This is a genomic window from Nodularia harveyana UHCC-0300, assembly GCF_034931085.1.
GTDB classification, from domain to species: Bacteria; Cyanobacteriota; Cyanobacteriia; order Cyanobacteriales; family Nostocaceae; genus Nodularia; species Nodularia harveyana.
Genome location: NZ_JAYGHG010000030.1, coordinates 1 through 57671, shown reverse-complemented (window position 1 = coordinate 57671; position 57671 = coordinate 1). Strand labels below are relative to the sequence as shown.

Genomic DNA, 57671 nt, shown 5'->3' with positions numbered 1-57671 from the left:
GGCGACAAATAATCACAGAATTTCAGCAACTTTTAGAGAGACATGGAGCATTTCGTAATGTTAGCCTATGGCATATCAAAATGGGCAATGAGGGCGAAGTACAACTTTATCTCAAACACCGACAAGCCAGTTTAAAAGAACTGAATGATCCCAGTGGTAGACGTTTAATTTGGCTAGTTAGTGACTGTGTATCACCAATTTGGCACGATGGCTCTTTACTAAAGGTGTTGAGAGATTGGGCTAAAATGCAACCAGTTTCCTTACTTCAGTTATTACCAGAACGGTTATGGTTGCGGACAGCTTTAGGCTGGGGAATGGAAGTGCAATTGTACTCAGAAAATCCAGGCGTTCCCAATCCTCGGTTATTAAAAACCCGCCCACCTGTAGATAAAGACTTCAATTCTCCCCAAGCTTTAACTTTACCCATTATCACCTTAGAATCTTTTCCCATGAAAAACTGGGCAAAAGTTTTAGCAGGGGTAGGAGGAAGTAGGACACCAGGGTTAGTTTTTCTCCCAGAAAAAATTACGTCTGAAGCTACTGTGAATGATGACGAAGACAACCAGCTTTCTGCTAAAGCTAGGGTAAGTCGTTTTCAGGCCGCTGCTTCCCCTCTATCTCGTCAGTTAGCGCGGATGATGGCGGCGGTTCCTGTCAGTTTACCTGTAATTCGACTGATTCAGCAAACCCTATTACCTGACTCCCATGCGGTTCATCTAGCAGAAGTTTTGATGGGTGGATTACTTAAACCAACAGCAGAACAACCTAGAAATCAGGTAAATGAAGAAGTTAATTACGAATTTTATCCTGGTGTGAGAGCAGAACTGATCAAAATCACACGCAAAAGTCAGACTATTGATGTCATTCTCTGTCTTTCTGAGTTTATTAATAGACAGTTGCAATTAAGACAATCAGTCAGAAATTTTGATGCAATGTTGTTTAATCCTGATGTAGAGGTTGACCCGGATTATTTACCTTTTGCTCGGATTACGGCTGAAACTTTACAGCTATTAGGGGGAGAATATGCTGATATGGGTGAGCAAATTCAGCACAAAATTTCCCACACATCAGAAGCATTAGCTTTATCCACTGAGAAGTTTGAAACCGTCACTGTTAACCGTAGCGGGGAAATTATTAAGCAAGAAACCAAAACCGCCCAATATTTCACCGAAAGCCTACCCAGTAATGTCACCTTAGAAATGGTGTCCATTCCCGGCGATAAATTCCTCATGGGTTCACCAAAAGATGAAGCTGAAAGTTCTGATAGAGAAAGACCTCAGCATGAAGTCACAGTTTCCCCATTCTTTATGGGTAAATACCCCATTACTCAAGCACAGTGGCGGGCTGTAGCCGCTCTCCCGCAAGTAAATAGGGAACTGAAGCCTGACCCATCGAAATTTAAAGGGGAGCAAAGACCTGTAGAGCGAGTTTCTTGGTATGATGCAGTGGAGTTTTGTCAGCGTCTGACTGCCCATACCAAAAAGCAGTACAGCTTACCTAGTGAAGCAGAATGGGAATATGCCTGTCGTGCCGGAACTACTAGCCCATTTCACTTTGGTGAGACAATCACATCAGAACTGGCTAACTATGATGCTACTTCCATTTATGGCAAGGGTGTAAAAGGAACCTACAGAGAGGAGACTACACCTGTGGGCAGTTTTAAGGTAGCTAACAACTTTGGACTATACGATATGCACGGGAATGTCTGGGAATGGTGTCTGGACGATTGGCACGATAATTATGAAGGTGCGCCAACAGATGGTAGTGCATGGTTTAATGACAATGATAACCTTTCTCAAAAACAAGGATCTGCCGTTCTGCGGGGCGGTTCCTGGTTCAACAATCCTACTATCTGCCGTTCTGCGTCTCGCCTCAATTATCTTAGGGCGGGGCGCGACTTCATCATCGACTTTCTTGGTTTTCGTGTTGTTTGTGCCGTCGGGAGGATTCTTTAGTAGCCCTTTATACTTTTCCTCTTTTGCCCTCTACCCTTCTTGTGCCGAAACTTCTCATAGTGGTTATTTTATCACTTGTTATAAGAGATTAATCGCTGTCAAAGTTTAACACTCAAAACAGTCAACCCAACTGATTTTATTTTGGATACTACCGTGTACACACAAGTGATCTGATCCCCCTAAATCCCCCTTAAAAAGGGGGACTTTGATTCTAATTCCCCCCGTCTCAAACAGGGCTAGGAGGGATCAAAACGTGATGAGGTAACTTGATAGGACTTGTGTGTACACCGTAGGCGCGCGAGGAGGGGGCTATGATGTACCTTTATATAATTGGATACCGCTATATTATATTGATAACTGATAACTGATAACTGATAACTGATATGAACCCTGCCCTAACTAAAATTGGCGCTCAAATGTCTAACCTAACTGGCGTAAGAGCGATTATGAAGGACATTATCGAAACGTTAAAGGCTGGGGCGGGGCAAGAATTTATGAATTTGAGCGCTGGGAACCCGTTGATTTTGCCGGAGGTGGAACAGTTGTGGCGGGACTGTACGGCGGAGTTGCTGGCTGGTTCTGAGTATGGTGAGGTGGTTTGTCGTTATGGTTCTAGTCAGGGTTATGGACCTTTAATTGAGGCGATCGCCAATGACTTTAACAAGCGCTATGGTTTAAACTTGAGCGATCGCAATATTTTAATTACCCCCGGTAGTCAAAGCCTTTATTTCTACGCTGCCAATGCCTTCGGTGGTTACACAAGTAACGGCGAATTGAAGGAAATCGTTTTGCCTCTCAGTCCCGACTATACGGGTTATGGCGGTGTTTCTTTAGTGCCAGAAGCCTTAATCGCCTATAAACCAACTTTAGATATTGATGCAGCCGCACACAGATTTAAATATCGTCCAGATTTCAGCCAACTGTCAATTTCAGAAAGCACCGGATGCGTGATTTTCTCTCGTCCCTGTAACCCCACTGGTAATGTTCTGAGCGATGATGAGGTGAAAAAGATTGCGGCTTTAGCTGCACCTCACGATGTGCCTGTATTAATTGACTCGGCTTATGCGCCGCCTTTCCCAGCTTTGAATTTTACAGAAATGACACCTGTATTTGGTGGTAATATTTTGCACTGCATGAGTTTATCTAAGGTGGGTTTACCCGGAGAACGCATCGGTGTGGCAATTGGTGATGAAGGCATGATCCAAGTGTTGGAGTGCTTCCAAACAAATTTGTGTATTCACCCCTCACGCTATGGACAGGCTATAGCGGCGATCGCCATTAATTCTGGTGCTTTACCTCAAATCGCTGTTGATGTGATTCGTCCCTTCTACCAGAAGAAGTTTACTTTGCTGGAAGATACTTTAGATACATCAATGCCCAAGGATTTACCTTGGTTCCTCCATCGCGGTGAAGGTGCAATTTTTGCTTGGTTGTGGCTCCAGGATTTACCGATTACTGATTGGGAATTTTACCAGGAACTGAAGCAGGTGGGTGTGATTGTTGTTCCTGGTAGTAGCTTTTTCCCTGGTTTGCGAGAAGAATGGCCACACAAGCATCAGTGTTTACGCATTAGTTTGACTGGTAGTGATGAGGAAATTGTTACGGGTATGCAGCGTTTGGCTCAGGTGGCTGAAGGGGTTTATCAGCGTGCTGTTGTGAGTGCTTAAGTTATGAAAACGAACCGCCAAGGCGCAAAGGTCGCCAAGAAGAAGCAGGGGAGCAGGGAGCAGGGAGCAGGGGGGAAGTTTCTCAACCCAGTCCCCAATGCCGATGAATGGTTGGAAATTGGGAAGATTGTCGCTCCTCAAGGTTTGTCTGGGGAGTTGCGGGTTTATCCGGAGTCGGATTTTCCGGAGCGGTTTGAGGTTCCGGGGACTCGTTGGTTATGGCATCCTGGGGATCAGGAACCGCAACCTGTGGAGTTGTTGTCGGGACGCTATGTGGAAGGGAAAAATCTTTGTATCATTTCTTTGGCTGGGGTGACAAATCGCAATGATGCTGAGGCTTTACGTGATTATAAGTTGATGGTTCCTGCTAGCGATCGCCCCCAATTGGGTGAAGATGAATATCATGTCACCGATTTAATCGGGATGTTGGTTTTTATGCAGGAATCTGGGGAACTGGTGGGGGAGGTGGTAGATGTAATTCCTGCTGGTAATTTTTTATTGGAAGTCAAACTACATCAGCAAAATCCAGATGTCGAGTCAGAAACATCACAGCCGCAATCACCGAAGAAACTTTTGATACCCTTCGTTAAGGCGATCGCCCCCGTGGTAGATTTACCCTCCCGTCGCATTGAAATTACTCCCCCTCCTGGTTTGTTAGAACTCGCCATTGGGTAGGGAATTGGGGAGTGTGGGGGGTGTGGGGAGTGTGGGAAGATAAAGAGGAGAATGATTGCAATTAAAGATGATGGAAGAAAAAGGGAAAAAGTATTTTAGAACTCATGAGGATTTAGCCATTTATCAATTGGCATTTGAAACAGCGATGCAAATTTTTGAATGTTCTAAAAAGTTCCCAGTTGAAGAAAAATATTCATTGACGGATCAAATTCGTCGCTCCTCCCGTTCAGTCTGCGCTAATTTAGCAGAAGCTTGGAGAAAACGCCGATATAAGGCAGCTTTTGTGGCTAAACTGAATGATTGCGAGGCAGAAGCGGCAGAAACTCAAGTTTGGTTAAAGTTTGCCGTTAAATGTCAGTATCTCACGGTCGAACAAGGAAGAGAACTTTACGGAACTTACAATCAAGTCCTTAGTGGGTTAGTAAATATGATTACCCATCCAGATGATTGGTTACTCGATTAACTCTCCACACCTCCCACACTCCCCACACCTCCCACACTCCCCACACCTCCCACACTCCCCACACCTCCCACACTCCCCACACCTCCCACACTCCCCACACCTCCCACACCTCCCACACCTCCCACACCTCCCACACCTCCCACACTCCCCACACCTCCCACACTCCCCACACTCCCCACACTCCCCACACTCCCCACACCTCCCACACCCTCTACTCCCTACTCCCTACTCCCGACTTCATGATTTCCATCCGGTTGACTATACCTCCTGGGAGGGGAATGATCACAGTTGTAGCTGCGGCTGCAATGATACTAATTATGGCTAGGGAAATTACAACTGTTTTTTGTCTCAGTTTAATTGCCGCCATTAAAGTATCTGTGTTACTATGCATACAACTAACTGAAATTTTCTCAAGTGCTTTTAAAGCTAGAGAAGCATTCCTATAGCGGTGTTTACACTTAAGTTTTACCAATTTCATTAACCAGCATTTCAAACGCGGATTAACTTGGGTCAAGGGTTTTGGGAAATTAAAGCGATATTTGTGATCTATTAACTTACAAATATCAATGGAACGAGTATCACTTAGTAAACAAATCAGTGTGACACCTAAACTATACAGGTCTGAAGCCTGGGTGAGAGGATAGCCAAGCTGTTCCTCTGGAGGCATAAAACCAGGGGTTCCAGAAGCAAAGCTGCTGAGGGCTGTTTTCACTCCCTGCAACCTCGCCAAGTCAAAATCAACTAGGTAAGCATTCAGGTTTTCATCAACCAAGATGTTTTCTGGTTTAATATCCCGATGAATAATTGAGTCGTCTCTTTGTTGCAGATAAACTAATATCTCTAAAATTGATATCGCTATTTTTTGGATTTCTTCCAGGTTATAGCTGCGTCGTAACCCTAGTGATGGAGCATTTTTATATTCCTGTACTAAATAGAAATTTTTTGTCGTTTCAAAGGATTCTATATAGCGGGGAATACGAGGATGATTAAGTTGTCGCAAGATTTGAATTTCACGTTCATAAGTCTTTAAACCCGACAGGTCAGTACTGGTAATGGCAATATTGAACTCTTTAATGACTACCTGTTGATTAGAGTTACAAACCTGAGCTAGATAAGTAATGCGCCCCTCGACTTCGTTGCGTCCTAGTTCTTGAATGATTTTATAGCCTAACTGGGAAACATCAGGATAATGACTGAGGCAAATCACCTCTTGATTATCTATATCAAGCTTCATTACACCACCATCTGAGTTTGATTTTGTCAAGCTGTAATTAACAAATGTAAGAAGTATTCACCCAGTATGATGACTTTCTCTACACAAATATGGATTGTATTGAGCAGAAAATAGTCTTTGCATCTATCTCCATAGATGCCCAGAGTGGGCATCTGTAGGCTCAACTATTGTTTTTGCTCTAACCAAGCGATAATCTGGGCGTTAACAATATCTGGAACTTCATCGTGGGGACAATGACCAGCGTTAGGAATGGGAACAATCTTGATATCTTTGCCATTCTCCCTGGCCTGTTCATAAATCTTCGCCCCAGTAATTGGTGTCCAAGGATCATTTGCACCCCAAACTACTAATAATGGACGTGTGATTTTGGGCAATAGTTCCTCTGGAGTGGGGCCAGGAGGGGCTGTGAGGATGGAGGCAAAAACTTCCTGCGCTCCGGGATCACAAGATGGGGTATAAAGAATATCAATTAATTCATCTGTGACGGCTTCCCGGTTGTGGTAGACTTGGTATAGGGTGCGACGAATTTGGGATTTTTGACGAATGCGATTATAGACGAATTTACCTGTAATGGGCGATCGCACAAATTTGTTAAAAGCTGCCATCACCATCCGTAAAACTGGGTTTAATTCATGGGGTCGATGGCTCAAACCACCAGCAGAGTTAATTAAAACACCACCAGCCGAAATTTCGGGATATTCCGCCAATACCATCAAGCTTAAAAGTGCGCCAATGGAATTACCCACAAATACCGCAGGTTCCTGGATATGTGCGTCCCAAAAATCCTTCAGTAGTTGTACCCACACTTCCACAGTGTAATTAATTGGTGCTTTATCCGAACCACCAAAGCCCAAAAGATCCAAAGCAAAAACCCGGTAACCTGCATCAGCTAAAACCGGAATATTTTTCCGCCAGTGACCGATAGAAGCACCAAAGCCATGAACCAGTACCAAAGGGCGACCAGTACCCATGACGGTATATTGAATTTTATAGTCCTGCCAAGTCCAAACAAATTTTTCTAAGGTTGCTAAGGGTAGCTGCTGTGTAGTTCCGGTCATTATTAAAATTCATGAAGTATTCTCCTATATAGTATTTTCCCTGAAGGTTAAGATTTCTGGCAAAAATCCTATTTTGGGAACATCTCCATTATTCAATAGGCTAGGAACTAGAGACCCTTAACTGTAGACTAAGAATAGGTATTAAGCTATTAATAGTAAACTAGCGAGGGTAAACATTATGATTCTGCCTGGATCAACAGTTCGCGTCAAGAATCCCGCAGACACTTATTATCGCTACGAAGGACTTGTACAACGGATCAGTGATGGCAAGGTAGCTGTAATATTTGAAGGTGGCAACTGGGATAAAATGATTACCTTTCGCCTCTCAGAATTAGAACCGGTAGAACTGACAGCCGGAAGAAAAGGTAAATAGACGAATAGTCATTAGTTATCAGTTATTAGTCATTCAGTCAGTAAAAAAACTGGTGACTAATTACTGCAAATCTCATGGCTAAGGAAAAATCACTAAAATGCGTCTACCTTTACCACAGTTTGCCACAAGCGATCGCCATCCCAACCACATTGCGGAAGTAATCGAAACTACTTCTACTGAATTTTTAGCACAATGTTTGGAACCAGAAGACTTGAGTTTCCCTCCCATGCCGCCTTTTGGTAGTTGGGTACGTGCTGTTGATGAAGAGTCAGGTAATGAAATTTATGCTGTGTTGTATAACGCCACAACCATGCCTATAGATTCAGTACATCGGGCTGTAGCCCTGGGTTTATCATTGCAAGATTTACGCGAGGAACAACCCCAAATTTTTGCCATGCTGAAAACTGAATTTCGGGCTGTAATTGTAGGGTTTCGGCATTCCTCCCAGTCTTTAGGCACTAACCAAGGGATATATCAGTATTTGCCACCTCGTCCTCCGCAAATTCACCAAGCAGTTTATCTCTGTGAACCAGAAGCCATCATCAAATTCACTGAGGAACTAGATTTTTTGCGGACGTTACTAACCATAACTGGTGCGCCAGTGGAAGCATTAACAGCAGCAGCTATTCGTCATGTTTACCAGTTACGCAAAACTGACAAACAATGGCTAACTAAAGCTGGACGAACTCTCAGCGTTTTATTAAAAGATGATTACGATCGCTTACGGTTTATTTTAAGTCAAATCCATCCATAGGCAGCTAATTATTAGACAGTTAGCTCAGTAATGTCAATAAACATTTGTGAATTTTTTATCTGGGTAGCTGTTACTTCAACAGTCAATTTTAACTCCCCTTTCTACTAAATAATTCTAATTTTACGTCGCTCCTAAAAGTCCAATCTATGGAATTAATATTACAAGTTCTTGCCGTGGAACCAACTTCTCAAGTTCTCAGCCAGGAACCAATAGTAGCCTTTGCTGTGTTGGTAGTGGTGATTTTAGTCATACCCATCCTGTTTGAGAGACTGAGACTACCGGGATTAATCGGCTTAGTTTTGTCTGGGGTGGTATTGGGTCCATCAGGCTGGAACTTTTTTCACACAGAATCACCAATTCCCAGCTTGCTATCAGATATTGGTTTACTTTATTTGATGTTTGTAGCAGGTTTAGAAGTGGAAATCAAGCATTTCCGCCGCCGCAAACAACGCTCCTTGGGATTTGGTCTTCTTACCTTTAGTTTCCCCTTAATCATTGGTATCTTCATAGGACAGATATTTGATTTGGGGTGGAATGGGGCGCTGTTAATGGGTTCTGTATTGGCTTCTCATACCCTGGTAGCCTATCCTATTCTCCGTCGTCTGGGGGTCATCAATCATAACGAAGCAGTCACTGTCACAATGGGAGGCACGGTTTTTACTAATCTTAGTGCTGTGCTGGTATTAGCTATTTGTCTAACTAGGAATAGCACTGAGATATTTCAGTTAGATGAATTACTGCCCTTATCAATGTGGTTGAGTGTTTACACCATAATTATTTTAGCCGGATGTGATTGGGCAGGGAAAGAATTTTTCCGGCGATGTGGAGACGATGAAGGCAATAAGTTGTTATTTGTGTTGTTCACCGTATTTCTAGCGGTGGTAGGCGCTCAATTTATTGGCATAGAACCAATTATTGGCGGATTTTTAGCAGGTTTAGTAGTTAACACAGGCGTGGGTGAGGGACCACTAAAAAACAAGCTGATATTTATTGGTAGTGTCCTATTTATTCCTATTTTCTTAGTTAATTTTGGGTTAATGATTAACCTATCGGCGACAGTTACCACCCTGGAATTAACGGTGTTGATTGTAGTGGGTTTAATCAGCAGCAAATTCCTGGCGGCTTTATGTACAAAACTGCTTTACGGCTACAACTGGGGAGAAGTGTTAACTATATGGTCGCTATCAATCCCTCAGATGGGTACAACTTTAGCTGCTACTTTTGTGGGTTATCGGGCTGGTTTGCTACCAGAAGCAGTTTTAAATAGTGTGGTGGTGCTAATGGTGGTGACGGCACTGTTAGGGCTATGGATGACCAATCAGACAGCCAGGGCTTTAGTGGTTACAGCAGTTCCAGAAGCACCTGCGACTAGTGAATCGGAGGAGACTACAGAAACAAAGTACCTTCCGGTGACGATAGTTGTACCTCTGTATAATCCTCAAACTCAGCAGTATTTGATGGAAATGGCGGCATTATTAGCCAATCAAGCCGAGGCTAAAATTATACCATTGGCGATCGCCACAGCTGCTGCCCAAATGGATGCACCACAGTTAGAAGCTTCTCTGCGCCGTAGTCAACGGTTACTAGCAAAAGCCACAGCCCAAAGTCGATTATTAGGAGTAGAAGCAGAACCATTACTGCGAATTGATGATGCTTTTGCTTTAGGTATTAGTCGCGCCGCGCGTGAACAACAAGCCAGTTTAATTCTCATGGGTTGGGGTAAACACACTGGATTCAGAGCGAGGTTGTTTGGTAATGTCATTGATAACGTCATTTGGTCTGCTCATTGTCCTGTAGCAGTGACACGCCTGATGGACTCACCCAAAAAAATTCAACGTATTTTAGTACCAATAGAAAATTTAACAGCCTCACCATTGCAACCTGTAGAATTCGCCCAAATGCTAGCTGAGGCTAATCAAGCCCAAGTTACTGTCCTTCATATATGCAGCAGTGAACCTCGTGGGTGGCGAAATCATAGCCGGAGCAATTCCCCCGAAATCGCCTCCAAGCGAACTGACAAATCAGCGCTGGCGCGATCGCACCTCACGGAATTAATCTCTCAATTAGACCTGGTTAATCCCCCAGACATTCAAATTATCGCCCATGAAAATGCTACCCAAGCAATTTTACAGGCAGCCAGATTATATGATTTAGTCGTATTACCTTTTATTCGTAATCGTTCCCATGCTGGTGGGTTAGCTATCAGCGATATGACTACCCAGTTAGCTGGACAACTTACCTGCTCTATTGTGATGTTGGGAGAACCCCAAGACAGTCAAAAGAAAATTTTCATCCCAGATATTTCCTCACCCACATTGATTAGTTAATCCATAAATCGGCTGTTTTTTACTTATAGCAATCGCCAATCAGGTTCGGACACAAACAGATCATTAAACCCTATTCCCTGCTTTCACTAACCTTGAGTAAAATCACGAGGTTAAATATTTGATGAATTCTCACCCAAATACAACTATATTCAGGCTATATTTGATACATTGTAATCTCACTGGTGTCACAATTTATCTATTTGTGACTCAAAACTTGGTACTCTAACGTAGTGTTAAAAAGCAAATATAATTATTTATAAAGTTACTGGGAAACTATGAGAATTTTAGTCACAGGCGGTAGTGGGTTTATTGGTTCCCATCTAATTGATAGGTTAATACCCGCAGGACATGAGGTTATTTGCTTAGATAACTTTTACACAGGCCATAAAAATAATATCCTCAAATGGATCAATAATCCCAATTTTGAATTGATTCGCCATGACATCACAGAACCAATTCGCTTAGAAGTGGATCAAATTTATCATTTAGCCTGTCCCGCTTCTCCCGTACATTATCAGTACAACCCTGTGAAAACTGTGAAAACTAACGTCATGGGGACAATGAATATGTTGGGACTAGCTAAACGGGTGAAGGCGAGGTTCTTTTTGGCTTCAACTAGCGAAGTTTACGGTGATCCAGAAGTTCATCCCCAAACCGAAGAGTATCGGGGTAGCGTTAATCCCATCGGTATCCGTTCATGTTACGACGAAGGGAAACGCATTGCCGAAACTTTGGCATTTGATTACTACAGACAAAATAAAGTCGAGATTCGCGTCGCCCGGATTTTCAATACCTACGGGCCGAGAATGTTAGAAAATGATGGACGGGTGGTGAGTAATTTCATTGTGCAAGCTTTACAGGGTAATCCTTTAACTGTGTATGGTGATGGCTCCCAAACTCGGAGTTTCTGTTATGTTTCTGACTTAGTAGAAGGGTTTATCCGCCTGATGAATGGTGACTACGTTGGCCCTGTGAATTTGGGAAATCCTGGGGAATACACAATTTTGGAATTGGCTGAAGCTGTACAGAATATGGTCAACCCGGACGCAAAAATTAAGTTTGAGCCACTACCTTCTGATGATCCCCGTCGTCGTCAACCTGATATTACTAAAGCTAAAACTTTGTTAAATTGGGAACCGACGATTCCCCTACAAGAAGGCTTAAAACTAACAGTAGCAGATTTCCGCGATCGGCAAAGCCGCACCGCAGGCGAAGTCATGACAGCTCATACCTAGAATTGGTTTGGTGGTAGCCATAAACGCTGCTAGAAATATTTGTGCAGGTTGATCTAGTAGCCTGTGCCATAGTTACTGAAGAAGTATGGGGGAAGGGGTACAAAGCTCCGCCTGGGTCTTCTCCCTGCTCCCCTGCTTCTTTTGACTGGTCTTACCAGTGAAAAACAATTGTCATATTTGACACTTGTTTTTGCGAAAGCTAACCTTGAAAAAGTGAGGATTTACACTAAATGCGTGTTTGCGTAATCGGTACTGGCTACGTTGGTTTGGTTACAGGTGCTTGTTTGGCTCATATCGGCCATGATGTGATTTGCGTAGATAATAATGAAGAAAAAGTTAAATTAATGAAATCTGGGCAGTCCCCCATTTTTGAGCCGGGACTTTCAGAAATTATGCAGTCTGCTATTAAAGCAGAGAAGATTCATTTTACTACAGATATCGCCGCCGGAGTTGCCCACGGGGAAGTTCTATTTATTGCTGTGGGAACACCACCTTTACCCACTGGCGAAAGTGATACCCGCTATGTGGAAGCTGTGGCTCGTGGGATTGGGGAAAATCTCAACGGCGGTTATAAGGTAATTATCAATAAATCTACAGTCCCAATTGGTTCTGGTGACTGGGTAAGAATGATTGTTTTAGATGGGATTGCAGAACGTCAAAAAACTCTCGTCCCCGCAGGTGGTGTACCAATTGAGTCCAAATCACCGGAAGATTTACCTGAATTTGATGTGGTTAGTAACCCAGAGTTTTTACGTGAAGGTTCGGCAGTTTATGATACCTTTAACCCAGATCGTATCGTTTTAGGCGGGAATAGTCAAAGAGCGATCGCCTTAATGAAAGAACTCTATACACCAATTGTCGAACGCCAGTATGCTGCTGATAAATCTTTACCACCAGTGCCTGTATTATCCACAGACCTGAGTTCCGCAGAGATGATCAAATACGCTGCTAATGCCTTTTTAGCCACCAAAATCAGCTTTATTAATGAAGTTGCGAATATTTGCGATCGCGTTGGTGCGGATGTTACCCAAGTAGCAAAAGGTATCGGTTTAGATTCTCGCATTGGGAACAAATTCTTAAACGCTGGTATTGGTTGGGGTGGTTCCTGCTTCCCCAAAGATGTCTCCGCACTGATTCACACAGCTGAAGACTATGGCTATGAAGCTCAGATTATGAAAGCTGCTGTGAGTGTCAACGAGCGCCAACGCCTGATTGCTTTAGAAAAACTGCAACAAGTTCTCAAAATTCTCAAAGGTAAAACAGTAGGACTTCTGGGTTTAACCTTCAAACCAGATACCGATGATATGCGGGATGCGCCAGCACTCAACTTGATTGAGCAGCTTAACCGACTAGGAGCTAAGGTAAAAGCCTACGACCCCATTGTGTCCCAAACAGGTTTACGTCATGGTCTCACGGGCGTGTTAGTAGAAACCGATGCAGAAAGACTAGCCGACGGTTGCGATGCTTTAGTATTAGTCACCGAATGGCAACAGTTTAGCAGTTTAAATTACACTAAAATGGCAAAATTGATGAGCCATCCTGTGATCATTGATGGTCGGAACTTCCTCGACCCTGAAACTATGGTCAAGGCTGGTTTCCAATATGTCGGTGTGGGAAGATAACAGTTAACAGTTATCAGTTATCAGTTATCACTGTTCACTGATAACTGATTTAAGGATTGCGGGGAATACGTTCTATCTCTGCATATCCACTGAAAATTAATCTTTTACCTTCAGTTTCTAAACGATTAAGTCGCAATTTCACACCATCCAGGTCAAAGCGATCCAAGTCAACCATATTATCTAAAATTTCCGCCAGCGCCATACTCAATGTTTGGGAGACTTCCCGTTGGGCTTCTGGGACTGATTCCAGTTCAATTTGGGGGTTTTTAAAGGAAATCCGCCGCCGTCTTTCCACTGCTACAGTCATCACCATCCTCAGTGGGACGATTTCTCCATTATTTAAATCTGCTTTTGCGAACATCCGCAGACGATTATCTGCTAAGAGTTCTACTTGAATATCGGTAAAGGAAACTGGTTGACCGCCGGATATTTCTGTCAGGGAGGGTACAGTGAGGTTAACCAGATGCTGTGTCACCAGTTGAGCATTGAAGGCTTGGTTAATCCCTGCTTCTGATAATACTACGTGGGCGATCGCCTGGGTCGGTTGCTTCAGGTTCAGCTTACCACTCAGAACCCCACCGAAGTCAATGGCAACTGCATCGGTTTCAAAGGACATTTCCTCGACCAAGAAATCCTTGCGAATCACCAAGCCAGTACCGCTCATCTTAAAGCTATCAATGCTGCCTTGCAAGAGTTTGCTGGAGGGATAGCAGCGCACAAAGACTTCTACTGACTCGCTTTGGGTAAACAAGTGGCGAATCGTTTGACTGGCGACTGTATTGAGCATCCGCTCTCCCCAATCCGTCTCTTTGGAATCTTTTAAACCAGTAAGTCCGCCGAACATGAAGTTTTGGGTCTCTAGAAGTTCTTTATACTTTTGTAACAAATCGTGAAGAATAGAGCAAGCGATCCCCACATTCTTTTTTCTGATGGTGGCGTTAGGAATAGCTGATGATTCAGAGTTTAGTATGTCAGATGTTACAGTTTCTCAGTCCAGAGGCTCAAATTCTTGTTGTTCACGAATGGATTTAACGTCAAAATATTAATTATAGATGGGCTTTTCGCTAAGAATGCAGATTCCAGCATTTAAGGGAGTGACACTAGACCCTAAACCGCAAACGGTACGGAGGAACAACGGTGGTTACACTATAAATGTGCTTAAAAGCGTTGAGTTTACGGCATTGTTCGTGGTATATCTGTATCCAAAGAACAAAATTGGATGCTGCAACCTACTATTTAATACACAATTAATTTTATGAGCGAAGAATTACAAGGCTCCGAATGGGATAATTACACTCCTGAACAGAAGCACTTATTCCAAGTTTGGATTAAATCACTTGAAGAAGCTCAAGCTGCTAGTATAAATTTGATTAAATCCTTTAATAATACAGAACCTCCTTTTGAAGCAAAAAATACATCAAATACAGCATCATTTACTAGAAATTTTGATTCTAATTTTATTCTTTCAGAAGCTTCAGGAATTCCTTTAAGAGTCGGAGATCTTCCCAAGAACCTACTATTAGTAATATGTCAATCAGATTGTTTTCTCAAACCTGAATCTAATCGTCAACAATGTATTGAAGATTGTAGAGAAAAACACAAATAATGTGAACTATAGAACCCATTTGACATCTAAGAAGAGGCTGCAAGCCTCTGAACCATCAACCGAATAAAACGAAGATTAACCTTGGCAGTCGCATTAGGTAGAGTTCGCTCAAAGTTCTTGACGAGAATTTTGCATCTCTCCATCCAAGCATTTGACCGTTCAATCACCCACCTGGCTGCAACCGGAACAAACCCAGATTTCCCTAATTCCTTTTTTTCTTGTTTTGATGGTTTTGGCGAAAGTTGAAACCTGATTTTCGTCATAATCTGGGGATAAACCTTTTTTAATTCTGCCCTCAGATGTTCAGGGTGATAACCGTGATCTAGTAGGATGGTGATTTTGGGAATATTGACAGGCTTGGATTTGAAATAATTGATGTTTTTAGTCAACATCTCAATCAAACCCTGATCATCAGATACATTCGCTTTGGTGCAATGAGTGAACAAGGGAAACCCCAGAGTATCAACAGCTAGATGCTTTTTAATACCATTCGTAGATTTGTAGAAACAATATCCCTTTGATGCAGCGCTGGCATTACAGGTGTTTTTTACGGCTTGCGAGTCGATAATCAGCAACGTTGTCCACTTGGGTTTTTTTTAACCTGTTCACGCACTTGAGCGTGTAAAATGCTCATCAGTTTGTCGAGCGCTCCTTGGTCTCGCCATTGCTTGTAATGCCAATAGACTGTCGAGTAGGGAGGTAGGTCTTTGGGCAAGTCTTGCCAATTGCAGCCATTCTTGAGTTGATAGAAGATGCCATCCAAAATTTCTCGCTTTGTCCAGTTAGGCGGTCTGGTCTGCTTCTTAGAGGGTAATATCTGAGGCAGTAAGGGTTCAAGGATTGTCCACTCTTCGTCTGTCAGGCTGCTAGAGTATGGCATAACTACTGGATACGACTTTTGCAGTCACTTTACTTCAAGACAGTAAAAGATGTCAAATGGGTTCTATATATTTGAGTCGTTTCCCACATATCTACTTCACGCTTGCGTCCACCTGGTTTTGCTCTGGAATCAGGTCACTCAGAAATTCATATTGGGCGTGGGTCAGGTTGCTGGGGTATGCTTTACTCATGTTACTCTCTCGGTGCTGTCTATTATTTATTCACAGCTTATACTGAGAGAGCTTTTTTACACCCTTTCCGACTTTTCAAACATCCTCTAAGAACCATAAATAAATGTTTAAAGATTTTTCTGGACAGAATCTATGTGGAAAGTCTTTTAAGGGTGAAGACCTTAGTGGTGCTAATTTTCAGGGTGCTGATCTTAGAGGCGCAAGCTTTACAAAAGCTATCTTAAAAGAGGCAAACTTTAGTTATACAAATTCTGGATTACAATCGATTAAAATATTTTACTTAGTTGTATTTTCACTGTTGTTAGTAGCTTTAGCAGGAATTATTGCAGGACTAGGTGGTATTTTTGCTTTTTATTTTACTTTGCATCCTAAAACCACAGACATTGCTATTATATCTAATACATTTATCTTATTTTCTTTATCAATTTTTATTGGAATTACTTTCTGGAAAGATTTTCTCTACGGTTTACTTTTAGGATTATTAGTACTAGTTCCCAGTTTACTGATTGCTTTAGCTTTAATTGGACATATTACTGCAATTAGCCAAGCATTTTTTGTTGGTATAGGAGCATTATCTTCAATTGCCACTAGTCTTGCAGCTATAGCTTTGGCTCAGACTGTAATTATAATGATACTTAACTCTGTACCTATAGCTATATTTGGAAGTTTTATACTGGCTATAGTTTCAGCAGCAAATTTACCTACGATAGAATCAACTACGACTACTGCCATTATTTCTGTGTTAGGAAGTTACATTGCTTGGCAAGCATCAAAAGGCGCTGAAAAATTTACCTGGATTCAAAAAATTGCTGTTGCCGCAGCCGCTACAGGTGGCACAAGTTTTCGGGGTGCAGACTTAACTGATGCTAATTTCACTCAAGCCAAACTAAAAAGTACAGATTTCCGAGGTGCTATTCTTATCCGCACCTGCTTTCACCAAGTAAAGATGCTTGACCGTGTTCGCCTTGGCACAACTTACCTGCAAAATGCACAAGCACGTCAGGTGTTAGTTACAGGTCAGGGGCAAGAGAAGAATTTTGACCGTGACGATTTACGAGGTGTAAATTTTCAAGGAGCTAATTTGGTAGATGCCAGTTTTATTGGTGCAGATCTGAGCGAAGCCAACTTACAAGATGCAGATTTATCCAGAGCAAAATTAGTACAGACACAACTTAACGGCACGGATTTGACAGGGGCTACGCTCACTGGGGTATACATTCAAGATTGGGGTATTACTACTGACACCAAATTTGATGGTGTACGGTGTGAATACGTTTATATGCGACTCCCCACCAAAGAGAAACCTGATCCGCTTCGCAAACCAGATAACCATAAAGAAGTTTTTGCAGATGGGGAGTTTGGGGATTTTATCAAACCAATATTTGACACCCTGGATTTATACCATAACCAAGATGTTGATCCCAGAGCGATCGCAATTTCATTTAAGCAGCTAGCAGAAAATCACCCTGATGCTGACTTGCGAATTGTCGGCATGGAAGTACGAGGTGAAGATAAATTTTTACTTCGTGCCAAAACCGCAGCTACCTCTGATAAGTCTGAACTGAGTTCAGAATATTTCGCTACTTATAACAAGATAAAAGGCTTGCCAGAGCGAAAAATTAAATTATTGCTAGAAGAAAAAGATAGCAGAATTCGTAGTTTAGAAAATATGGTAAATACGGCACTACAAACCCCTAAATTTTACGCAGAAAATTATAATAACCAAGGAGATACCATGCCACAAGGTTCTAAAAAAGAATCTAATTTCAATTTACAAAATGCTCAATTTGGTGGCGGTTTAGTCAATGCAGATACAGTAAATGCTGAACAAATCGGTGGTGATATCACAAATTATGGTCAACAACAACAGCAGAAAGAAGCACAAACAGAAACTCACAATTCTGCTGTAAAAATAATTTTAATTTTGGCATCTAATCCCCAAAACACCACACCCTTACGATTAGATGAAGAGGTACGAGAAATTGATGCGGGATTGCAAAGAGCCAAAAAACGGGAGCTATTTGACTTGAAGCAACGCTGGGCTGTGCGCGTTCAGGATGTTTACCAAGCACTGTTGGACTTTAAACCCCAAATCGTTCATTTTAGCGGTCACGGTTCAGAGGATGATGGTTTGGCCCTGGAGAACAAAGCGGGAAATTTGAAATTAGTGGACACAGAAGCCCTGGCTAAACTCTTTGAGTTATTCTCCACCACAATTGAATGTATTGTTCTCAACGCTTGTTACTCGGAAGTGCAAGCAAGTGCGATCGCCAAATATATCCCCTATGTCATTGGAATGAATCAAGCGATTGGCGATAAAGCAGCCGTCAAATTTGCAACAGGTTTTTATAATGCACTGGGCGCTGGAGAATCTGTAGAGTTTGCTTATAAGCTTGGGTGTAACGTTATCCAATTAGATGGTATTCCAGAACATTTAACGCCCGTACTGATCAAGAAACAGTGATTAGCTTTCTTAATAACGCGTGCGAGTACGTCTACACAGACTCTAATCATGAGGCTTTATCATAAATTGCAGGTCGATATCTCGGTTCAGGTATTGGTTTACCTTCGATTTTGGCAGCTTCTAACCATACTGCTTTTGCTTGTAATACTTCACTAAGTGCTTCTTCTTCAGTCGAACCAAATGCCGAACAATATTTCAGATCAGGAATATCAGCTATATAGCCATTATCTTCTTCACTGTAGAAAATATTAATGTGATAGTGTTTCATTATTCATCCTCCAAAGTGAGTGCATATTCTTCAACTAAAATCATCTCTCTTTAACAATGCACTTAATAAAATCTTCTACCTTTGCGCCTAACGCACTTCGTGCTTCGCTTCGCTGATGCGCCTTTGCGTGAGACAAAAATAAAATTAAGTCAAAATCGCCCCACCCATTAACCGTTCATAACGATACTTCAACTCAGCTTTCATCAACAACCAACGTTCCAAAGTTGCATCCATCTCTATCACCTTCTCCGCAACTTGTCGGGCTAACAGCAAAATTTCCTCATCTTCTACCAGACTGGCTAAGGTAAAATCAGCTACACCCGATTGGCGAGTTCCCAGCACTTCCCCAGGACCACGGAACCGCATATCCATTTCCGAGATAAAAAAGCCATCCTGGGATTGTTCCAAGACCTTCAGCCGTTGTTGAGCATCTGCACTCTTAGAACTACTCATCAATAAACAATAAGACTGAGCCGCACCACGACCAACACGCCCGCGCAATTGATGCAATTGGGACAAGCCAAATCTTTCAGCATTTTCAATGAGCATTACAGTAGCATTAGGTACATCCACACCCACTTCTACAACAGTAGTAGAAACTAATATTTGCGTTTGATTATCGCGGAATTTAGTAATAGATTCGTCCTTTTCTGCGGAACTCATGCGACCATGCAACAATCCCACTTGAAAATCAGGAAAAATACTCTCTTGTAACTTCTGATGCTCCTCTACGGCCGATCGCAAATCCAATTTTTCGGATTCTTCCACCAGAGGTAAAACCACATAAACTTGTCTTCCTTGGGCAATTTCTCGGCGAATTAAGTCATAAGCTTGGGTGCGTTGCTGACCCGTTAAAACAGTGGTTTGAATTTTTTGCCGTCCTGGGGGTAACTCATCAATCTGGCTAACATTCATATCTCCATGTATTGTTAATGCCAAAGTCCGAGGAATGGGGGTGGCGGTCATAGTTAATACATGGGGTTGGTCGCCTTTTTGCTGTAATAAGGCTCGTTGTTTCACACCAAAGCGATGTTGTTCATCAATTACCACTAACCCCAATTGGTTAAAGTTAACGGTGTCTTGAATTAAAGCGTGAGTTCCCACTAATAAAGGTAATTCCCCAGTTATTAGCTGAGAGTGAATCTCTCGCCGTTTGGCAACTTTGGTAGAACCTGTCAGTAATTCTACGGGTAAATGCAACAGGTTAAACCAACTGACTAACTTGCGGTAATGCTGTTCTGCTAACACTTCCGTGGGAGCCATTAACGCTGCTTGATAGCCAGATTGAATGGCGGCGAGGATCGCAATTACCGCCACGACAGTTTTACCAGAACCCACATCGCCCTGTATCAGACGATTCATCGGTGTGGATTTTTCTAAGTCGGTGAGAATATCGTTGAGGACTCGTTGCTGTGCGCCAGTGAGTTGAAAAGGCAGAATTTCGGAGAATTTTTCGACTAGCTGACCTTTGGGGGCGAGAACAGCACTGGTTTGGATTTGGCGGGCTTGGTGCTGACGTTGTAATAAGCCCAGTTGCAGGTAAAAAAATTCATCGAATACGAGGCGACGACGGGCTGTTTGCAGAGTAACGCTGTCATCAGGAAAATGGATATTGGCGATCGCATCCTTCAATTCCATCAAATTATACTTTTTCCTTAACCCTCTCGGCAACGGATCTTTCAGGTCAACCGTAGCTGGTAAAGCCGCCGTAATCGCCTGTCTCACCATATTTGCCATCACACCCTCAGTCAGGGCATAAATTGGCACGACCCGCCCAATAGTCAAAGAATCAATAGTATCTCCTGGATGTGCTAACACCTCAAGTTCCGGGTTATCCAGCGTCAACCCATATTTACCCTCTTTCACCAACCCACAAGCCGCCAAAATACTACCCACAGGGTAACGGCGTTTTAAACCTTCTTGCCAACCACGACTAGCAAAACGCGCCCCAGCCCAAAAGCGCGTAATTTTAATTTCCCCAGTATTATCTTTAAGGACTAATTCTAAAATTGATAACTTCTTATTTCTAGGGCTAGTAAAACAGTTACAACGCTTGACATTCGCAATAATTGTCACCGTTTCACCCCCCTGCAATTCCCGGATATTCACCTGACGCGCATAGTCAATATGGTCACGGGGATAGTAGAACAGCAAATCCCGCACAGTCAGCAAATTCAGCGCCGCTAATTTATCCGCCTGACGAGGGCCGATTTCTGGTAAATCACTGAGTTTTTGATCAATATTTGGCGCTAACCTCCGACTCACTTCCGCCACAATTGGCGATTTAGGTTGAGAATTTTGGCGTTTGTATATCTGTGATTTCTCGGTGCTGCTTGGTTTTGGTTCTTGCTGTAGTTGGTAAAGATACCTCCGAGTTTCAGCGACTAAATGCTGTCTTTCTGACTCTTCCAGATGGGGATAGTTAGCAAATTTCACCGCTAGTTCTTGCCAACGGCGACGTTCTACAGAAGGCAAAGCTGTGGGGAATTTCCCAAAGGTCAAGCAGAGAAATTCACTGAAGCGGTATTGTTTGCCCATTAAGTCTGTAAAGCCTTTATCAGCTTCTATTGCCAAGGCCTTCTGCAATCTTACCCAATCTGGTGTGTCATTAGTCATTGGTCAATCAATTTTAGATTTTAGATTTTAGATTTTGGATTAGACTGCAATCTAAAATCGCAAATCCAAAATCCCAAATTCTTTACTCCCCACTTCCCACGTACTACTCAAACCAACTAGCACGCCATGCAGATTCAGCTTCTGCAATTGACCGTTCCCGTTGTTTTTTTTGATAATCTCGCCCCAACTTGTTTAACTCAACTAAAACATGGCGAATTTGTCTGCGTGCAGATGAAAGTGTGGTGTCAGCAAATTCAATTTCCCCCAATCTGAGGTTAATCGCCATAATCTGTGTGAGTCTGGATTCCTCTGGATCTTCTTCATTTGTGATTTCCACCACCACATTTAAGAGATTAGCTGGCCCTGGTATTACCTCAGCAGATGCTTCTGAGACAGCCGCCGCCGCTTCTAAAATTGGTTCTGGTAATTTACTGGGTAAGATACTAGCTTTTTGTAACAAAAGGTTAGCATCACGAGAGACATTTTTCAGTACCTGTTGAATAAAATTCTCCAGATTTTGTTGCCATTTTGCTAGTTCTACGGGGTTGGATAAATCAGGGGCGAAGCTTTTCAGGACTGAATTTATCAAGGGTAAAGCAGATGAATCAGATAAAATATATGTTACTACCTCATCCTCCGATTCTGCCTCATCCTGCTGATCTACTTCTTCCTCCGGTTCTACCTGCTCGTCCTGATGTACTTCCTTGTTCTGTTCTACCTCATCCTCCGATTCTGCCTGACTCTGGAGATAAGAAAGTAATAACTCAGCCGCTTCTTGACCAGAATTACGGATAGCTTGCTGTAATTTTTGGCGTTGATTCAGAGATAAACGTAAGAAATTTTCCGGATATCCTTGGGTGCATAGATGGTAAGTTGCTAAGATCAACTGTTTTCGTAAAGCTTGCCCCAAAGTAGTTAAATAACTGTCATAAGCATTCTGGAGTTCTGCGGCGATCGCCCGAATCGCTGCTTGTAACGTTACAATATCCTTTTCAATTAGCTCAATAGCTCTAGCCATATCTTCTTTAATGAATCACTTATTTGATAGCGTAGCCTAGCATCAGCCACGCTTTATTTTGGTACAACCATACCTATTTTTATTGATCTGTGTTCATTTGTGGTTTCTCCGTTCTTCCTCACCACCACCTTGACTAACCAACAAAAACACAGGCCAATTCATGATAACTGGCCTGTGAGTACACAAGTAATGAGTTATAGCAACCGCCAAGGAGGTTAGGACAGAAACAGATAATGAAACCCTCACAATTAAAGAGTTTCGAGCCTGTTCCCTGTTCCCTGCTATATAAAGACAACTCCTAACTTTTGACTAAAGTTACTTGCTACCCATTTGAGCAGCGACTTCTTCAGCAAAATTACTCTCTTCTTTCTCAATACCTTCACCAAGGATATAGCGCACGAAGCGATTTACCTTGATATCTTCGCCTACTTTGCCTTTAACTTGTTTTACCAAGTCATCCACAGAAATGCTCTGATCACGAATGAAAGGCTGATCCAACAAAGTCAATTCCTTCAGGCGTTTTTCAATCCGTCCCTGAACGATTTTCTCTTTGATGTTCTGGGGTTTGTTGCCCAAATCATCGCGCCCCATTTCAATTTCTGTTTCTTTTTGGGCAAATTCAGCTGGGATTTCGTCCACGCTGACATACTCCACATTGGGACAAGCTGCAACTTGCATTGCCGCATTTTTCGCCAATGCTTGAAACTCTTCATTCTGAGCTGCTGACTCAGTTTGGGCGTTCACTTCTAGCAAAACACCAACTCGACCGCCAGTGTGAATGTAGCTGTCTACAATACCCTGTTTGCCTTCTGGGAGGGCAAAACTGACAAAGCGACGCACTTGAATATTTTCACCTAGCTGGGCGATGGTTTGCTTGATGAACTGGTCTACAGAGACGCTGTTTTCTTCAATATAGGGTTGAGCCAACAAAGATTCAACACTATCAGCCGTACTTGCTTGCTGTGCCAGATTTTTAACCAGAGCTTTAAAAGCTTCGTTACGGGCGACAAAATCGGTTTGGCAGTTAATTTCTATGAGTACACCCACTCGACCATTGGGTTGAATGTAGGTGTCTACTAGACCTTCTGCTGCCACGCGATCGCTTTTCTTACCTGCTGAAGCAATCCCCTTTTGTCGCAGCCACTCTATACCTTTTTCAATGTCGCCGTCATTTTCTTTCAGCGCTTTTTTGCAGTCCATCATGCCTGCACCAGTTTTTTGGCGTAGCTCTTGGACGAGTTTTGCAGATATTTCCGCCATGTTGCCTCAATTCCTAACTTGACCTTGAGTTGTAATCGCTCACGGGTGTTGAGTATTTCTATCTTACTCAGGGCTGGTGAAAAAAAAGCGATGAAGTATGAACTGTGAAGAATTGAGTACGAAGCGTGAGCTTTTTAGTCTCCATACTCAATGTTTCTTCTACTGATTCTGTTTATGCTCCTTCACTAGAAGAAGAGTCACCAGACGCTTCAGCCGATTCGCTGTCGTCGTACTCGTCATCATACTCAGAACCGTCATAATCTTCGTAATCGTCTTCACCTTCCAGCTGACCGCCACGACCTTCAAAAATCGCGTCTGCCAATTTGCCAACGATCAATTTAATAGACCGAATAGCATCATCATTGGCTGGAATGGGGATATCTACTACATCTGGGTCACAATTTGTATCTAGCATAGACACAATTGGTAATCCCAGTTTTTGACATTCTTGAACTGCGTTATATTCCCGCCGTTGGTCTACAATCACTACCACATCGGGGACTTTCCGCATATTCTTAATCCCACCCAGGTATTTTTGCAGCTTCGTCATCTCTCGACGCAACATAGAAGCTTCTTTTTTGGGTAGTAAATCTAGTGCGCCGCTTTCTTCACGACGTTCTAAATCTTTCAGGCGATCGGCTCTGGTTTTGATTGTCGCCCAGTTGGTGAGCATTCCACCCAACCAACGTTGGTTAATATAATGGGAGCCACAACGAGCAGCTTCTTGGGCGATAATTCCCGCAGCTTGGCGCTTAGTACCAACAAACAGGAATTTTTTACCTTGCTGAGACTGCGATCGCATATAGCTATAAGCATCTTCCATTAACTGGGCAGTCTGCACCAAGTCAATGATGTGTACGCCATTGCGAGAAGTATAAATGTACGGAGACATTTTGGGGTTCCAACGCCGGGTTTGATGCCCGAAATGTACCCCTGACTCCATCATTTGAGCCAATGAAACTACTGGCATATTTTTTTGAACTCCTATATTCGGGTTAAACCTCCATCCAGTTGTATTTCCATCACAGAAACACCCGAATGACTGAATGTGCGAGATTAGACAACCCTTCTAGGGTATCACATATAATCTGTTATTGCAACTTTATAATTTCTTGATTTTCTGTTTACCTAGCCATTTATCTTCGGCTGATGGAACATAATATGGTAATTATGTATTATGGAAAACATATCCACAAGTGTTTATTCCGGTAAATGGAAAAATCACCAACACCTCAAAACGAAGAAGATAGACTAAAGGCACTTTTAAACTACAATATTCTTGATACCGATTCTGAACAAGCATTCGATGATTTAACAGCTTTAGCTGCCTATATTTGTGGTACTCCCATTGCTTTAGTCAGTTTGATAGATCAAAATCGGCAATGGTTTAAATCAAAAATTGGTCTGGAAGTCACAGAAACACCCAGAGAACAGGCATTTTGCGCTCATACTATATGTCAGCCAGAAGACTTGCTAATTGTGCCAAATGCCTTAAAAGATCCGCGATTTGCTAATAATCCCTTAGTCACATCTGACCCTAACATTAGATTTTATGCAGGCGCACCTCTAGTCACACCTGATGGTTTTGCTATTGGTTCTATATGCGTAATTGATCGTGTACCAAGAGAATTGAGTGCAGAACAAAGTCAAGCATTAGCAGCCTTGAGTCGCCAAGTAATTAGCCAGTTAGAACTAAGAATTAATTTAGCGAAATTAAGAAAAAATATTAGCCACCGTCAACAAGCTGAAAAAAATCTACGTGGGACTAATCACCGGTTGAATCAAGTTATAGAGAAGTTACGACAAACTCAAATCCAACTGATTCAAACTGAAAAAATGTCTTCACTGGGTAATATGGTAGCCGGCATAGCTCATGAAATCAATAATCCCGTTAACTTTATTCATGCTAATCTCAGTTATTTGAAGACCAGTTTTCAAGAATTCATTGACTTACTATCACTTTACAAAAAGCACTGTCCCCAGCCACATCCAGAAATTAAAGCACACTCCGAAACCATAGATGTGAATTTTTTGATTGTAGATTTACCCAATATCTTAGCCTCTATGGAAATGGGCAGTAAGCGCATAGAAAATATAGTTTTGTCTTTACGTAACTTTGCAAGGTTGGATGAATCAGAAAGAAAATTTGTGGATATCCATGAAGGAATTGATAATACCCTATTAATTTTACAGCATAGATTGAATGCTACAAAAACATCTCCAGAAATTCAAGTTATCAAGGAATATGGTAATCTTTCCCAGATAGAATGCTATCCAGCAGAACTGAATCAAACGTTTATGATTATTTTAAATAATGCTATTGATAGCTTAGATAATTTCAGTGAAGCAAACATAAATAATAGCAACTCTCATCCAGATAAAATTCAGAGTCAAAATTTACCAACCACAAAACCAAAAATCCGCATTCGCACCGAAATTTCACCTGAAAATTATGCAGTAGTGCGAATTTATGATAGTGGAACAGGTATTCCAGAAGCAATTCAAAAACAGATATTTGATCCATTTTTTACCACTAAACCTATAGGGAAGGGTACAGGATTAGGACTATCAATCAGCTATCAAATTGTGGTAAAAAAACATGGTGGTAATCTAAAGTATAAAACAAAATTAGGCAAGGGTACTGAGTTTTTCATTGAGATTCCTCTAAACATGAATTAATTGGCTGGTTGACATACTCACCGCCCTGAAAGTGCGGTGATTCTTGACGACTCACTGCAACTAGCTACCGGAGTAGTCTGACAGTCGCTCCTCGTCCGTTTAAGGTCGTGCCGATGCCCCATGCCGACCATTTCTATATTCTTGGAAGCGTTCTCATCCCTGTCGTGTTCAGTGTTGCAATTTAAACACAGCACTGAACGGACAGAAAGATCCACTTTACCCCACCTATACCCACAGCAGGAACAAGTTTGACTGGTAGGTTCCCATCTGTTAATTACTCGGAAATCCCGGTTGAGTTTTTCGGATTTTGCCTCACAAAACACCCGAAACTCCCGCCATCCTTGCAAGCTAATTACCCTGGCAAGTTTACGGTTTTTCACCATCCCTGCCACATTCAAATCTTCCAAAATAATTACTTGATTATCGTTAACCACTTTGGTTGATAATTTGTGCAAAAAATCTTTACGTGTATCCGCGATTTGATTGTGTTGCTTGGCAATTCTGATTCTTATAACTTCACGGCGGTTAGATTTTTTGGGCTGTCTCGCTAATTTGCGTTGTAGTTTACGGATTTTGCGGTCTTTTTGGGAATAATCGGGACTTGATACTTTCTCCCCATTACTCATAACTGCAAAAATTTTAATTCCTAAATCAATACCAATGCTTTGATTTTTGGCATCGCATTGAATAGGTTCTATCTCTACAACAAAGCTAAGAAAATAGCGATTAGCACAATCTTTGATTATTGTAACTGATGTGGGCGCAGACGGTAGTTTCCGTGACCAGATTGGTTTAACGTTGCCAATTTTGGCAAGATATACCTGATTATTCTTAATTGAGAATCCCCCAATTCTAAAACGTGCTGATTGCTTCCCTGTCTTCTTTTTAAACTTGGGTGTACCTACTCTTTTACCTTTTCGTTTACCCTTGAGTGAATCAAAAAAGTTTTTATAAGCAACTCCTAAATCGGCAACGGATTGTTGCAATGGGATGTTAGAAACCTCAGACAGCCATGTTCGTTCTTCAGTTTTTTTAGCTTGCGTAATCACCAACTTTTGCAAGTCGTTGTTACTAGGAAGCTTTGTTGAGCGTACCCCCTCGCCCGCTACGCTAACAGACTGCTTACAAATAGCCAAAGCATCGTTCCAAACTACGCGCACACAACCAAACAACTGAGCTAAAAGCTGTCGCTGTTGGTCTGTTGGGTAGAAACGGAATTGATATCTCGCTTTCACTATTTTTCTTCTAAACCTTGTTATGATTGTATATCATATCAATATACAAAACAATGAATAAAAGTGTATTTTTTCGATTAACTGAGATGGAGCTAGAACATCTTCAAGATTACTGCCTGACAACTGGAAGAACAAAGTCTGATGTGCTTAGGGATTTGATTAGAAAACTAAAAATAAATAAAAAGCCGTCGTAGAACGACGGGGCTTGTATCCCATTATTTTTGGTCAAATAATTGATTTAGATTCCCAGCTATTTGCTATTACATCTCAATTTTGTTCATATTTAGCTTCAGCATAAGCAGCATAAACGCCTTTGACATTATACCAATTGAGAAAAATTCGGGCAATTTCTAAGGCTAACTGGGGTTTACCTAAATTAATTAACCATCGCAAAAAGGGAGCCATTGTCCGCTCATTCAGTGCGCCATTCAGTGAGAGAATCCCCCAAAGTAAACGATGGAACCAAGTCATTTGAATCATCATTCGTACTTCCCAAGAGGGATGCTTTTGATAAAATAAAACTCCCATGCGTCCCCGTTGAATTTCTTGGTCAATCAAACGGGGAATTTGCTCTAAATTAAAAGGTGGATGCCAATGGTAGCCAACAGCTTCTGGACATTTAATCAATTTTAGTCCTAGTTTTTTTAGTCTGACACCTAATTCTAAATCTTCCCACCCATAGAGTTGGAAACTGTTATCAAACAGTCCCGCTTTTTCTAGCCAATGCTTAGGGATGGCTACGTTACCTGTGGCAAAAAAAGCTGCGGAAAAATCTGTGATTTTATAAGGTTCTGCGGTGGGTTGATCGAAATTGCAAGTATTAATCACTGCACCGTAAGTAAAAAAGCGATCGCTACTCAAATTTTCCCTTCCCACAACTAAAGCATCTGCGTGAGCTTGCAGAAAATTCGGCAGCACAATTAAATCACTATCAATAAAAATAATTGTGTCTCCCAGTGCTTTCTCTACCCCCAAATTACGCGCCGCAGCAGGTCCGGCGTGGTCTTGCTCAAAACATCGCACATGGGGAAAATCTGCTTTATGTGCCGCTAACCATTCTAATGTGCCATCGGTAGAACCATCATCTACCAAGACAATTTCGTAATCAGTCACTGGACTTGATGAACTCAACTCCTGTACCTCCAAAGCGCGGAGGCACTTTTCTAAAATCGGCTGGCGATTGTAAGTCGGTATAACAACGCTGAAAAACACAGTCTCACCCACAACAGTATTATCGATCTCCAGCATAGGACAGCAGAGTGATAAACACTGTTCCTGAACTAGATTCATTACTCCAAAACTACGGAAGGCGGTATTTGATACAAAAAAGCTGCAATTTAGAGAATGTTTGAAATTATTAGCAATACCTTAGCCATTGTTATTAGCAATCAATATTTGAGCTAAAAACTACTGGTTGATAAATTCAAATTAATCAATATATAACCTAATCTTAATGCTTATTAACTAAATTGTGATTAATTAAACAAATCTTATGTGGGTGAGCAATAAACATCAGTTGGAACCTGTGATCAACTACAGGTAACTGATTACTGAAAAGTTCCGCAAGCATCAGAGTAATTTCTCTTTGTAGACTTTTTTAAAAAATAAATTGCTCTTCCCAGTAAGAAATTAACTCAACAGTAACTGTGTAAGCATTAAACGGAGTCCGTCTCAATGAAAGGTAAACTTCATCCCAAGAACAATATCACCATCAACCCATCCCGTAACGAGTCAATTCTAGACGTGATTGGGCGCGTAAATATGAAGCGCAGACGTTTCATGCTCACAACTGTAGGTACATCAGCCCTAACTGTATTAGGGGATATTTCTCTGAGTGGTTTTCTCAAAACTGTCGCAGCTGCCACAGTTCCAGCCGGACTAGGCTTCGGTGGTATTGGTTTTGAGAGTATCGAGCCAAATCTCCGCAACCCAGACACAGGACTATTAGAAAAGGATCTTGTCAGTGTTCCTCCAGGTTACACAGCCAAGGTCTTATCTGCATGGGGTGATCCGATTATGCCCGGTGCGCCACAGTGGCTACCCAATGCTTCCCAAAATGCAGCAGCACAGGAAAAGCAAGTGGGAATGAATCATGATGGGATGCACTTCTTTCCTCTGTTCGGAAAAACTTACCTCGCCCAGACATCGGGATTGCAAGTACCTCTGGAAAGCATCATCCACAATTATCAAGGACTACTCTGCGTTAACCACGAGTATACCCAAGAACAGTTCCTGCATCCGGGTGGTAATGCGGTTAATAACACCGTAATGACAATTGAAAAAGCCAGGAAGTCTCAGGCGGCTCACGGCGTATCTATTCAAGAGATATCAAAAAGCAGATTCACTAATAACTGGAGTGTAAATCGTAATTCCCGCTATGGTCGCCGCATCACAGCCAACACGGAGATGCGAGTCTCTGGGGCTGCGGCTGGAGATGCGCTGTTGAAATCCAAGAAATTCTCCATTCAACCTAATGGATCATTTGAAATTGGAATCAACGATGGCTTCACCGCTTATGGGACTATCAACAACTGTGCTAATGGCATCACACCCTGGGGTACTTACCTCACCTGCGAAGAGAACTTTCAAGGGTATTTTGCTAACCCGAATCCAGATATTGTAGAAGTTCCAGGTCTGGAGGATAAATCGGCAGATATCCGCAATGGACAGAGACGATACGGTATTCCCTCAGCCTCTAATACTTATCGGTGGCCTGAAGTTGATCCACGCTTTGATGCTTATAACAATCCTCTGGAACCCCATTTATTCGGCTGGATAGTGGAGATTGATCCTTATGATTCCCGAAGTAAACCAGTGAAGCGCACTTCTATGGGTCGATTCAGACATGAAAGCGCTCAATATGTTGTTGATGACAACAACCATTTGGCTTACTATATGGGTGACGACAACGTAAACGAGTATATTTATAAGTTTGTTTGCTCTGGAAAATACAATCCTAATTTTCGTGCTGCGAATAGTAACTTACTTGACGAGGGTACTCTCTACGTTGCCAAGTTCAATGACGATGGTACTGGTGAATGGCTACCTCTGGTCTACGGTGAGGGTGAACTGACTCCAGAGAATGGATTTAATAGCCAGGCTGAAGTATTGATTAAGACCAGACAGGCTGGGGATAGAGTGGGGGCGACGATGATGGACCGCCCAGAGTGGACTGGTGTCCGCCCCCGCATCGGTGGATTTGCAGAAATTGAAGTTTACTGCACATTGACAAATAATAGTCGTCGCGGCACAGATCCAGCCTCAGTGAATAATGCAGATGGTACAACTCCTGGGGGTTCGGCTCGTCCTCCGGTTGATAATGCTAACCCACGTGCTAACAATACTTATGGTCATGTGATTCGTTGGCGGGAGACAGGACGCACTGTGACAGCTACGACATTCAATTGGGATATTTTCGTTTTGGGTGGCGATAAACTTGACCCCGACCCGGATCGTCAAGGTAATATCAATGGTGACGACTTCGGCGCACCAGATGGTCTGTGGTTCGACTACTACGGTCGTCTGTGGATTCAAACTGACCAGGCGGGTAATGGTACTGGTAGCTATGCCAACATTGGTAGCAACTCCATGCTTTGTGCTAATCCTAATGACCCTAGAGAAGTGAGACTGTTTTTAACCAGCCCTACGGATTGTGAAGTTACTGGTATTACTACTACACCTGATCATCGCACTATGTTTGTGAATATTCAGCATCCAGGGGATGACGCTAGTACTGACAATCCTAACAGCAGAAGCAACTGGCCAAATAGTCAAGGTTATGGTCCTGCTGGTCGTCCTCGTTCGGCAACTGTGGTGATTACCCGCGATGATGGGGGAATTATTGGCGCGTAATTTTTGATCAATCACTAGGTCTGACTTCTGGGGAAATTTCTCACTCTCTGAAAGGATGGGGAATTTCCCGGAGTTAGTTGGATCTGATTTTTTACCGAAGAAATGGGTTTGAGGTTCCCCGTCGTTCTACGACGGCTTTTAATTTATTAGTATACCAAGATGCTGCTATACTAATCGTAGTGGAAAGGTAATCAACCACTTAAAAAACCTAGCTGTCGAAAGACAAAGCACTGATAGCGGTAGCGTGGCTTTAGCCATACCTTGATAATTAAACGGCAGTTGCTCTAATTGGGGAAACCCCAAGACCGCACTGCCTCATCTATGCGGTTCTACTGCATTATTCTAGTTTCCTCCTAGCAGTAGGTAAAAGATTTATAGGGGCTAGACTTGTGTTGAGCGAAGTCGAAACACGAATCAGCATTATTTTGAAACAAATCGTTTCAAACAAAACAGGACTTGCACTCATGCAAATAGGGTAGGGCATACCCGAATTAACGCTTGGGGAGAATCCCACCTCTGGTCTAGATGACGCAAGGACTCTAGGCTAAGTGGTTTCGTTGAACCAAGAATCCCCGTCGATTTATCGCGGGGAGTGTCAACTGCATATCATATAATAATGACTCATTCTTTGTTTTTCTAGTTGGAGAAACCAATGGGTCGCGCTAAAAAGGTTGTCTTGGCATATTCTGGGGGCGTGGATACTTCCGTTTGTATCCCCTATCTGAAACATGAGTGGGGTGTAGAAGAAGTGATTACCCTTGCAGCAGATTTAGGTCAGGGAGATGAATTAGAGCCAGTCAGAGAAAAAGCGCTGAATTCGGGTGCAAGTGAGTCTTTAGTGGCTGACGTTAAAGAGAGTTTTGTGAAAGATTATGCTTTTGCAGCAATTCAAGCAAATGCTCTCTACGAAAATCGTTATCCTTTGGGGACGGCTCTGGCTCGTCCGTTAATTGCTAAGGTGTTAGTAGACGCGGCACATAAATATGGTGCTGATGCGATCGCCCACGGTTGCACTGGTAAAGGTAATGATCAGGTACGTTTTGATGTGGCTTGTGCCGCTCTTGATCCCAACTTGAAGATCCTCGCACCCGCTAGAGAATGGGGGATGAGTCGGGAGGAAACTATCGCTTATGGTGAAAAATTTGGCATCCCTTCGCCGGTGAAAAAGTCTTCTCCCTACAGCATTGATAAAAATTTACTGGGTCGTAGTATTGAAGCTGGTATTCTGGAAGATCCAGCAGTTGAGCCGCTAGAAGAAATCTATGAAATGACTAAGGCGATCGCTGATACGCCCAACGAACCGGAGTATATTGAAATTGGTTTTACACGGGGTATTCCCACCAGTCTTAACGGTACAGCCAAAAACCCGGTTGAGCTAATTGAACAACTCAATCAAGTTGTGGGAAATCATGGTATCGGGCGGATAGATATGATGGAAAACCGCTTAGTAGGTATCAAATCGCGGGAAATCTACGAATCACCAGCTATGTTAGTGCTGATTCAGGCACACCGAGATTTAGAAAGTCTGACTTTGACCGCAGATGTCACCCATTACAAGCGAGGTATTGAAGAGAGTTATACTCAAATCGTTTATAACGGTCTGTGGTACAGTCCACTGAAAAGCGCGTTAGATGCTTTTATTCAAAATACACAAGAAAGAGTTGTAGGAACTGTACGGGTAAAACTTTTTAAAGGTAATGCTAGTGTAGTCGGGCGTTGGAGTGACAATTCACTTTATAGCCCAGATTTGGCAACCTATGGATCTGAAGACCAATTCGACCATAAAGCTGCTGAAGGCTTCATTTATGTTTGGGGTTTACCCACTCGCATTTGGGCGCAGCAAGGTAGAAGTTAGGGAGTAGGGAGTGGGAAGAGGCAAGGGGGTAGGGAGCAGGGAGCAGGGGAGAATAGGAAAGATCGTGATCTTATCTCTGTGTCATCAGTGATGATTACCATCTTTATTTTACCCCTGCTTCTTCTTAATCCTCGGCGATATGTTTCACCTGGCGAGACTCTAACCAGATGGGGATAGCAATAACTGCTACCAGAATCAGTAAAGCGGCGATCGCAAATTTACTCACCCACGCCACTAGTTCTTCTAGAGAGACAACTCTACCAGCGAAGAAAGCTAAAGTTACCATCACACTAGCCCAAGTGGTTGCTCCTGCTAAGTTATAAAAAAAGAATTTGCCGAAAGGCATTTCAGCTATACCAGCTAGTGGAGCCGCAAAAATTCGTAAAAATGCGAAAAATCTCCCAAAAAATACAGCTTTAGTGGCATTTTCACTAAATTGAGTTTTAATATTCAAAAACCGTTCATCGGAAATCCGAAAGATTTTCCCTATTTTTACCAAAAAAGGCCAACCGCCGAATTTACCAATCCAATAGCCGCAAGTACCACCAATCACCGCACCGGCAACAGCATCACTCAGAACTAACCAATAGTTAAGTTCTTCACTACCAGCGAGAAATCCGCCCACTAAGGTCACGGTTTCACCAGGAATGGGAATGCCCAAATTTTCTAGCAAAATGCCCAAAAAAATTGCCAAGTAACCATATTGATCAGCAAATTCTTGGATGCTTTCTAGTGAAATCAGATCAAGAGACATCCCGTACCACCGCGTTTACAATTTTTTACCTTTTATATATCTTGGCTCTTCTATGGGCGGGGTGTCAATCAATCCGCTACGAGGAGTCATGAGCGATCGCCACATGGTGTTGTTGATTATTTTGTAGTGGCTAGCACAAATACATCGTTAATGCTATATAATATATAGTTTTTATGAAAAATTCATCAAAATTCTGGTTAAATATAAAAATCTGATAAAAGATACGGTTGATACCGAAATTGTCAAGGGTTTATGCCTAAACTTAAGGGAGTTAACATAAAATATACGACATAAATACTGAAGTAAATTGTCTCAACCGCAGGGCTGTAACTTGCTCAAAATTAAACAGTAATTTTGCCGTTGACACTGAATCAGTATTGATGTCAAATTTCTGTTCTTTTACTTTTTCCAACTACTTAACTAAATTCATGACTATCTCACAAGATAAAGTGGTTTTATTCAAGCCCCAAGGCAGTATCGATTTACAGGGTGGAATGGCTTTTAGCCAAAAGATGCTGGAGGTAACACCCCAGGCTGATCAACTCTGGGTAATTGATCTGTCAGAAGTAGATTTCATGGACAGCACAGGATTAGTCCCATTAATTAATGGACTAACATCTGCACGTGAAAGTGGTTGTCGTCTAGTTTTGTGCAACGTGCAAACTCCGGTCAGATTAATTTTGGAACTAACACAACTAGATTCAGTGTTTGAAATTTTCGATAGTTATGATGATATTTTTACCGAATGTAATGATAAAAATCTGGCACTAGCAAGCTAATTTACCTCTGTAGAGACGATCATTTAGTAGGTAAACTGCCACTAAAAACTTACTAGAATTGACCACTTCCCAAAAGGCAAGTGGTTTATTTTTGTCTCAGGATATTATGCCCCAATTAAAGCCACGAGGGGGTGAATAATTCCCCCAAACAGCTATCAGGCATTCTGGATATGAGAAATCTGATTATTCTCAGATAGTGGGCGGCCAAAACTTGGTAAATCAATACCACTATGACTCGCCGTGCGAGTTTTTATAGCTAAACGGTAACTTACACTTTGCAGTTCTGCTTGTAGTTTGCGGTTCTCCCGTTGTAGCATTGCTACTTTTTCTCTAACCGGAGCCATCCGCTCCTCAAACTTACGACGGTAAATTTGCGGTAACTCTTGTACAACTTGCTCTAACATCCGACTGCGATCGCTTAGTTCTTGTACTGACTGGCGCAGTTGATAAATTTCGGTATCACGAGTGGTAATTTGTTCTTGATAGAACGTTACCTGTTGCTCAACTGCTTGCAATTGTTCGTGCAATGCTTGCAATTGACTCAGGTCAAATTCAGGTTCCGAGCGCTGCTGCATAAAGTTAGTGTTACCCTTTACCAGCCGGAAGAGTTCTTGAGATAGCTGCTGCACTAATTGATCACGAAGCTGCAATTCTTGGCGCAGCTGCGATACTTCGGTAGAGAGCGCTTGGATGTTGGGTGTGTCAGTTTGGCTCACAGTGGCTTACAGCTCCCATTCACGAATGCTTATCGAATCTTAGGTATAACTGCGATGGTACTGCTTTTAGCAAATAATTGTTAATTTAGCATTCCCAACTCAACCCAAAAAATGGCATATAGTCAAAATTTTTTGAGATTTTTGACTGAGTAATGAGTTAACAAAACTCACTACCCAGCACTACTAAGTCAGAAGTTTAGGCAGAAACCGGAACTGCTTCTTCTGCTTCTTCTGCTGTTTCTTCTGGTAAATCCTGCTTGATTGTCAAGTAGCGAATTACTTCTTCACTCAAACGCATAGCACGTTCCATGGGAGCGATCGCCGCTCCGCCACCAGTGTAGTTCATTTGAACGTAGATGCCATCCCGATGCTTTTTAATTTCATAAGCTAGGCGACGTTTACCGCGATTCTGAATTTCTATATTTTCTGCACCTTGTTCGGTGAGAAAGTTCTGATATTTAGTAATCGCTTGCTCTACCTGTTCCTCTCCTAGATCAGGACGGAGAATGTAAATTGTTTCGTAAACTATAGACATGATTTTAAGTCACCTTATGGACGAATGGGCTGCTGATGTGATTTTATACAGAAGTACAATAAAAGATACTACCAATAATCAACATCTCAGCAACAAGGAACTATAATCTTACCAGTTTTCAATTTAAATCATTAGCTAAATCCACCAAATTCGCATTTTTCATAAAAAGCTACCTTTAGGGCGATGAGGGAGTCAGCCCATCCACGGCTTAAAAGCCCTGATATTACTAGAAAAGCTGGTTGAGCAGTGAAACTATCAACGAAGCTCAGGGGGTAGTACAGGTAAACTTTCTGAATTGAGAATGTAGTGATCAGTCTGAGGATAAAGCCTACCACAGAATGAAGATTGCTACCTGCTAACAGCTTTTAATCGCAGAAAAAAGGATATTAATCAAGGTTATGGCGCAGCGCTATGTGCGAGTTCAAAATCTAGAAGGGAAGATTTACTATGGATTGCTACAACTATCCCTGAATGTGCAGGTGCTAGATGCTCCACCGTGGTTACAAGGAAAACCCACCGATTTAATTCTAGAGCCAGAAAATTACGAAATTCTTACTCCCTGTTCGCCCTCGAAGGTTGTGGCGGTAGGGAAGAATTATACAGACCATGCGGCAGAAATGGGCAGCACAGTCCCCAAAGAACCATTAATATTTCTGAAGCCGTCAACTTCGCTGATTGCTACGGAAACAGAGATTATGTATCCTCCCCAGTCTCAACGGGTAGATTACGAAGGTGAGTTGGCATTGGTGATTGGCGATCGCACTTGTGACTGCACAATAGAAGAAGCCCAAACCAAAATATGGGGCTATACCATCGCTAACGATGTCACGGCGCGGGATTTACAACAAAAGGATAGCCAATGGACTCGCGCCAAAGGTTTTGATACATTTTGTCCTCTAGGCCCTTGGATTGTCCGAGAATTAAATCCTGGGGCAAGATTACAGACCTTTTTAAATGAGGATACTATCCCTGTGCAATCTGCCGGTATTGATCAGATGGTGTTTCCCCCTGATGCTCTAGTGTCGTACATTAGTCAGGTGATGACACTATTACCAGGCGACGTGGTATTAACTGGTACGCCAATGGGTGTTGGTCCACTGCATTTAGGCGATCGCATCCGAGTAGAAATTGAAGGTATTGGTCGCCTAGAAAACAAGGTGGCTAGGCGATAACAATTAACGAACCTGCATATGCACCGCGTCAGAAATTGCCGGAATTTCTGCATAACGCCCAAACAAGGATTGGGCAACCGAATAGACAACTGCTGCTACTATGCCGATAAAGATGGTGTTGGAAATGGTTTCAATAGCAAAGCCAGTACCAGGAACCGAACCGATAACTTGCCGTATTATTTGACACAAAAATAACACAATGTCCAAAAGAATGGCCTGCATAGTGTTAAAACGAATGAAGTGACTAATTCTTTCGTTTCTGACCACTAAAAAGAATAGGGCAAAGAATATAATCAGGCTGGAAAAAGGGATACTGCTATAAAGTCCCGCTATGGGAATCAAAGGGATAAATAGCAACCCAATGACTGGAAACTGTCTCAACAAAAAGCTACCAAAGGCTAGACCTTCAATCAGGGGTAGTAAATAAGGTAAACAGGCAAAAATCCGGTCGGAAACCGTTGTAGACCCGCGCCAAGTCATTGTGCGTTCTCCTCTGGCTAAAATTTAAGACTTCTTCAGCTTAGGATAACGCAGTTGCTTTGTGTTGCTGATAGATTTTAATTATTCTATATTGGCAATTCGGAAACCCATCAGACATTTATATTGTGCTGGTTGCTGTGCATTGAGTTGGCGAATTGCTTCACCGCATCGCAGTTGACCCCCACGCCAACGGGGTTGACCGCTACCATCAGCCAGTAAACAAGATTGGCAAACTTGCGCCGGGACAAGGATTTGATTATCCATTAAAATAACTAACATCGCTAACCCTCCTGTAAGTTTTTATTATTACCCTCAAAATTGCCCAGAAATATTTAACACTATCCCCCATATCACGATGAAAGTGTAAAATTTAAGGTTCAGGCAAAAACGTGACGATAATTAACGCATTAGTCGGACTGACATTTAATCATCAGTCGAGACTCAACGTTAGTCGTCAGCAGTCAGAACTATTAAGGGTAAAAATTGACTTAGGTAAAATGCCAAGTTCAAACTTACCGTTGTAAAAATTTCCCCCAAGGATAAATTTAAGTGACTAGAACTAATTCTGAATTTTTGGCTAACTCCGATCCCGCGATCGCCGAATTAATTAACCAAGAACTACAGCGCCAACGGGACCACCTAGAGTTAATTGCTAGTGAAAACTTTACCTCAGCTGCTGTACTAGCCGCCCAAGGTTCTGTATTGACTAATAAATACGCCGAAGGATTACCAGGTAAGCGTTATTACGGTGGTTGTGAATTTGTCGATCAAGTCGAACAAATCGCCATAGACAGAGCTAAACAGCTATTTGGTGCGGCTCACGCCAATGTCCAACCCCATTCCGGCGCTCAGGCCAATTTTGCAGTTTTCCTAACATTACTGCAACCCGGTGACAAAATCATGGGGATGGATTTGTCTCATGGTGGACACCTCACCCACGGTTCACCTGTAAATGTATCCGGTAAGTGGTTTGAAGTTTGCCATTACGGTGTCAGCAAAGAAACCCAAGAGCTAGACTACGAACAAATCCGAGAGCAGGCGCTAAGGGAGCGTCCCAAGCTCTTAATTTGTGGATATTCTGCTTATCCCCGTGTAATTGATTTTGCCAAATTCCGCAGCATTGCTGATGAAGTCGGGGCTTACTTACTGGCAGATATTGCCCATATCGCTGGTTTAGTGGCGAGCGGTTTACATCCTAACCCAATTCCTTACTGTGATGTCGTCACAACCACAACTCATAAAACCCTCCGTGGTCCCCGTGGGGGGCTGATTTTGACCCGCGATGCCGAATTAGGCAAAAAGCTGGATAAATCCGTATTTCCCGGCACTCAAGGCGGTCCCCTAGAACACGTAATTGCAGGGAAAGCAGTAGCTTTTGGAGAAGCACTGAAGCCAGAATTTAAAGAGTATTCGGCCCAAGTGATTGAGAACGCCCGCGCTTTGGCAAAACAACTCCAAAGTCGTGGTTTAAAAATAGTGTCAAATGGTACAGATAATCATTTGATGTTAGTAGATTTACAGAATATTGGACTGACCGGGAAGCAAGGCGATCAACTGATGAGTGGCGTAAATATCACCGCTAACAAAAATACAGTTCCCTTTGACCCACAATCTCCATTTGTAACTAGTGGTCTACGGTTAGGTTCTCCAGCCATGACGACACGGGGCATGGGTGTTACAGAATTTACCGAGATTGGGAATATTATCGCTGACAGATTGCTGTCGCCTGAATCTGATACAGTCACCCAAGATTGTCGCCAACGGGTAGCCGCATTGTGCGATCGCTTCCCCTTATACCCACATCTCCAAATTCCCGTACCAGCCTTAGCTTAAATCAGTTGACAGTAAACAGTTATCAGTGATCAACGCTGAAAAACATCTAGTTTGCATATTTCAATTAGATTAAACTCTTGTGGGGTGGGCATACTTCAACATACTTCGACTTCGCTCAGTACAAGTCTCTCAGTACAAGTCTTGCCCGCCCATGTTCCAGCGATGATGATAAAGGTCTCTTAATTTTGACTTCCTCACCAGAGACAAAATCGGGTTACTGTAAAATACAGGCCTTTCTCCCTTCCCTTTCATCTCAATGAGCGCAGAAATCATTTGTGTTGGTACAGAACTCCTGCTAGGGGATATCCTCAACAGTAACTCCCAATATTTAGCCCAACAACTAGCCCAACTAGGGATACCCCACTACTATCAAACAGTGGTAGGCGATAACCCAGAAAGATTAAAACAAGTTATAGAAATTGCTATATCCAGAGCGCAAATTCTGATTTTTACTGGTGGTCTTGGTCCCACACCAGACGACCTCACCTGCGAAACCATAGCCGATTTTTTTGGCGTTCCCTTGATAGAAGATCCAGAAATCATTGAAGATATAACTGAGAAATTCGCCCAACGGGGTCGGGTCATGTCCCCCACTAACCGCAAACAAGCATTAATTCCCCAAGGTGCAGATATTTTACCCAACCCCACTGGTACAGCACCGGGGATTATTTGGCAACCGCGCCCCGAAATCACAATTTTCACCTTTCCTGGTGTCCCGTCAGAAATGCATCGGATGTGGACAGATACAGCAGTCCCTTATCTGAAAAACCAAGGCTGGGGACAGGAGATTATTTACAGCCGGAGTTTAAGGTTTTGGGGAATTGGTGAATCTGCATTAGCAGAAAAAGTTGCGCCTTACTTTAATTTACCTAATCCCACAGTCGCGCCTTATGCGGGTAAGGGTGAAGTGAGATTACGCATTTCCGCCAAAGCTGATTCGGAAACGGCGGCTGAGGCTTTAATTTCACCTGTGGAAAAACAGCTAAAAGATATTGCTGGCTTAGATTATTACGGTGCTGATGATCAGACTTTAGCTGCTGTTGTGGGTAATTTGTTGCGTTTATCAGGGGAAACGTTATCAGTAGCAGAGTCCTGTACTGGTGGTGGTTTGGGACAAATGTTAACTGATATTTCTGGGAGTTCCGATTATTTTTGGGGTGGGGTAATTTCTTATGATAATTCGGTGAAGGTGGGGTTACTGGGAGTTAACCCGGAGGATTTAGATAAATTTGGGGCGGTGAGTGCTACTGTTGCAGAACAGATGGCGATGGGGGTAAAAACCCGCCTTTCTACGTCTTGGGGTTTAAGTGTCACGGGTATTGCTGGCCCCAGTGGGGGAACGGAGACTAAGCCAGTGGGTTTAGTTTATATCGGTTTAGCTAGTCCAACTAATGAAGTTACCAGTTTTGAGTATCGGTTTGGGGGAATGCGGGGACGTAGTTTAATTCGTTATGTGAGTGCTAACGCGGCTTTGGATTTGTTGCGACGTAAATTGGTAGTTCGTAATTCGTAATTCGTAGTTCGTAATTCGTAATTCGTAGTTCGTAATTCGTAGTTCGTAATTCGTAGTTCGTAATTCGTAATGTCAGGGCAGTTGGTGGGTTAGTGCAGTTTAACCCACCATAAACTTATGGATAATTTATTTTTTTGGTATTTCTTTATTCAGTTTCTATGAAATCTATAGTTTCTACAAAGTCTAAAATATTCTCCTTAATTTCTTCGGCTTCTTCTTTAATGGAAGTTGGTTTTTCACCATGAAAAAAGCTGTGCTGGCTGCTGACTATATATAAGTAGTTAGAGTGCATAAATGCGATCGCCCCCCGGTATGCGTCTAGTCTGGTGGCTGTGCCGTTATTTGTTGACTGGGAAATTGTTGATCCGTGGGGCATATCAATCAGCGCGAAGTAAGATCCTTCAATCGCATCTTTTAAATATTCAGTATATCTCACCTCAGCTTTGGGCATATTGGCAAAAATTGTTTCTGGAACATATTTATTGAGTAGAATTGATTGCAAATATTCTTCTTGTCCAATAGATTCTACTTGTTCTAATTGTTCTGAAGATATGGGGGAGTAATCAATTCTCAGCATAGTGCCGAAGTGATCAAAAAAGCCCACTACCCCATCTTGAGTTTCTACTTTACCGCCTTGTTGGGGATCAACGGGAATGGGGACTGAGAAGTTACCGGCGGGGGATTCGTATATCTCGTCGCCATAATCTCTAATTATGACTGTATCTTCGTCGTCTAGGTAAATTTCGTTTTCTGCTTCTTGATAGGCGGCGATTACTTCTTGGATGATTTCATGGGCTTCTTCGTCTTCCAGGTCTAAGGCGTGCTGTAACTGTTTGAGATAGGGGTGTTTCTGTTGCGGGATAATTAAATCGTCTTCGTCTATCATCACCATGACCCCGACGGCAAAAGCATCTAGAATTAATTCGTCGGAAAGGCTTTTACTAGCGATGTTAAATAGGGTTCCGATTCCGTGTTTTTCGGCAATTCCAATGAGTCTATCAACTATTTGAGCAATTTCTTCTTCTGAGTAGTCTTCAAAAACTTCAAAGTCCCAAAGGATACTGGCTAAAACTTCTCCATCGACTTCATCTATAGATAAATCAGCCATTTCTGTGACAACTGCGATCGCAGCTACCGCTTCTTCTGGATTCAGTGATTCTTCTATGGTCTTTGTGGAATTAAAAATCTTGTCATATTGAGTCATAATTACTACCTCTTTTATTGGCTAGTATTAACAGATTAATTTCATCTATAAGTATAATTATCCAGTAACTAGTTATAGATTTCTATCCTAAGGGTAGGATGACAACCAGAAATGTTTGTAGTCACAGATTATATTAGGAACCCTGACTGGGTGAGGATATCCGCGCTTCAATATCTTCTAAGGTTTGTAACAATAAACGCTTGGCTTGTAGTTTCCAACCCCACTTTTGGATTCTGAAGGCTGCAACAGTCCCCATCACACCACCTAATAAAACTAAGGGCTGATTCAGAGAAATTCCAAATAATAAACCCAATCCGGCAATTCCCCAAAATGGTAAAGCTGCGGCTTGTCTTTGTTCTTCCACAACATTAGTAATTATACTAGGTTTCATGGTAGCTAATAACTCAGTTTTAATTTGCCGTTGTTCGACCAGGGAAACAGATAAACTGATTTTACGACGCATTTTTTCAATTTTACGGGCATCACTACTGTATTCAGTGAGTTCATCTTCTGCCATTTGTAGTAGTCGTTCTAGTTGCGGCATTGTGTCATAAATTATGGGTGCTGATATGGTTATTATCTCGGAAAATGGTGAATTTTCGTAACTATAATGTTACATCTGATAGCACGATACCAAATCTTAAATCTAGAATAAAACATAGGGAAAATATCCTAGTAATCAGAAACTGACAACCAGAGCGTCTACTTGAGAGGTAATACAGATGGTTAAGGTATCTCCGAACACATTGACTCAATCTGATCAAGGGCGATCGCTCATTCTCTGGTTTGATAAAGTTGGGATTGCTGATATCCCGTTAGTAGGAGGGAAAAATGCCTCTCTAGGGGAAATGATTCAAGAATTGACACCCCAAGGGGTTAACGTTCCCACGGGATTTGCGACCACTGCTTATGCTTATCGCTATTTCATCCAGTCAGCCGGATTAGAAGCCCAATTACGTGAACTATTTGCGGACTTGGATGTAGAGGATATGACAAATTTGCGGTTACGGGGACAAAAAGCGCGATCGCTACTCATGCACACACCCTTTCCAGTAGAATTACGGGATGCGATCGCCACAGCATATCTGCAACTCTGCGAACAATACAACACAGATACAGATGTCGCCGTCCGTTCTAGCGCCACAGCCGAAGACCTCCCCGATGCAAGTTTTGCCGGACAGCAAGAAAGTTACTTAAATGTCACCAGTGTTCCAGGAGTATTAGCAGCTTGTCATCGATGCTTCGCCTCCATATTCACCGACCGCGCCATTTCCTATCGCCACACCAAAGGATTTGATCACTTTAGCATTGCCCTCGCCGTCGGCATCCAAAAAATGGTGCGTTCTGACCTAGCCACCTCTGGAGTCATGTTTTCCATCGACACCGAAACCGGCTTTAAAGATGCAGCCCTAATTACCGCCGCCTACGGTTTAGGGGAAAACGTCGTTCAGGGAACCGTCAACCCAGATGAATACTATGTCTTTAAACCCACTTTAAAAGCAGGTTTCCGCCCCATTATCGATAAAAAATTGGGCAGCAAAGAACTCAAAATGATCTACGATGACGGCTCAAAATTTACCAAAAACGTCCCCGTCTCCACCGGAGAACAAGGCAAATTTGCCCTGAGTGATCCAGAAATTCTCCAACTAGCAAATTGGGCTTGTTTAATAGAAGACCATTATTCCCAAACCCACGGTAATTACTCCCCAATGGATATCGAATGGGCAAAAGACGGCATTACCAATCAACTATTTATTGTCCAAGCCCGACCCGAAACAGTCCAGTCCCAAAAAACAGAGAACCTATTGCGGAGTTATCATTTTCTCAACACAGATAAACAAGCAAAATTTCCCCATCCCCTAGTAACCGGTCGTGCGGTGGGAGAAGCCATTAGTCAAGGTAAAGTAAATCTAATTTTAGATGTCAATAAAATCGACCAATTCCAAGCCGGGGATGTATTAGTCACCGAGAGAACAGACCCCGACTGGGAACCAATAATGAAACGCGCCAGCGCCATTGTCACCAACTCCGGGGGGCGCACCTGTCATGCAGCGATTATTGCGCGAGAATTAGGAGTCCCCGCCATTGTCGGATGTAGCAACGCCACAACAATTTTAAAAACTGGTCAAGAAGTCACAGTTTCCGGCGCTGAAGGCGATGAAGGCAAAGTTTATCCCGGCTTATTACCCTTTGAAATTAAAGAAATTGCTTTAGAAAACTTACCCCGCACCCGCACCCAAATTTTAATGAATGTGGGTAATCCCCAAGAAGCCCTGAGTTTATCAGCAATTCCCAATGATGGCGTAGGTTTAGCCCGCACAGAATTTATCATCGCCAACCAAATCCAAATTCATCCTATGGCGTTGATTCACTATCACAAGCTAGATGATGGATTTGTCAAAACCAAAATTAGTCAAATTACAGCCCTTTACGAAGATAAACCCCAGTATTTTGTTGATAAATTGTCCCAAGGTATCGGCAGAATTGCGGCGGCTTTTTATCCTAAACCAGTAATTGTGCGGATGTCCGATTTCAAAAGTAATGAATATGCCAATCTTTTAGGTGGTCAGCAATTTGAACCCAAAGAAGAAAACCCCATGCTAGGTTGGCGGGGTGCATCACGTTACTATGACCCAGGATATCAAGAAGCCTTTGCCTTAGAGTGCGAATCTATCAAACGAGTGCGGGACGAAATGGGTTTGACTAACGTTATCCCCATGATTCCTTTCTGTCGCACTCCCGATGAGGGGCGTTTAGTCTTAGCGGAAATGGCAAAAAATCATTTAAAACAGGGTGTAAACAACTTGCAAGTATATGTAATGTGCGAGTTACCCAGTAATGTGATTATGGCTGATGAGTTTGCCGAGGTGTTTGATGGCTTCTCTATTGGTTCCAATGACTTAACTCAGCTAACATTAGGCTTAGATCGGGATTCGTCTTTAGTGGCGAGATTATTTGATGAACGCAGTCCGGCGGTTAAGCGCATGGTAAAAATGGCCATAGCATCTGCGAAGAAAAATCATCGCAAAATCGGTATTTGTGGACAAGCACCCAGCGATTACCCCGAATTTGCCCAGTTTTTAGTAGAACAGGGAATTGATTCTATCAGTCTGAATCCAGATTCCGTCTTAAAAACTATGCTGGAAGTGGCAAAAGTCGAAAAAAATATCTAATCAACCCAAAGCAAAACCCGCCAACAAGTACCATTGAGGAAGTAATTTGTTGGCGGGTCGCAATGTTAACCACAAGGTGAGAAAAAAAATCCTTTGACTTTTCTAGTGCTGTTCCTGTAGCACTCTCTGCTGTCTCTATTGGCTATTGCGTAATAATGTTCTCAGTTCTTTCCGTAAAAACAGTCACACCGTTTTCTATAATAGTAGTCTGAGTTCTTTCTACAGAAATATTACCATTACCAGGAGTAATCATGTTCTGAACTCCTATATCTCTAACTCGCGCAGAAATTTGAGAGAGAAAACCAGATAGTAAACCGCGAATGTTATTTCTGTTAAACAGTAAAAATCCAAATCCGCCTTGTACCTTCTCGCTTTCTTCTGCCGTTAGTTCTCGCCACAGGGACTCTTGAGGCTGGCGTTGGGCAGAAATTTGATTTGACTTCATGGAATTAGTCTCCCATTATGGTGCTGACAACAACATTTAACCACATTTATTACTTGAATTGGAGAAAATCTACTGATATTCTTTGTAAAGATTATTCTCTGTATAAAGAAAGAAATCATATTGGACTCCGAGGGACTGGCTGATTAATCTCTAAAATTAGAAACTCAAGCAGTCTTAGCATCCCCAGAGGGAAAAATATTCTTGTATTTTTCTACACAGTGATTAAAACTGCGTTGGGTTGTGTCCAGGATTACTTGCTAAAGGAACAAAAAAATGAGGGGCGAATCGCACCTATGATTAAAGAAAGTTAGATATTTGAAAATGACTGATGAGTACAACAACAACACAGCCAAAACGATTAGACCCTGAATTGTGGCAGAAATTTTTGAAGGTTGCCAAACCTTACTGGTTTTCTGAACAAAAATGGAAAGCTAGGGGACTCTTAGGAATTTTACTACTCTTGGCATTGGCAGTTAATGCCATTAATGTCAGTATTAGTTTTATTTTCCGGAATATTAATACTTCTCTGGCAAAGTTTCCCGAAACTCAAGATGCATCAACTTTTTGGCGCTTTATCAGCTTTTATGCTGGGTTGTTGGTTATCGGTACTCCCATTGTGGTCATGTATGGCTATCTCCAAGACAAATTGGGATTGCAATGGCGGGAGTGGCTAACAAACCATTTTCTTGATAAATATTTCCAAAATCGTGCTTATTACCAGATTAATTTTAATCAAAAAATTGATAATCCAGACCAACGAATTGCTGAAGATATCAGGTCATTTACTCGTACTAGCTTATCTTTTACATTGCTGATTTTGACATCAGTTATTACTTTAATATCTTTCACCGGAGTTTTATTATCTATTTCTGTTTCTTTATCAGTGGCGCTGGTAATCTATGCAGTTCTGGGAACGGTGGTTACGGCTTGGATTGGTCAACGATTAATTGGCATTAATTTCAATCAACTGAAACGGGAAGCTGATTTTCGTTATGGACTAATTCATGTGCGAGATAATGCGGAATCTATTGCTTTTTATCAAGGGGAAACAGAAGAAATACTTCAGCTAAAACAGCGTTTTATCCGCGCAATTAGCAATTTTAATTTATTGATAAATTGGCAACGTAATTTAGGTTTTTTTACGACTAGCTATAATTATTTTGTTTCTGCACTACCTTATTTGGTGATAGCACCGATTTACTTTGCTGGGGATACGGAATTTGGGACATTTACTCAAGCGGCGATCGCCTTCAGTCAAATTTTTAGTGCTTTATCTGTGGTGGTGGGTCAGTTTGAAAGTTTAACTGCTTTTGCTGCTGGTATTGAACGGATGGGTGATTTAGATGAGGTTTTGGAAACATCAGACCAACAGCAGCCTGGGATGAGGACTATCGATGTTACAGAAGGTTCTGCTATTGAATTGCGTAGCGTCACCCTCTTGACTCCCAACTACGAACGCACCTTGATCAGTAATTTACCACTCAACTTACAGCCAGGTGAAGGTTTAGTAATTGTAGGCAACAGTGGTAGTGGTAAGAGTTCTTTATTAAGAGCGATCGCCGGATTATGGAATGCGGGTACTGGTCAAATTATCCGCCCCTCTTTGTCAGAAATGATGTTTTTACCCCAACGTCCTTATATGGTGCTGGGTTCGCTGCGGAGTCAATTACTCTACCCCAATCCTGACAATGATATTCTGGAAAGCAAGATGCGCCATGTCTTAGAAGAGGTGAACTTAGCAGAGTTACCAGAACGGGTTGGTGGCTTTGAAGTCGAGTTAGACTGGGCTAATATACTGTCTTTAGGGGAACAACAGCGCTTGGCTTTTGCGCGACTACTGCTGAGTATGCCTAGCTATGTGATTCTAGATGAAGCTACCAGTGCGCTAGATTTAGCCAATGAAAAGAACCTGTATCAACAACTCAAAGCCAAAGGAACTACATTAATTAGTGTGGGACACCGCCCTAGTTTGTTGCAATACCATGAGTACGTCTTAGAACTTGATGGTAGCTCTAATTGGCGGTTGTTACCAATGGCGGAATACACAGTTAATTTGAATACTTTTAGTTAGTTTTAACCCAGTTTGAGTTCAAGTCAATTACCCTTTAACTGGCTTGAACATCATGATGACCATTACGAATATCCCATGCTACTTCTAGCATTTGAGTCCAGCGCTTTTGTAGTTGTTTGGGTGTGCATTTTATAGTTTTAGCGATCGCCTGATCACTCTGGCGGCTAATTTTCATCTCTAAAATTTCTTGTTGTTCAGGAGATAATACACCCACAAAGATTTCCCATTGCTCAGAAGTTAAACCCAACTTTTGCTCTAAACCCGCACCTAACCATTGATGAACTAATTGCCATTGGTGATTTTTGGCGAATTTTTCCACGTGGTATTTAAAACGCTGTTGCAAATAATCACGCTGGCGGCTAGTTAAACCGAGAATTTGGTCAATTTCTGGGGCTGAGAGGTCTTGTAACTTCAGCGTTAGGTAGTCCACACAGTCAGATTGACCTTGAGATTCCAAGTATTTTGCCAATTCCGCAATCACGCGATCGCGCTCCGATTCCTCCGAAGGATCGAAATTCGTTTGGGCAATCATCTGTGATCTAATTTGTTGCACCGCCGAGTTACGCTGGTAAGACTCTGCTTCCTCACTTCTAGCAGATTCCACCGCCATTTCAATATCCACAGTAGTTTCCTGGGGCTGACGACGGGCAAAACCTTGGGCGCGGAGAATCACCAATTGCTGATTATTCCCACCAGGTAAATTAATCCGGCGTTTGGCATACTGCTCTGTAAAAGCAATATATTCTGCCAACTGTAACTGAGTCCGGGGCTGATAATCTTCCGCTAATTGATTTTCCCGCCGGAAAGCCTTGATAGCTTCGATATAAAACGCTTGCAGAAAATCCTCAATCAGACAATAACGAGCATTAAAACCCAATTCTGAACCAGCGATCGTCACATGACGATAAACCATAGCACCTAAAGTACTATGTAATTCCACTCTTCCCCGTCTGGAACCTAGTTTGTAGTAATGCAAGCACTTTTGCAAGCGATGCCGAGCTAAATTAACTTGCCATGACTGGATTTCCCCAGACTTCTGGATACGAGCGCTTTTATCACATATTCTTTCAACTTCTGTAGCGATGCGCTGTGATACCGCTTGTACACACTTGGATGTCGCCTTCACTTGAGCTTGCATTTCTGTATACAGCAATTGTCTCAAGCTATTGTGATTGTCCTCTAGCAATTCCGTCGGCGAAACATTGCACAAAAAAGCGGATTGAGAAGTTGGTAGATTTGCAAGGTTGGGTTTCATGACTTTTCTTTACGAGTGGTATTGCACCTTAACTACAACGCAGATACAGCAAATGAGACCAGTCTTGGCTAGAGAAGTATTTAGCATTCTCAAAACCCACTGCAAGCACTGCTCATATATTAAGACTGTAAGTAAGCTAAAAAGTTACAAGAAAAGTAGTATGTTGCTTTTTGTACAAATAACCACATAGAAAATGACACATAAATATTTGCCAGCTTAAAAGACTTGTGATACTCATATTTACCGCCATCCTGTTTTAACCATTGCCAGATATTATAAGTATGACGATCTCAAAACTGGAGCCTTTCTAGAAAATTTCTCTAAAACTAAAGGAGAAATTACACTTTGTTTTTATACCCAAGTTATTGCTGCTTCCCAACCTAAACCTCGCCTTGTGATCATTGGTTCATCTCCCGTCAAATCTAAAATTGTAGACACCTCATAAGTTGCTTCCTCTCCAGTGTCTATAATTACATCTACTAATTTATCCAAACGGTCAAACAGTTCCACCCGTGATAGTCTAGGTTCTAAATCTAGCTTTACTTGTTCATCATCTGGTGGCAGATGTGCCGAAGTGGAAATAATCGGATTATCCAAAGCTGCTAGCAATGCCAAACATACCGGATGATTTGGTACACGAATTCCAGTAGTTTTGCGCTTAGGACTTTGTACTAGTCGTGGCACTAACTTGGTAGCAGGTAGTAAAAATGTGTAAGTACCTGGTATCAAGCGTTTCATAACCCGATAAGCTGTATCACTCACAAAGGCATAAGTTGCCACATTTGAAAGTGAGGGACATAAAAATGTCAATGGTTTATCATTGGCTAACTGTTTAATTTGCCGCACTCGTTCCACTGCCGACTTGGCATTTAAATCACAACCAATAGCATAAACTGTGTCTGTAGGGTAGAGCATAACCGCGCCATTAGAGAGCGCTGACTTTATTTCCTCTATACGGCGAGTTTGCGGATTATCAGGATGGACAGCGAAAATTTTTGCCATAGCCAGTTCTGAGTAAGAGGTGGGAAATCTTGTAAGTCAAGGAATATATCAAATTCCTCATTACACATATTTTGACATCGATAGATGAGGGATTAGGAGAAAAACTAGACAATTTAGTTGTTTTCGTCCTTATCTACCTGGAAACTGCTATATATAAACATCATTGTGCAGAATCAAACAATTAACTTGATTAACCTATCTATAGGAATCATATTTGATTTTGGTGGGGGCAGCCTGCACAATTTGCCGAAAATATCAGTAAAACTACGTAAATAAATCCAGCTACGCCACCAAAGCTATCATCAATCAAAGAGGATTACTATCTATGATTAAAGTTGCTTATCTTCAATGTCCCACAGGAATTTCTGGTGATATGTGTCTAGGGGCTTTAGTAAGTTTGGGTGTTCCCATAAAATATTTAAGTGAAACACTGAATAAATTGGGAATTGCTCCAGAGTATAAGCTGAGAGCCGAACTTGTGCAACGTCATGGACAGGAAGCGACTAAAGTTCATGTAGATTTACTCCACCACCATCACCACCACGAACATAGTCACCATCATGGCCGTCACCTTCCAGAAATCGAAAACATGATTCTCAAAGCTAATTTGCCATCACGGGCAGAAGCTTGGAGTTTAGCAGTATTTCGCCAGCTAGCAGTAGCAGAAGGGGCAGTACATGGCATTGCGCCAGAAAAGGTTCATTTTCATGAAGTGGGTGCTGTAGATGCCATTGTGGATATTGTGGGTACGTGCTTGGGGTTGGATTGGTTGGGCATTGATAGTAATGATCAAGGATTACCCTGGTTATACTGTTCAGCTTTGCCCACAGGTGGGGGAACAGTACGCGCCGCTCATGGTGAAATGGCTGTACCAGTACCAGCAGTATTGAAGTTGTGGGAAATGCGCGGTTGTCCAGTGTTTAGTAATGGTATTGACAAGGAACTGGTAACACCAACAGGGGCGGCGATCGCCACTACCCTAGCTACAGAGTTTGGTTCACCACCATCAATGTCCATCAAGCAGGTAGGATTGGGATCTGGAACTATTAATTTACCTATTCCTAATATATTACGTCTCTGGCTGGGCGATCGCACTCATAATTCTCCAGATCCCAACTTGAATCTAGAAACCATCACCGTACTGGAAACCCAAATTGACGATTTAAATCCCCAAGCCCTCGGCTACGTCTTTGAAGCTTTATTTGCCGTTGGTGCTGTGGATGTCTTCACCCAACCCATAGGAATGAAAAAATCCCGTCCTGGAATTTTACTAACAGTCATCTGTCACCCAGAAAACTTACTGGCTTGTGAAACAGTTTTATTCCGCGAAACCACAACTTTAGGTATTCGCCGCAGTACCCAACAACGTGCGATTTTACAACGAGAAATTCAATCAGTGGAAATTGAATATGGCACAGTCCGGGTAAAAGTAGCATGGAACGGACAAAAGCAAGATAAATCTATAACCAACGTTCAGCCAGAATATGAAGATTGTGCAGAATTGGCTCGCCGCCACAATATCCCCTGGCGTGAAGTTCAACGATTAGCATTACAAACTTGGTATTTGCAAAATCAGTCTTGAGTTAATCAACCCTATTCAAACGATGAAACCCCGATTTATGCGATAAACCAGGGTTTTTTACTTTCAATTAGTTTTAATCAACTTGTCTTATAGTTTGCTTTACCGCGTCAGCCGCATCCTTTGCTTGGCGTTGTAGACCGTCTTTCGTGTCCTCAGCGCCCCGTTTGACATTTTTAGTCAAGTCTTTAGCAGTACGTTCAGTATTTTTCTGGAGATTTTCCACTCCGCGCTCTGTTTTCTTAGTCAAACCTTCTCCTAATTCTGTCGCTGAATCCTTAATATCCTCACCAAGCTGCTTAATTTGTTCATCCAAGGGTTTACCTTTCTGATAATTGCTGGACATAAGTGTTGAATCATCAATACCCTTCTGCTCAAAGTTGCTCGGCGCATTTGCGGCTCTTTGATCTGCTTTGGCTCCAGGATCTACAGAACTAGAGTTATTCATTCCACCTTTTGGGGTGTTAAGTTCATAACTTTGTGTAGGATTAGTTTGTACTGGCTCTTGCGCTATTCCTGGACCACTACACGCTTGTGTTATCAAGAGGAATGTTGCTGCCAAGAACACTGTTAAAATTTTCAAAGGACGGATATTTGTTAGCCAAGTCATGACTTTTTTCATAATTTCACTCCTGAAATGCTTGTAAATTAGTTGAATTTTTGCTGCTATCTGAGGCGGTTAATTACATCTGAGCAGTTTTTTCGGGGAATTTTGGATAAATTTTACATCTCCAATCTGGACATAAAACGCAAAACTCTAATGACCTTACATCTAGTAAATAGAGCAGTTTTCATTTATCTGTGTTGTTTAACATCTTGATATGTCTCACCCGATCACGAAATAATCAACTTTTACAAGATTACAAATAAAAAGATGAGTTTACCTCTAGCGTAGGTAACATTATTTTTTTTAATAAAATCAGACTTTTATCTAACTGAAGAGAGATTTATGATATAGCAGGGAACAGGGAACAGGGAACAGGGAACAGGCTGGAAACTCTGTAATTGTAAGGGTTTCATGATCTGTTTCTGTCCTAACTTCCTTGGCGGTTGCTATAGTAATTAACCCAGTTCTAGTATTGAAGATATTTGAATTTTTGTAAATGAATAAGCAATTTTTACGCTGGCTAATTTTAGGAGTAACACTATTTTTTCTAGGGAACGCCCTCAAAGATAACTGGTCGGAAGTGATAGCGATTCAAATTGATGCAGTAGGATGGGCGATTCTCTCCATAGCTACAGGCGTAACTTTACTAGCACATATTTGGGGTGGTTGGATCTGGACTGGGATTCTCCGGGAATTAAATCAATCTGTGCCATCTGGAGAATTTATTCAAGTCTACTTAAAAACTAATATGGCCAAGTATTTACCTGGTAATGTCTGGCATTATTACGGGCGAATTGTGGCGGCGAAAAATGCTCATATTCCGGCTGGTGCTGCTACCTTAAGCGTATTGCTAGAACCTTTACTGATGGTGGCTGCGGCGTTAATCATTATTGTTGTGTTTGGCAGCGAATTTGCAGATACTCATAGTAGTTTAGCTGTACGAATATTACAATTTTTGAGTTTGGCTGTGGTACTTTTTACCGTTCATCCCCGATTTTTGAATTTAGCAATTAGCTTTGTTTATAAATTAAAGGTGAAAAGGTCTGCTGTGAATACTCAGCCTAGTATTCCTTTCAAGGTTAAACGCTATCCTGTATTACCTTTGTTGGGGGAATTAGGCTTTTTACTATTGCGGGGTGCTGGGTTTATTTTAACTGTTTTTGCCCTCACTCCCTTAAATCTCAGCCAATTGCCTCTATTGCTAGGGGCGTTTAGCTTTGCATGGTTGTTAGGTTTAGTGGTTCCGGGTGCGCCTGGGGGGTTGGGTGTATTTGAGGTGACAGCGATCGCACTTTTGCAGCACTATTTTCCTGCGGCGATGATTATTAGTGCGATCGCCTCCTATCGTCTCATTAGTATAATTGCTGAAACTGCTGGTGCCGCCCTAGCTTCCCTGGATGAACGCCTGGGGAAAGTAGTTTAAACAATTAAACCTGCCCATGTTACTTTAGGCAGGTCTGCTTGTATGTTCACTTTTTAGTGGGGGTGGAGGGACTTGAACCCACACGACCTATTATGATCAACGGATTTTCATTCTCTCGCAGCTTTCGCTACTGCCGGGTTTAATTACCTGTGGCTTTGAGAATTGGACTCTCTCTTTACCCTCGGCTTGACGTTAGGGTAGCTCCCGTCGAGTCTCTGCACCTTCCGACTAGTTATGAGTTTTAAAACTCAGCGTCTTGTCGGCTTGGCTCAGGATTGCCTTGTCTGTTTACAGATTTAGGTTTCCCTGAATTTGACAGCTTCCACTTGAAAGATTTCTCGATCAAGGCTCAGTTTTCTAAGTCCGTAGCGTCTACCATTCCGCCACACCCCCATATTTACTGGGAGCCACTTTTTTAAGGCATCCAATTAAGTCTTGCCTATCTTAACAGTAATTATGCTTTTTACGCAACTAAATTGAAAAAAATCTTGCCAGATTTGGAAGCTTTTGTAATTTCTTCGCTGTTTTTCCGGGTTAATTAGCTTTTTTCAACTTTTTTTACTGCCTGAGCGATTGTAGCACACATATCAGAAATATCCAAATATTTTCCTTATTTTTCCCCAACACTCCACAATTAGTCTTTCCTCTGGCTAGCAGTTCAGCCTATGATGGGAATATAGATGCACTCAATGCTATTGTCCACTTTAAAGAGAAAGAATCTATGATTTTAGCCCTGCTGTATCTGGCTTTGGCTGGAGCTTACCTGTTAGTCATCCCCATTGTTGTGATGGTGTACATGAAACAGCGTTGGTATGTTGCTAGCTCCATTGAGCGGACCATAATGTACTTTATGGTGTTTTTCTTTTTGCCAGGGTTGTTGGTTTTATCGCCTTTTGTGAATCTGCGCCCCCGTCCCCGACAAATTGAAGTTTAACGAGATTGGTAGGTCATAACTCTCATGCGACGTATTGACGCAATTGGAATCGGCTTGGGTGTTTTTATTGCTGGTGGTTTGGGATATGTCGGATTGCAACTGGTGGGCTTGGATGGTGAACAAGCTGGAATCTGGAGCCAAGTTTTACTAGTTGCTGGTTTGGTGGGCTGGTTGGCTTCCTACATATTCCGCGCGGTGGGAAATAAAATGACCTACCATGAACAACGGGAACAGTATGAAAAAGCCTTCCTACAAAAACGCCTAGATGAACTGACTCCCGAAGAACTAGCAAAAATTCAAGACGAAATCGCACAAGAATCACAAAGTCAAGTGTAAAGTTATCAATGGTCGGTTATTTATTGTTTGCTAACTGACCACTGACCACTCACTGATAAGTATTGACAAATGACCGCGATTTCTGACTGCTTTGAGACCTTGGGAAGAAATAGAGAGTGCGCTCTAATTCCGTTTATTACGGCTGGAGATCCAGATTTAGCAACCACCGCCGCAGCTTTGCAAGTTCTGGATAGTAATGGAGCCGATATGATTGAACTCGGTGTTCCTTACTCCGATCCTCTGGCGGATGGGCCAGTAATCCAAGCGGCTGCTACCCGTGCTTTGCAAAGAGGGACAAAGTTAGAACCGGTGTTGGAAATGTTGCAAGCTACTACTCCTAGTTTGCGATCGCCTATTATCCTGTTTACTTATTACAATCCCATTCTGCACCGTGGTATTGATAAATTTCTGGAACAAATTGCGGCTGCTGGGGTATCAGGATTAGTAGTTCCAGATTTACCCTTAGAGGAAGCCGCCGGGTTGCTAAAACCAGCTAGTGAAATTGGTATCGATTTAACTTTGTTGGTGGCTCCTACTAGTTCAGCTGAACGGATAGAAGCGATCGCGCGTTCTTCCCAAGGATTTATTTATTTAGTCAGTGTTACAGGTGTCACCGGGATGCGAACCCAAATGGAATCACGAGTATCAGATTTACTCCAACAAGTTCGTAGTATTACAGATAAGCCTGTGGGAGTGGGCTTTGGGATTTCTGAACCTGCACAAGCTCGTCAAGTCAGAGAATGGGGAGCAGATGCAGCAATTGTCGGTAGTGCATTTGTTAAACGTTTAGCAGAAGGTACACCAGAACAGGGACTAAAAGCGATCGCGGAATTTTGCCAAAATCTCAAAACTGCCATTAAGACAAATGACAGCAGCATAAATATTTGATAAAAAAAGCTCCCAGGGTTGTTTTTTTACCATGATCTGGTGGACAATTTAACGAATATGGTTTTGAATATTAACAGCACACAGTAGCCTGTAAAAAAACTAGCTAGTTCGGTCGCTTATAGTTGAGTGTTATGTGAATTTGAGTAGGCGAATAATGATGAGTGTGAGAGTGAGTCAGTCACAAGTGACAGAGGAGCAAAGGCGATGAGTGAAAGTATGGCATTTATCGGCGGAGTAGCCGTAGCTGGGCTGGCGGCGCTTGTAATGCTCAGGGGTGCAGATAGTCCCATGCAAAGTAATTTTGCTTTTCCGGCTCGGCAGATGCCGACTAACGTTGCGCCATCCATGATCCAGTCACCCCCCATGTATCCGAATTATGGGATGAATCCATATTATCCTAGTCCCACTCAACTGCCCTCCCAGTCCAATCCAGAGCAGCGCGTGGAAATGGAACGGATGAATATGCAGTTAGAACGTTTAAAAAGCGATAACGAGCAGCTCAGAGCGCAAAACCAACAACTGCAATTCCAATTCCAAAATTGGAATAACCAGCAGATGCAATTAGCTCAACAAAATAGCCAAAAAATCGTCCCAGAACTATTGCAGCCTCAAAACTCAGAACCTTGGTGGTCTTCACCCATTATTTGGGCAGTAGGAGGAGCAACCCTCACCATTGGCGGTGGTGTTGTAGTCGCTGGTGTATTGGCTTTATTTTCCCCACGGCAGCGCCCTACCCGCACAGTCCAAGTTATGCATCCTTACCACGGCTCTACACCTCCTTTAGCTCCTGTACGTCGCGCGGAATTTTTGCCCTCGACTCGCGTCGAAGCAAGACGAGTTGAAGCCCCAGAATATGACCAGATGCATTAATGACAAAATCTACTAGAATCAACTATTAATTTCATCTAGACCTGAAGCACCCCATATCTTAATCCCCTCCTCAGTAGGGTGTGTTGTTGATTACAATCAATAGTCGAAGAGGGTACGTTTTGCTAGGGGAAAACATAAATCCAGTTTTGACATACTCCCCAGCCTAAAGGCGTGGGGATTCTGGGGTCAAACAGCAATTGCTGGCGTAGCCAGTCTAACATCACCTAACCCAATGGTTGATGCCCCAACCATTTGAATATTACGTGCGGCATTTTCATCGCGTCCATTAACAGAATTGCAAGATGGACAACGCCATTGTCTAACAGATAAATCTAGCTTTTCTAAAATATGCCCACAATGAGAACAAGTTTTACTAGATGGATACCACTTATCTACAAAAACAAGTTGTTTGTTTTTCTTTTTGGCTACCCATTCTAATATTTGTATAAATTCTCCAAAAGCTAAGTCTGATATTTTTCTACCCCAAAGACGTTGCATACCCTTGAGGATTAAGGTTTCAAAACATAAAACATCAAACTTGTCTGTCAATTGATTAGCTAATTTCCAAAACCAATCACGTCTGCGGTTACAAACATCTTCATATTTACGAACTAAGTTCTTCCTAGCTCGTTCACGATTATTTGACCTTTTTACTTTTTTAGAGTGGTTATTACTAGCTCTTTTGATAGCATTTAGAGACTGTTTCAGGAATTGAGGTGAGCTAATTAAAGTTCCATCGGAGCAAGTTAAAAATGTTTTGAGTCCAAAGTCAAACCCCGCTATTTTACCAGTCGTTGATTTAATTTTTGGTTCTAA

52 protein-coding genes (1 of these 52 running past the window's edge) are annotated in these 57671 nt (G+C 42.3%); 27 read left to right on the top strand and 25 right to left on the bottom strand.

The window, feature by feature from the left end:
- The 4 genes from VB620_RS16350 to VB620_RS16335 all read left to right on the top strand — a co-directional run.
- Positions 1–1955: the 3' portion of a formylglycine-generating enzyme family protein gene (locus VB620_RS16350; RefSeq protein WP_323197217.1), read on the top strand. It extends 517 nt beyond the left edge of the window; only the last 1955 of its 2472 coding nucleotides appear in the window; its start codon lies beyond the left edge, outside the window; the stop codon is at positions 1953–1955.
- Positions 1956–2338: 383 nt separating this feature from the next.
- On the top strand, positions 2339–3622 hold the full coding sequence (locus VB620_RS16345) for a valine--pyruvate transaminase (protein ID WP_323197216.1): 1284 nt from the start codon (positions 2339–2341) through the stop codon (positions 3620–3622).
- Between the two features lie 3 nt (positions 3623–3625).
- Positions 3626–4297, top strand: a complete 672-nt coding sequence (gene rimM, locus VB620_RS16340) for a ribosome maturation factor RimM (RefSeq protein WP_323197215.1) — start codon at positions 3626–3628, stop codon at positions 4295–4297.
- A gap of 70 nt (positions 4298–4367) precedes the next feature.
- Positions 4368–4760, top strand: coding sequence for a four helix bundle protein (locus tag VB620_RS16335; RefSeq protein ID WP_323197225.1), 393 nt, complete (start codon positions 4368–4370; stop codon positions 4758–4760).
- Here VB620_RS16335 and VB620_RS16330 read toward each other — a convergent pair.
- The 3 genes from VB620_RS16330 to VB620_RS16320 form a co-directional block, all read right to left on the bottom strand.
- On the bottom strand, positions 4757–4966 hold the full coding sequence (locus tag VB620_RS16330) for a hypothetical protein (RefSeq protein ID WP_323197214.1): 210 nt from the start codon (positions 4964–4966) through the stop codon (positions 4757–4759). The two genes, VB620_RS16335 and VB620_RS16330, sit on opposite strands and share 4 nt — an antisense overlap.
- A 5-nt stretch (positions 4967–4971) precedes the next feature.
- Entirely contained in the window at positions 4972–5994 is a 1023-nt protein-coding gene (locus VB620_RS16325; RefSeq protein ID WP_323197224.1) for a serine/threonine protein kinase, read from the bottom strand.
- 164 nt (positions 5995–6158) lie between these two features.
- The gene (locus tag VB620_RS16320; protein ID WP_323197213.1) at positions 6159–7052 is read right to left on the bottom strand and encodes an alpha/beta fold hydrolase; all 894 of its coding nucleotides are present in this window, start codon (positions 7050–7052) and stop codon (positions 6159–6161) included.
- Positions 7053–7230: 178 nt separating this feature from the next.
- Here VB620_RS16320 and VB620_RS16315 point away from each other — a divergent pair, with 178 nt between their 5' ends.
- From VB620_RS16315 to VB620_RS16295, 5 genes are all read left to right on the top strand, one after another.
- On the top strand, positions 7231–7425 hold the full coding sequence (locus VB620_RS16315; protein WP_323197212.1) for an NAD(P)H dehydrogenase subunit NdhS: 195 nt from the start codon (positions 7231–7233) through the stop codon (positions 7423–7425).
- 97 nt (positions 7426–7522) lie between these two features.
- Positions 7523–8179, top strand: a complete 657-nt coding sequence (locus VB620_RS16310) for an HAS-barrel domain-containing protein (RefSeq protein ID WP_323197211.1) — start codon at positions 7523–7525, stop codon at positions 8177–8179.
- Positions 8180–8325: 146 nt separating this feature from the next.
- Positions 8326–10506 (top strand): cation:proton antiporter domain-containing protein, encoded by a 2181-nt coding sequence (locus VB620_RS16305; RefSeq protein ID WP_323197210.1) that lies wholly within the window; start codon positions 8326–8328, stop codon positions 10504–10506.
- A gap of 275 nt (positions 10507–10781) precedes the next feature.
- The gene (locus VB620_RS16300; RefSeq protein ID WP_323197209.1) at positions 10782–11741 is read left to right on the top strand and encodes a UDP-glucuronic acid decarboxylase family protein; all 960 of its coding nucleotides are present in this window, start codon (positions 10782–10784) and stop codon (positions 11739–11741) included.
- 230 nt (positions 11742–11971) lie between these two features.
- A complete protein-coding gene (locus tag VB620_RS16295) occupies positions 11972–13363 on the top strand; it encodes a UDP-glucose dehydrogenase family protein (protein WP_323197208.1) in 1392 nt (463 codons plus the stop codon).
- Positions 13364–13412: 49 nt separating this feature from the next.
- On the opposite strand, the gene VB620_RS16290 is transcribed toward VB620_RS16295, so the two are convergent.
- Entirely contained in the window at positions 13413–14207 is a 795-nt protein-coding gene (locus tag VB620_RS16290; RefSeq protein ID WP_323197223.1) for an LmeA family phospholipid-binding protein, read from the bottom strand.
- Positions 14208–14618: 411 nt separating this feature from the next.
- On the opposite strand from VB620_RS16290, the gene VB620_RS16285 reads away from it, so the two are divergent.
- Entirely contained in the window at positions 14619–14969 is a 351-nt protein-coding gene (locus VB620_RS16285) for a hypothetical protein (RefSeq protein WP_323197207.1), read from the top strand.
- Positions 14970–14995: 26 nt separating this feature from the next.
- On the opposite strand, the gene VB620_RS16280 is transcribed toward VB620_RS16285, so the two are convergent.
- Both VB620_RS16280 and VB620_RS16275 read right to left on the bottom strand, forming a co-directional pair.
- Positions 14996–15544, bottom strand: coding sequence for a transposase (locus tag VB620_RS16280; RefSeq protein WP_323197206.1), 549 nt, complete (start codon positions 15542–15544; stop codon positions 14996–14998).
- Positions 15538–15849 carry a transposase gene (locus VB620_RS16275; protein WP_323197205.1) on the bottom strand — a complete coding sequence of 104 codons (312 nt, stop codon included), beginning with the start codon at positions 15847–15849 and terminating at the stop codon, positions 15538–15540. The genes VB620_RS16280 and VB620_RS16275 overlap by 7 nt, the downstream gene beginning before the upstream one ends.
- Positions 15850–16142: 293 nt before the next feature.
- Between VB620_RS16275 and VB620_RS16270 the strand changes: the two genes are divergently transcribed.
- Positions 16143–18503 carry a pentapeptide repeat-containing protein gene (locus tag VB620_RS16270; protein ID WP_323197204.1) on the top strand — a complete coding sequence of 787 codons (2361 nt, stop codon included), beginning with the start codon at positions 16143–16145 and terminating at the stop codon, positions 18501–18503.
- Between the two features lie 46 nt (positions 18504–18549).
- Here VB620_RS16270 and VB620_RS16265 read toward each other — a convergent pair whose 3' ends face one another.
- The 5 genes from VB620_RS16265 to rpsB form a co-directional block, all read right to left on the bottom strand.
- The gene (locus tag VB620_RS16265) at positions 18550–18771 is read right to left on the bottom strand and encodes a type II toxin-antitoxin system HicB family antitoxin (protein WP_323197203.1); all 222 of its coding nucleotides are present in this window, start codon (positions 18769–18771) and stop codon (positions 18550–18552) included.
- A 144-nt stretch (positions 18772–18915) separates the two neighbouring features.
- Positions 18916–21387 carry an ATP-dependent DNA helicase RecG gene (gene recG, locus VB620_RS16260; RefSeq protein ID WP_323197202.1) on the bottom strand — a complete coding sequence of 824 codons (2472 nt, stop codon included), beginning with the start codon at positions 21385–21387 and terminating at the stop codon, positions 18916–18918.
- Positions 21388–21490: 103 nt separating this feature from the next.
- Complete coding sequence (locus VB620_RS16255; RefSeq protein ID WP_323197201.1) at positions 21491–22405, bottom strand: hypothetical protein; 915 nt, start codon at positions 22403–22405, stop codon at positions 21491–21493.
- Between the two features lie 315 nt (positions 22406–22720).
- Positions 22721–23665 (bottom strand): translation elongation factor Ts, encoded by a 945-nt coding sequence (tsf, locus tag VB620_RS16250; protein WP_323197200.1) that lies wholly within the window; start codon positions 23663–23665, stop codon positions 22721–22723.
- 172 nt (positions 23666–23837) lie between these two features.
- Positions 23838–24635 carry a 30S ribosomal protein S2 gene (rpsB, locus tag VB620_RS16245; protein ID WP_323197199.1) on the bottom strand — a complete coding sequence of 266 codons (798 nt, stop codon included), beginning with the start codon at positions 24633–24635 and terminating at the stop codon, positions 23838–23840.
- Positions 24636–24877: 242 nt separating this feature from the next.
- Here rpsB and VB620_RS16240 point away from each other — a divergent pair, with 242 nt between their 5' ends.
- Positions 24878–26344 carry an ATP-binding protein gene (locus tag VB620_RS16240; protein WP_323197198.1) on the top strand — a complete coding sequence of 489 codons (1467 nt, stop codon included), beginning with the start codon at positions 24878–24880 and terminating at the stop codon, positions 26342–26344.
- 17 nt (positions 26345–26361) lie between these two features.
- On the opposite strand, the gene VB620_RS16235 is transcribed toward VB620_RS16240, so the two are convergent.
- Complete coding sequence (locus tag VB620_RS16235; RefSeq protein WP_323197197.1) at positions 26362–27579, bottom strand: RNA-guided endonuclease InsQ/TnpB family protein; 1218 nt, start codon at positions 27577–27579, stop codon at positions 26362–26364.
- 267 nt (positions 27580–27846) lie between these two features.
- Positions 27847–28818: a glycosyltransferase family 2 protein gene (locus tag VB620_RS16230; protein ID WP_323197222.1), complete on the bottom strand. Its 972-nt coding sequence runs from the start codon at positions 28816–28818 to the stop codon at positions 27847–27849.
- 435 nt (positions 28819–29253) lie between these two features.
- On the opposite strand from VB620_RS16230, the gene VB620_RS16225 reads away from it, so the two are divergent.
- Together VB620_RS16225 and VB620_RS16220 are read left to right on the top strand one after the other, a co-directional pair.
- Complete coding sequence (locus VB620_RS16225) at positions 29254–31431, top strand: PhoX family protein (RefSeq protein ID WP_323197196.1); 2178 nt, start codon at positions 29254–29256, stop codon at positions 31429–31431.
- A gap of 652 nt (positions 31432–32083) precedes the next feature.
- A complete protein-coding gene (locus VB620_RS16220) occupies positions 32084–33286 on the top strand; it encodes an argininosuccinate synthase (protein ID WP_323197195.1) in 1203 nt (400 codons plus the stop codon).
- 124 nt (positions 33287–33410) lie between these two features.
- Here the strand turns inward: VB620_RS16220 and VB620_RS16215 are convergent, their stop codons facing one another.
- Positions 33411–34040 (bottom strand): DedA family protein, encoded by a 630-nt coding sequence (locus VB620_RS16215; RefSeq protein WP_323197194.1) that lies wholly within the window; start codon positions 34038–34040, stop codon positions 33411–33413.
- Between the two features lie 428 nt (positions 34041–34468).
- Here VB620_RS16215 and VB620_RS16210 point away from each other — a divergent pair, with 428 nt between their 5' ends.
- Positions 34469–34819: an STAS domain-containing protein gene (locus VB620_RS16210; RefSeq protein WP_323197193.1), complete on the top strand. Its 351-nt coding sequence runs from the start codon at positions 34469–34471 to the stop codon at positions 34817–34819.
- A gap of 155 nt (positions 34820–34974) precedes the next feature.
- Here the strand turns inward: VB620_RS16210 and VB620_RS16205 are convergent, their stop codons facing one another.
- Positions 34975–35535: an Npun_F5560 family protein gene (locus tag VB620_RS16205; RefSeq protein WP_323197192.1), complete on the bottom strand. Its 561-nt coding sequence runs from the start codon at positions 35533–35535 to the stop codon at positions 34975–34977.
- Positions 35536–35731: 196 nt separating this feature from the next.
- Positions 35732–36070 carry a 30S ribosomal protein S6 gene (gene rpsF / locus VB620_RS16200; protein ID WP_323197191.1) on the bottom strand — a complete coding sequence of 113 codons (339 nt, stop codon included), beginning with the start codon at positions 36068–36070 and terminating at the stop codon, positions 35732–35734.
- A 398-nt stretch (positions 36071–36468) separates the two neighbouring features.
- Between rpsF and VB620_RS16195 the strand changes: the two genes are divergently transcribed.
- On the top strand, positions 36469–37242 hold the full coding sequence (locus VB620_RS16195) for a fumarylacetoacetate hydrolase family protein (protein ID WP_323197190.1): 774 nt from the start codon (positions 36469–36471) through the stop codon (positions 37240–37242).
- Positions 37243–37245: 3 nt separating this feature from the next.
- Here the strand turns inward: VB620_RS16195 and VB620_RS16190 are convergent, their stop codons facing one another.
- Positions 37246–37722 (bottom strand): Tic20 family protein, encoded by a 477-nt coding sequence (locus VB620_RS16190; RefSeq protein WP_323197189.1) that lies wholly within the window; start codon positions 37720–37722, stop codon positions 37246–37248.
- An 81-nt stretch (positions 37723–37803) separates the two neighbouring features.
- On the bottom strand, positions 37804–38001 hold the full coding sequence (locus tag VB620_RS16185) for a hypothetical protein (protein ID WP_323197188.1): 198 nt from the start codon (positions 37999–38001) through the stop codon (positions 37804–37806).
- Between the two features lie 110 nt (positions 38002–38111).
- Between VB620_RS16185 and VB620_RS16180 the strand changes: the two genes are divergently transcribed.
- The 3 genes from VB620_RS16180 to VB620_RS16170 all read left to right on the top strand — a co-directional run bounded on the left by VB620_RS16180 (position 38112) and on the right by VB620_RS16170 (position 41068).
- Positions 38112–38246: a hypothetical protein gene (locus tag VB620_RS16180; RefSeq protein WP_323197187.1), complete on the top strand. Its 135-nt coding sequence runs from the start codon at positions 38112–38114 to the stop codon at positions 38244–38246.
- Between the two features lie 25 nt (positions 38247–38271).
- The gene (glyA, locus tag VB620_RS16175) at positions 38272–39555 is read left to right on the top strand and encodes a serine hydroxymethyltransferase (RefSeq protein WP_323197186.1); all 1284 of its coding nucleotides are present in this window, start codon (positions 38272–38274) and stop codon (positions 39553–39555) included.
- Between the two features lie 256 nt (positions 39556–39811).
- Complete coding sequence (locus VB620_RS16170; protein WP_323197185.1) at positions 39812–41068, top strand: competence/damage-inducible protein A; 1257 nt, start codon at positions 39812–39814, stop codon at positions 41066–41068.
- Between the two features lie 145 nt (positions 41069–41213).
- Here VB620_RS16170 and VB620_RS16165 read toward each other — a convergent pair whose 3' ends face one another.
- Positions 41214–42272, bottom strand: coding sequence for a tellurite resistance TerB family protein (locus tag VB620_RS16165; protein ID WP_323197184.1), 1059 nt, complete (start codon positions 42270–42272; stop codon positions 41214–41216).
- Between the two features lie 133 nt (positions 42273–42405).
- Positions 42406–42816 carry a hypothetical protein gene (locus tag VB620_RS16160; protein WP_323197183.1) on the bottom strand — a complete coding sequence of 137 codons (411 nt, stop codon included), beginning with the start codon at positions 42814–42816 and terminating at the stop codon, positions 42406–42408.
- Between the two features lie 178 nt (positions 42817–42994).
- Here VB620_RS16160 and ppsA point away from each other — a divergent pair, with 178 nt between their 5' ends.
- Entirely contained in the window at positions 42995–45445 is a 2451-nt protein-coding gene (ppsA, locus tag VB620_RS16155; protein ID WP_323197182.1) for a phosphoenolpyruvate synthase, read from the top strand.
- 142 nt (positions 45446–45587) lie between these two features.
- Here the strand turns inward: ppsA and VB620_RS16150 are convergent, their stop codons facing one another.
- Positions 45588–45890, bottom strand: a complete 303-nt coding sequence (locus VB620_RS16150; RefSeq protein ID WP_323197181.1) for a hypothetical protein — start codon at positions 45888–45890, stop codon at positions 45588–45590.
- A gap of 328 nt (positions 45891–46218) precedes the next feature.
- Here VB620_RS16150 and VB620_RS16145 point away from each other — a divergent pair, with 328 nt between their 5' ends.
- The gene (locus VB620_RS16145; protein WP_323197180.1) at positions 46219–47961 is read left to right on the top strand and encodes an ABC transporter ATP-binding protein/permease; all 1743 of its coding nucleotides are present in this window, start codon (positions 46219–46221) and stop codon (positions 47959–47961) included.
- A gap of 34 nt (positions 47962–47995) precedes the next feature.
- On the opposite strand, the gene VB620_RS16140 is transcribed toward VB620_RS16145, so the two are convergent.
- Together VB620_RS16140 and VB620_RS16135 are read right to left on the bottom strand one after the other, a co-directional pair.
- Positions 47996–49216, bottom strand: coding sequence for a HetZ-related protein (locus VB620_RS16140; protein WP_323197179.1), 1221 nt, complete (start codon positions 49214–49216; stop codon positions 47996–47998).
- Positions 49217–49567: 351 nt separating this feature from the next.
- Positions 49568–50218 carry an L-threonylcarbamoyladenylate synthase gene (locus tag VB620_RS16135; protein WP_323197178.1) on the bottom strand — a complete coding sequence of 217 codons (651 nt, stop codon included), beginning with the start codon at positions 50216–50218 and terminating at the stop codon, positions 49568–49570.
- A gap of 325 nt (positions 50219–50543) precedes the next feature.
- Here VB620_RS16135 and larC point away from each other — a divergent pair, with 325 nt between their 5' ends.
- Complete coding sequence (gene larC, locus VB620_RS16130; protein ID WP_323197177.1) at positions 50544–51800, top strand: nickel pincer cofactor biosynthesis protein LarC; 1257 nt, start codon at positions 50544–50546, stop codon at positions 51798–51800.
- 73 nt (positions 51801–51873) lie between these two features.
- Here larC and VB620_RS16125 read toward each other — a convergent pair whose 3' ends face one another.
- Complete coding sequence (locus tag VB620_RS16125; protein ID WP_323197176.1) at positions 51874–52419, bottom strand: hypothetical protein; 546 nt, start codon at positions 52417–52419, stop codon at positions 51874–51876.
- A 481-nt stretch (positions 52420–52900) separates the two neighbouring features.
- Here VB620_RS16125 and VB620_RS16120 point away from each other — a divergent pair, with 481 nt between their 5' ends.
- The 5 genes from VB620_RS16120 (at position 52901) to VB620_RS16100 (ending at position 56855) form a co-directional block, all read left to right on the top strand.
- On the top strand, positions 52901–53827 hold the full coding sequence (locus tag VB620_RS16120) for a lysylphosphatidylglycerol synthase domain-containing protein (protein WP_323197175.1): 927 nt from the start codon (positions 52901–52903) through the stop codon (positions 53825–53827).
- Between the two features lie 694 nt (positions 53828–54521).
- Positions 54522–54761 (top strand): NAD(P)H-quinone oxidoreductase subunit L, encoded by a 240-nt coding sequence (gene ndhL, locus VB620_RS16115; RefSeq protein ID WP_407674245.1) that lies wholly within the window; start codon positions 54522–54524, stop codon positions 54759–54761.
- A 24-nt stretch (positions 54762–54785) separates the two neighbouring features.
- Positions 54786–55097, top strand: a complete 312-nt coding sequence (locus VB620_RS16110; RefSeq protein ID WP_323197173.1) for a DUF3007 family protein — start codon at positions 54786–54788, stop codon at positions 55095–55097.
- Positions 55098–55166: 69 nt separating this feature from the next.
- Positions 55167–55985 carry a tryptophan synthase subunit alpha gene (gene trpA, locus VB620_RS16105; protein ID WP_323197172.1) on the top strand — a complete coding sequence of 273 codons (819 nt, stop codon included), beginning with the start codon at positions 55167–55169 and terminating at the stop codon, positions 55983–55985.
- A 204-nt stretch (positions 55986–56189) separates the two neighbouring features.
- Entirely contained in the window at positions 56190–56855 is a 666-nt protein-coding gene (locus VB620_RS16100) for a heterocyst differentiation related protein (RefSeq protein WP_323197171.1), read from the top strand.
- A 186-nt stretch (positions 56856–57041) separates the two neighbouring features.
- Here VB620_RS16100 and VB620_RS16095 read toward each other — a convergent pair.
- On the bottom strand, positions 57042–57671 hold a 630-nt coding region (locus VB620_RS16095), incomplete at its 5' end, for an RNA-guided endonuclease InsQ/TnpB family protein (RefSeq protein WP_323197170.1).

Coding starts and splice junctions, on each gene's coding strand:
- VB620_RS16100 (WP_323197171.1), top strand. CDS start 56,190: ATGAGTGAAAGTATGGCATTTATCGGCGGAGTAGCCGTAGCTGGGCTG.
- VB620_RS16190 (WP_323197189.1), bottom strand. CDS start 37,722: ATGACTTGGCGCGGGTCTACAACGGTTTCCGACCGGATTTTTGCCTGT.
- VB620_RS16315 (WP_323197212.1), top strand. CDS start 7,231: ATGATTCTGCCTGGATCAACAGTTCGCGTCAAGAATCCCGCAGACACT.
- trpA (WP_323197172.1), top strand. CDS start 55,167: ATGACCGCGATTTCTGACTGCTTTGAGACCTTGGGAAGAAATAGAGAG.
- VB620_RS16255 (WP_323197201.1), bottom strand. CDS start 22,405: ATGGCTAGAGCTATTGAGCTAATTGAAAAGGATATTGTAACGTTACAA.
- VB620_RS16135 (WP_323197178.1), bottom strand. CDS start 50,218: ATGGCAAAAATTTTCGCTGTCCATCCTGATAATCCGCAAACTCGCCGT.
- VB620_RS16310 (WP_323197211.1), top strand. CDS start 7,523: ATGCGTCTACCTTTACCACAGTTTGCCACAAGCGATCGCCATCCCAAC.
- VB620_RS16110 (WP_323197173.1), top strand. CDS start 54,786: ATGCGACGTATTGACGCAATTGGAATCGGCTTGGGTGTTTTTATTGCT.
- VB620_RS16335 (WP_323197225.1), top strand. CDS start 4,368: ATGGAAGAAAAAGGGAAAAAGTATTTTAGAACTCATGAGGATTTAGCC.
- VB620_RS16265 (WP_323197203.1), bottom strand. CDS start 18,771: ATGAAACACTATCACATTAATATTTTCTACAGTGAAGAAGATAATGGC.
- ppsA (WP_323197182.1), top strand. CDS start 42,995: ATGGTTAAGGTATCTCCGAACACATTGACTCAATCTGATCAAGGGCGA.
- VB620_RS16270 (WP_323197204.1), top strand. CDS start 16,143: ATGTTTAAAGATTTTTCTGGACAGAATCTATGTGGAAAGTCTTTTAAG.
- VB620_RS16225 (WP_323197196.1), top strand. CDS start 29,254: ATGAAAGGTAAACTTCATCCCAAGAACAATATCACCATCAACCCATCC.
- VB620_RS16325 (WP_323197224.1), bottom strand. CDS start 5,994: ATGAAGCTTGATATAGATAATCAAGAGGTGATTTGCCTCAGTCATTAT.
- VB620_RS16145 (WP_323197180.1), top strand. CDS start 46,219: ATGAGTACAACAACAACACAGCCAAAACGATTAGACCCTGAATTGTGG.
- VB620_RS16185 (WP_323197188.1), bottom strand. CDS start 38,001: ATGTTAGTTATTTTAATGGATAATCAAATCCTTGTCCCGGCGCAAGTT.
- VB620_RS16215 (WP_323197194.1), bottom strand. CDS start 34,040: ATGTCTCTTGATCTGATTTCACTAGAAAGCATCCAAGAATTTGCTGAT.
- tsf (WP_323197200.1), bottom strand. CDS start 23,665: ATGGCGGAAATATCTGCAAAACTCGTCCAAGAGCTACGCCAAAAAACT.
- VB620_RS16150 (WP_323197181.1), bottom strand. CDS start 45,890: ATGAAGTCAAATCAAATTTCTGCCCAACGCCAGCCTCAAGAGTCCCTG.
- VB620_RS16285 (WP_323197207.1), top strand. CDS start 14,619: ATGAGCGAAGAATTACAAGGCTCCGAATGGGATAATTACACTCCTGAA.
- VB620_RS16305 (WP_323197210.1), top strand. CDS start 8,326: ATGGAATTAATATTACAAGTTCTTGCCGTGGAACCAACTTCTCAAGTT.
- VB620_RS16165 (WP_323197184.1), bottom strand. CDS start 42,272: ATGACTCAATATGACAAGATTTTTAATTCCACAAAGACCATAGAAGAA.
- rimM (WP_323197215.1), top strand. CDS start 3,626: ATGAAAACGAACCGCCAAGGCGCAAAGGTCGCCAAGAAGAAGCAGGGG.
- rpsB (WP_323197199.1), bottom strand. CDS start 24,635: ATGCCAGTAGTTTCATTGGCTCAAATGATGGAGTCAGGGGTACATTTC.
- VB620_RS16300 (WP_323197209.1), top strand. CDS start 10,782: ATGAGAATTTTAGTCACAGGCGGTAGTGGGTTTATTGGTTCCCATCTA.
- VB620_RS16210 (WP_323197193.1), top strand. CDS start 34,469: ATGACTATCTCACAAGATAAAGTGGTTTTATTCAAGCCCCAAGGCAGT.
- VB620_RS16240 (WP_323197198.1), top strand. CDS start 24,878: ATGGAAAAATCACCAACACCTCAAAACGAAGAAGATAGACTAAAGGCA.
- recG (WP_323197202.1), bottom strand. CDS start 21,387: ATGACTAATGACACACCAGATTGGGTAAGATTGCAGAAGGCCTTGGCA.
- VB620_RS16295 (WP_323197208.1), top strand. CDS start 11,972: ATGCGTGTTTGCGTAATCGGTACTGGCTACGTTGGTTTGGTTACAGGT.
- VB620_RS16345 (WP_323197216.1), top strand. CDS start 2,339: ATGAACCCTGCCCTAACTAAAATTGGCGCTCAAATGTCTAACCTAACT.
- VB620_RS16195 (WP_323197190.1), top strand. CDS start 36,469: ATGGCGCAGCGCTATGTGCGAGTTCAAAATCTAGAAGGGAAGATTTAC.
- VB620_RS16275 (WP_323197205.1), bottom strand. CDS start 15,849: ATGCCATACTCTAGCAGCCTGACAGACGAAGAGTGGACAATCCTTGAA.
- larC (WP_323197177.1), top strand. CDS start 50,544: ATGATTAAAGTTGCTTATCTTCAATGTCCCACAGGAATTTCTGGTGAT.
- rpsF (WP_323197191.1), bottom strand. CDS start 36,070: ATGTCTATAGTTTACGAAACAATTTACATTCTCCGTCCTGATCTAGGA.
- VB620_RS16290 (WP_323197223.1), bottom strand. CDS start 14,207: ATGTTCGGCGGACTTACTGGTTTAAAAGATTCCAAAGAGACGGATTGG.
- VB620_RS16170 (WP_323197185.1), top strand. CDS start 39,812: ATGAGCGCAGAAATCATTTGTGTTGGTACAGAACTCCTGCTAGGGGAT.
- VB620_RS16120 (WP_323197175.1), top strand. CDS start 52,901: ATGAATAAGCAATTTTTACGCTGGCTAATTTTAGGAGTAACACTATTT.
- VB620_RS16160 (WP_323197183.1), bottom strand. CDS start 42,816: ATGCCGCAACTAGAACGACTACTACAAATGGCAGAAGATGAACTCACT.
- VB620_RS16320 (WP_323197213.1), bottom strand. CDS start 7,052: ATGACCGGAACTACACAGCAGCTACCCTTAGCAACCTTAGAAAAATTT.
- VB620_RS16140 (WP_323197179.1), bottom strand. CDS start 49,216: ATGAAACCCAACCTTGCAAATCTACCAACTTCTCAATCCGCTTTTTTG.
- VB620_RS16125 (WP_323197176.1), bottom strand. CDS start 52,419: ATGAAAAAAGTCATGACTTGGCTAACAAATATCCGTCCTTTGAAAATT.
- VB620_RS16220 (WP_323197195.1), top strand. CDS start 32,084: ATGGGTCGCGCTAAAAAGGTTGTCTTGGCATATTCTGGGGGCGTGGAT.